Here is a 57,671-nt window from a genome sequence, read left to right on the forward strand (position 1 = left end):
GGCGCCCAAGGCAAGCAGGCCCCATTTCAATACGCGCGCCAACCAGCCGATCTCCGGGAAAAACCGTCCGCCATGCAGCGCGATCGCCGCGGCGGCCGCGGCGAGCATCACGGCGATGATGGCGGTCCCGGCCGCAGATGGCTGAAACAGCTTGCGGCCATCCACCTCCGGAATGGCGGCGGACAATCCCGCCCGCCCTCCGAACGCCCAATAAAAATGCATCGCGCTGATCAACGCGAATGCCAGACACAGCGCAAGACTCAGCATGCTTTGGCTCCATCAGACGGTTTCGGGATAATCCTCCAGGTACTGCAGCTTGTCCGGCCTCCCCCGCCAGGCTTCGGCTTCCGGCAAGGCCGGCTTGCTCTTGATGATATTGGGCCAACGTTGCGCCAGGTCGGCATTGAGCGCGATCATGCCGTGCTCGCGTGCCGGCACCGCCTTGTCCTCCCGGATGGCGTCGATCGGACATTCCGGCACGCACAGGCCGCAGTCGATGCAGTCATCGGGATTGATGGCCAGCATGTTGGGCCCTTCGTGAAAGCTGTCGGTCGGGCAGACATCCACGCAATCCGAATGCTTACAGCCTATGCAGTCGCTTAAAACAACATAAGTCATGATGTTCTCCTGTCAGCGCGGCATTGCCGCGCCATATCCGCCTCAGCTGCTGAGTCCGCCATCCATCACGATGGTTTGCCCGGTAATGTATGCTGCCGCATCGGACAGTAAATACCTCGCCAGACCGGCCACCTCTCCCACCGTGCCCAGGCGACGCAATGGAATGTTTTTCTCCAGCTGCTGGCGGGCCTTCTCCGGAATCCCATCCGCCATGTCCGTGTCGATCAAGCCCGGCGCGATCGCATTGACGCGGATTTTGAAACGGGCGGTCTCCAGCGCCAAGGTTCGGGCCAACCCCGCCATGGCCGCTTTGGTCGCCGCGTAGTTGGCTTGTCCCATATTGCCCTTGACCGCCGTGACGGAAGACATCAACAGCACCGCGCCCCGTTTTTCGCCGCACATGGCCGGCAGGAACGCCTGCGTGACATGGAACACCGCGTCCAGATTGGCGGATATCACGTCGCGCCATGACGCCAGCGGCATGGACATCATGAGGCCGTCCCGAGTCACGCCGGCGTTGTTGATGACTGCATGCGGCGCGCCGAAACGCTCCAGGCACTGCGTCGCCAAACGCTTCGCGGCTTCCGGATCGCTGCCGTCGCACTGCACCGCATAAGCTTCTCCGCCCATTCGGAGGACCGCCTCCTCCACCGCGCGCGCCTGCTCCGCATTGCTCTTGTAGGTGAAAACCACCCGGTAGTCCTTCGCCAGCTCCAACACCAGGCCCTTGCCGATGCCTCGGCTGCCGCCGGTCACCAACACCCAGGGTTGCATGATTTCGTCTTGCATTGCCGCTCCTTCCATTGATGTCGTTCAAACGCTCGCCGCGGCGGGGGCCGCCGTGCTGGCCTTGAACATCGAATACCCCATTGCGGCCTCGTAGCCCGATCCCGCCACCCAGGCGCTGAGAAAGCTGACGCCGGCCACGGGAAAGCGGTGGTTGATCAAAGCCGGCGCGGCATCCGGCGCCACCAGCGCGCCATAGCCCGACCCCGCGGTATTGTTGGTGTATCGCTGGTAGGTATGCGGACTGGACAGCTCCGCGTAAACGATATGGTCCGACAAATCCGGGAAGTGCCTGCCCACGCGCTCCAGCAGCGCTTGCTGCCCGCGTTTTTTCTTGGCTCTGTATTCGGGCGTTTTCCGACGCGGCCAGTGCCGCGGATCATCCAGGGCATTGACGATCACCACTCTGCCGCCGCTTGCGTCCAGCGCGTGATAGTTGGTGATTTCCAAAGACGAGCGCTGCCAATAGGCTTCTTCGGCCAGCGTCACGTTCACAGGGTCGGCGCGCGAGCGCTCGCGCGCGCTCCACGCGGCGTCCGGATCATCGGCCAGCAACATGGTTTCCGCATGCGGCAGCCCCAGGCGGGCCGGGTCTTCGTCCAACACCAAGTAAAGCGTGCTGGTGGCATTGGCCGGCCGAATCCGGGACACGAGCTGCCGCGAGGCCTCCAACTCCGGCATGGGTTCGAACAACTGCTCCAGCGCATAGACCGGCGAGGCGTTGACCAGAACCTCCCGCGCCAGGAACTCGCCCCTGTCGGTCGCCACCCCGGTCGCGCGCATGCTGCTCTTGTCCACCAGAATGCGCTCGACGTTGACGTTCAGCACCACCTCTCCGCCACGCGCCCGAATCTGCTCCACCAGCAGATTGGACAAGCGTTGCGAGCCGCCGTCCATGTAGGCGCTGCGCATGTACAGATTGGCGTAGACCACATGGAGGAAGTACAGGTAGCTGCACTGTTCCGGGAATGAGCCGACATAGATAGATGGCAGCGCCAGCAGCTCGCGCAGCTGCGGATCGTCGAACATTCGCCGCAATGCGTCCCGCACCGTAATGTTCTTCAGATGCTTGCGGGCATACCGCATCGCGGCGAAGTCCGGCTCGTATCGCCCCTGCAGCATTTCAAACTGCAAATAACCGTTCTTGCCATGCACGGCGATATCGTCGAAAAACCGCAGCAGGCCTTCGCGTTGGCCGGGAAATGCCTGGAGCAAGCCAGCCAGCGCCTGCTCCGGCGATTCCGACACCTCCAGCCATAGCGGTCCGGCCGCCTGGAACAAGACCGGCGAAAAATGCAGACGGATCTGCCCTTCCAATCCCAGCGAGCGGAACACCTGCCTCAAGTTGCCTTGCTCGCCCATGCCGGACAGCTTGTGCAAGCTGCAATCGAAGCGCGCGCCCTGCTTCGGTCTCACGAACTCGCTCGAGTATCCCCCCGCCACTGTATGCTGCTCCAGCAGCAAGACCCGCAAGCCCGGGCGTTGCGCGGTCAGGGCCGCCGCGTAAGTCAGAGCGGCGATGCCGGAGCCGACGCAAACGATGTCCCAGACCGCCTCGCTCATACAATCCCCAGTTCTGCGAACCACTGGTCCAGTTCCGCGAAGCGCTCGCTGTTCAAACGCTGGTTGTTGGCCGACCCTCTCACCAGCGCGATCGCTTCCTCATCGCCCGGCTGTATCGGGAAGACAAAGGAGGTGTGCTTGGAGATTTCACTGTTGAAGGTCATCTCCGCCTTGAAATGGCGCAGCAGCTGGCCGATTTGCGCTCGCATCGCCGCCAGCTCCGCCTCGGGAGCGGTATCGAAAAAGTGCTCGACAATGCGCTTGCCGAACGCGATATGACGCACTTCCTCGATATGATGCTCGTGGAACATCATCTTGGTCAGCGGCTCCACCCCCGGAGACTGGGTCAGATACATCGCGCTCAGCTCCGCGGCCCACTCGATCATCAGCGTCCACAGGATGCCGATCACCGGGTTCATCATCGGCAGCTTCTCCACAAAGCTGCCGTAGGCGCCGCCAGGCGGCTGGAACAGCTCCAGTCCCGCCATCTTCATGTAACGCCGGAACATCAGGGTATGCGTGATCTCCTCCCGGGAGAAAATCATCAGGTACTCATACACCTCGGGCGACAGGTCGAATCGAAAACGATTGATGTAGCCGACATACAGCGGCGGCAACGTCTGCTCCAGCCAGATGAACATCGACACATCGCGGGCGGTTTCCTTCCACAGCGTTTCGTGGCGCTGTTCCGGCGTCATGGCATCCCAATAAGGCGTGCCATAGATCCAGCTGCCGGTTTCCATTTTCGGCGGCAGGCTCAGGTTGATGCCGTTCTCCCACGGCAGCACGCTCTCCAGCTCCATGGTTTTGCGGTGCGAAGCGCGGATCAGCGTTTGCACCTTGCGTCGGCTCTCGTCGGACAGGCCCAGCGGGTCGCGCGCAACAGTGGACGTTTCCATGCGTTTTCTCCGTTCAGGCTTCGGCTGCGTTCTTCTGAACGGACTCGGCGGCGATGTAACCGACCAACTGGCCCATATTGGCGATCTTGCCGGAGGCGAACAAATCGGATACCAGATCGACGCCATAGCGCTTCTTCACCGACACTTGGACCTCTACGAAATCCAGGCTGTCCAGCTCCAGCGCCTCGAAGCTGGAGGAGAGCTGCACCTGATCCTCCTCGATCTCCTTCATGTCCAGGATCAGCGCTTTCAGTTCATCAAAGATTTGGGTTTCGTTCTGCATGATGCTTCCTTTATCGAAGAGACAAGACTCAAGGTTTGAAGCGAACCAACAGGCCCACTTCCGACTGCATGACCGGACGGCCATCCAGCCGTACGGTGAATTGGCTGAGGCCGGACAAGGTGTCCTTGCTGTTGGGCACGGTCACCGGCGCGTGCAGTTCGCAGAGGATTTCCTCAGGGTCCTTCAGCCGGCTCAGCGGCATGCGGAACAGCTCCGGCTCGACCATCACCGTGTGCGCCGTCTGCACCGTCAGGGCGGCTTCCATCAACTCATGCTGGCTGGCGATGCCGCTTATCTTCGCCAGGTCCCGGACGATGGAAAACGGCACTTCGCTGGACAGGAATTGAGAAAAAGTCAGCGCGTCCACCAACAGCCAGGCGCGGTCGAAGTCAGGAAACGCCTCCGCAAACACCGCTTTTTTCTCGCGGAACAACTGCCGGTCTATCGAAAAACCGGCTTGCTGAGCCGGAGGCGCCGCCGGCACGGAGCGATATACGCTGCCCGCCATCACCTCGGAAGCGTCATGCGTCGCGCGCAGGGAAAAACGGCTGCGCTGTTTGCCCGGCTGAATTTCCAATGCATGCGGCAATTGACGCAGCACCGGGGAGCGGAACATGGCCTTGACCGATACCCAGTCCTCGCCCGAGTCGGCGGACAACGCCGAACTCAGCCGCTGCTTGATATGCAGCAGCGGCAACATGCCATGCACGATGATGTCGCTGGCGCCGGTCTCCCTCGCCCGCTCCACTTCAAAATGGATGGGGTTGTAGTCTCCAGACAGCTTCGCCCAGTCCGAGATCGCCTTGTTGTCGAAACTAAGCAGCATCAACGCGCCCTCTCTATCACCAGCGCCGCATTGGCGCCGCCGAAGCCGAAGCTGAGATTGAGGGTGGTATCCACCGTCTGGCCATGCAAATGCTCGTTCGGCAGATAGTTGAGATCGCACTCGGGATCGGACTCCAGCAGATTGGCGGTGCCTGGCAGAATGCCGGTGGCGATGGCTTTTAGGCAGATGATGGACTCGAAGCTGCCTGCCGCGGAAATCAGGTGGCCGCTGTAGGATTTGGTGCTGGATACCGGAACATGCTTCGCGTGGCTTCCCAATGCGGCCTTGATGGCGTTGGACTCGTTCAAATCGTTCAACGGCGTCGAGGTACCGTGGGCGTTGATGTAGTCGATGTCTTCCGGACGCTTTCCGGCTTGCTTGAGGGCGAACTCGATCGATTTGACGCGAGCCAGCATGTCCTCAGCCGGAGCGGTGAAATCGCGGGCGTCGGAAAAGCTGCCATAGCCTTTGATCTCGCCCAGTATCGTGGCACCGCGGTGCTGGGCATGCTCCAACTCCTCCAGGCACAGAACCGCCGCGCCCTCGGCGAGCACGAAGCCGGAGCGGCGGCGGTCAAACGGGCAGCAGGCCCGCGCCGCGTCCTCCTGCTCTTTGCTCAAGGCGTTGAGCACATCGATATTCCAGATATTGGTTTCATTGCGCAGCGTCTCGGAACCGCCCGCCAGCATCATGCTGGCGCGACCTTGCCGGATCGCCTCGTACGCGTCGCCTATCGCGATGGTTCCGGTGGCGCAAGCCGCGATCACCGTATTCTGATACCCGCGCAGATTCCACATCAGCGTGCAGGCTCCCGTCGCGATGCTGGGCATGGAAATCAGGCTGCCCAAGGGACTGCCGAACCCCGTATCGCGGTAAGCGTCGCGAATGTCGTAAGCCTCGTCGAGGCCGCCCCACCCCGTGCCGATGATGACGCCGCACTCATGCGCCGGGTAATGCTCCGCCATCGCCTCAGGACTGCCGAACGCCATGTCGAGCGCCTCCCGGGCCGCCACCACCGCATTTTTGGCGAATGCCGGCAACGCGCGGGAAATGGATTTGGGAATGCCTCGATAACGCGCTTTATTTTCCTCCAGGAATGAAAAGAACTTGGCTTTGATTTGCTGGTTTTCCAACTCGTGTTTTCGATAACCCAGCTTGCCATCCATAATGGCCTGCCACGCCTCAGCGGAATTCTCTCCCAGAGAAGTCAAAGAACCATATCCGGTAACTACCACTCTACGATTTGCCATAACATTCCCTTGTCGCGCATCCAGATCATTAAAAACACACTCAATTAGCCATCAAAAGACAACAATATTCCCTGCGAGATTAATCGCATCGAAATGGAACAGTCCGATGATGAAGTAATTAAAGCGGAAGGATTAAAAGCCAGCCAATGCGAGAGCGCCTAGCCAACCAATTGATTATCAAAACAAAAACAATTAATGAACAGCCTGAAATTGAACGAAGTCAATTTATCCACAATCAAAAACATGACATATGGAAATTACAATACCTCAGAAATGTTGTAAATATATTTCCAACAACCACGTTCGACAAAAATATAATTTGACCCACTCCGTTGTGAAAAACCAATTCATGAACAAAATTTACTTTTCGAGAATATCCATAAATTTATAATTCATATTTAGAAAATTCTCACAAAGAACAAATCTCTGCTTTCCAAAGAAAAACGGCGCGGAAATCCGCGCCGTTTCTTTATTGCGAAAGCCGTCTTATTTGGCCGCGGATGCATCCTTGGCCGACGCGCCGCCGCCTACAGTTTCCATCACCTTCCACTGGCCATTTTCAACCTTGTACACGGTGATGCCGCCATCCTTCAGATCGCCCTTGTCGTCGTAGGTCCAGTTGCTGGACGTCACGCCCTGGTGGGTGATCTTGGCCAGCACCGGCAGATAGGCCTTGGGATCCGCCGAGTTGGCCTGTTCCATCGCCTGGATCAGGGTGCGGGTGGCATCGTAGCCGTACGGCGAGTAAGTGGCCACGTCCGCTTTGAAGCGAGCCTTGTAGCGGGCCTCGTAATCCTTGCCGCCCGGCATCTGGTCCAGCGGCAGGCCTGCCAGCGAGGCGATGGTGCCGTCGGCTTCTTTGCCCGCCAGTTGCAGGAAAGTCGGCGTCTTGGTCATTTCGCCGGAAATCAGCGGGGCCTTGAGGCCCAGGCGCTTCATCTGCTTGACCATCGGCGCGGATTGCGCGTCGGCGCCGCCGTAGAACACCACGTCCGGATTCGCGCCCTTGATGGAGGTCAGGATGGCGGTGAAGTCGGTTGCCTTGTCATTGGTGAACTCGCGCTTCACCACGTCGCCGCCGGCGGCGCGGGCCGACTTCTCGAACTCGTCGGCAAGGCCCTGGCCGTAGGCGGTGCGGTCATCGACGATGACGATCTTCTTCGCATGCAGCTTCTCCACCGCGAACTTGCCCATCACGCCGCCCTGCTGAGTGTCGGAGGTCATGGAACGGAAGGTATTCCTGAAGCCCTGCGAGGTGAACACCGGAGAAGTGGCCATCGCGATCATAGGGATGCCGGCGTCGGAGTAAATCTTGGAAGCCGGGATGGCGGTGCCGGAGTTGAAGTGGCCGATGATGCCGGCGACTTTCTCGTCGACGAACTTTTGCGCCAGCTGGGTGGCGGTCTTCGGATCGGCCTGGTCGTCCTGAGCATCCAGCACGAAGGTGACCGGCTTGCCAGCGATGGTCGGCTTGGCGGCGTTCGCGTCCTCGATGGCCAACGTCACGCCGTTCTTGTACTCCTCGCCGTAATGCGATTGCGGGCCGGTCAGCGGAGCCGCGAAACCGATCTTGATTTCGCCGCCGCTTGCCTGGGCAGGCGCGGACGCGGCGCCGGCCGGCGCGGCCTCTTCCTTCTTGCCGCAGGCGGACAGGGCGACGGCGGCGGCAACCGCCAGAGTCAGGGTGGACAGCTTGGATACTTGCATTTCTTCGTTCCTCTTCTTTGCTTCAACTTCGCGCTTCTATATAACCGGCGAAACGCCGGATCCAAGTCTTGCTCTTAAAGTAAAAACTCTGGCCGCATTATTCCAACGCGGCCAGAAGCTGGCAAGTTGATCATTCGGTCATGCTCATCAGGCTGGCGTTGCCGCCAGCCGCCGTGGTATTGACGCTGAGCGCGCGTTCCGCCACCAGCCGATGCACATTGTAGCCATTTTCGCCGCGCAGGATCAGCGGAACCAGCGCGCCGTCGCGGGCAGCCAGCTCGCGGCGAGCCTCTTCCGCCTGAGCGCCGTCGTACAGCACGGCGGCCACGTCTGCCTCCAGCACATCGGCAACCCGGTCGACATATCCGCTCAGCGCGGCGGCGAACTTGCGGTCCAGCTCGCCATCGGCCACCACGGCGCGGTTGCCGGCGGCGAAGACCGCGGTCAACTGCTCTGCCAACGCCAGCGCATCGGAGGCGACGCAGCCAATGCGGCCGCGTCCGACGAAAGACAGCGTGTTGTTTTCGCCGGTTGGGCCCGGCAGCGCCACGCTGTGCCTCAGCGGGCTTTCCTTGCGCGCGGCGGCGATGACGCCGTCCAGCGACAGACCCTGCGCCTTCGCCGCGGCGGCCAGCGCATCCAGCGCGGACAGATCGGCGGCTTGGTGCGCGGCCGCCAGCTTGGGCTGCCAGGCGGCTCGGGTCAGACGGTACAGGTAGTACGGGCCGCCGGCCTTGGGGCCGGTGCCGGACTTGCCTTCGCCGCCGAACGGCTGCACGCCCACCACTGCGCCGACGATGTTGCGGTTGACGTAAACGTTGCCCACCTTGATCTTGCCGCAGATGTCGGCGATGGTTTCGTCGATGCGGCTGTGGATGCCGTGCGTCAGGCCGTAGCCGGTGGCGTTGATCTCGGCCACCACCTTGTCCAGATCCGACGCGGCGTAGCGCAGCACGTGCAGAACCGGGCCGAACACCTCGCGCTTGAGCTCGGACAGATTGTCGATCTCGAACAGCGTCGGCGCGACGAAAGTACCTTGCTCGCATTCGGCGGACAGCTGGGTCTGATGCACGGCGCGAGCCGAGTTTTTCATCCTGGCGATGTGGGCGAGCAGGCCGGCCTGCGCCTCGGCATCGATCACCGGACCAACGTCGGTAGTCAACTTGGCCGGGTTGCCTACCGTCAGCTCGTCCATGGCGCCCTTGATCATCGCGACCACCTTGTCGGCGATGTCATTCTGCAGGTACAACACGCGCAGCGCGGAACAGCGCTGGCCGGCGGAATCGAAGGCCGAGCTCAGCACGTCGGTCACAACCTGCTCCGGCAGCGCGGAGCTGTCGACGATCATCGCGTTCATGCCGCCGGTTTCCGCCACCAGCACCGGATCGTCGCGGCGCTTGGCCAAGGTGCGGTTGATGATCTGCGCCACTTCGGTGGAGCCGGTGAAGATCACGCCCTGGATGCGCGCATCGCCGGTCAGCGCGGCGCCCACCACCTCGCCGCAGCCCGGCAGGAATTGCAGCGCCGCGCGCGGGATGCCGGCCTCGTGCAGCAGACGCACGGCATAGGCGGCGATCAGGCTGGTCTGCTCGGCCGGCTTGGCCAGCACGGTGTTGCCGGCCGCCAGCGAGGCGACCACTTCGCCGATGAAGATGGCAAGCGGGAAATTCCACGGGCTGATGCACACCACCGGCCCCAGCGGCTGGTGGCTGGCATTGTCGAACTCGGACTCGATCTGCGCCGCGTAGTAGCGGCAAAAGTCCACCGCCTCGCGCACCTCGGCGATGGCGTTGTTCAGGGTTTTGCCGGCCTCTCGCACCGCCAGGCCCATCAACGCCGGCATATGGGTTTCCATCAGATCGGCCATGCGGTTGATGCTGGCGGCGCGCTCCGCCACCGGCGTCGCGGCCCAGGCGGCGGCGATGCCGGCCGATTGCTTCAACGCCTTTTCCACGTCGGCGGCGCTGGCCTCAATCACCTTGCCCACCAGATCGTTTCGATCGGCCGGATTGCGCACTTCCAGCAACTCGCCGTCGGTCACATCCCCGTCGCCAAGCATCGGGAAGGCACCCCAGCGTTGTTGTTCTGACGCCTGCAAGCCCAGCTGGAGCGTGGCCAATACGTGCTCGCTGGACAGATCCAGGCCCTTGGAATTGCGGCGGCTGTTGCCGTACAGCCCTTCCGGCAGCGGAATCTTGCTGTGCGGCATGCCGGAGAAACCGGCTGCCTCAGCTACCGGATCGGTGACCAGCTCGTCGATGGACACGTTCTCATCGACAATGCGGTTGACGAAGGAAGAATTAGCGCCGTTTTCCAGCAGGCGGCGCACGAGATAAGCCAACAGCGTTTCATGCGAACCCACTGGCGCGTAGATGCGGCAGGCCTTGCCCAATTTGTCCTTGCCCACCACCTGGTCGTACAGGGTCTCGCCCATGCCGTGCAGGCACTGGAATTCGTAATCCTTGCCAGTGGCAAGACTGTAGATCGCCGCCAGGCTGTAGGCGTTGTGGGTGGCAAACTGCGGATAAATCGCGTCCTGCGCGGCCAGAAGCTTCTTGGCGCAGGCGAGGTAGGACACGTCGGTGTACACCTTGCGGGTGTAGACAGGATAGCCAGGCAGGCCGTCCACCTGGGCGCGCTTGATCTCGGCGTCCCAATAGGCGCCCTTCACCAGCCGCACCATGAAACGATGGCCGCTGCGGCGCGCCAGATCGATCAGGAAATCGATGGCGAAAGGGCAGCGCTTCTGATAAGCCTGCACCACGATGCCTATGCCCTCGAACCCCTTCAGATCCGAGTCATGGGCCAGCGCCTCGATCAGGTCCATCGAAATTTCCAGCCGGTCCGCTTCTTCGGCGTCGATGTTCAAGCCAATGTTGTACTGCTTGGCCAGCAGAAACAGCGCCTTTAGCCGCGGCAACAGTTCCGCCATCATTCGCTCGTGCTTCAGGCGGGCATAGCGCGGGTGGATGGCTGACAGCTTCACCGAGATGCCGGGACCGTCGTAAATGCCGCGGCCGTTCGACTCCTTGCCGATGGCGTGGATGGCGGTGACGTAGTCCTTCAGGTAGCGCTGCGCATCGGCCTCGGTCATCGCCGCCTCGCCCAGCATGTCGTAGCTGAAGCGGTAACCGCGGGCCTCGCGCTCCCTCCCATTGGCCAGAGCCTCGCCAATGGTTTCGCCGGTGACGAACTGCTTGCCCAGCATGCGCATCGCCATATCGACGCCCTTGCGGATCAACGGCTCGCCGCCCTTGGCGATCAGCCTGGTCATCGCCGACGACAGCCCGTTGGCGCTATGCGAGGAAACCAGCTTGCCCGTCACCAGCAGGCCCCAGGCCGCGGCATTGACGAACAGCGACGAACTGTTGCCCAGGTGGGCCTTCCAGTCGCCGCGGGAAATCTTGTCGCGGATCAGCTTGTCCGCCGTCTCGCGATCGGGAATGCGCAACAGCGCCTCCGCCAGGCACATCAGGGCGATGCCTTCGCTGCTGTCCAGCGAGAACTCGTGCATCAGCGCGTCCACGCCGCTGGATCGGGTACGCTCGCGGCGCACCTCGGTCACCAGCCGCCGGGCCAGATCCTGCACTGATACGACTTGTTCGGGACTCATCGCAGCCTGCGGCAATAACGCCTGCACGCACTCACGCTCGTCGCGCCGGTAGGCGGCCGTGATCGCGTCGCGCAGAGCGGTCTGCTGATGAGCAAAGGCTTCAAATTGCATGGGTTTCTCCGGTATTGTTTGCAGCCCCGGCCTCGCGTCCGGGTAAGCTGCCTATTGTATACAAGAGGCAGATATTTTGTTCGACAATATAAAATATTCTTTAGCTGGCATTCACTACCAAAGTCATGCACTACAAGATGTTATAGCGTCTACTGCCTGCCAGACAAATGACGATGCTCGCATATGCCGGCCATATTCCACTCTTGCAAAAGCAAAGCCCGCCAAGCAATCCTGCCGGCGGGCCATCGACAGCCGCGAGTCTTTCCTCATCGGCTAGCCATACGAATAAAGCGAGCGAGCCATGCCAATCAACATCAAACATGATCTCGCCATTCTCCCTGCGGGTAGCGGGGTCCGTCTCAGGCAGGCTCCAACTCTTCCAACGCCCAATCTTCCTCCATGGAAAATAGCTGCGGCGGCAGCGTTCTCTTGCTATTGCTCAGATGGGAAAACGTTTGGCATGTCGCCATCATGTCGATCCGATTGATATTGACCCTCTCCGGCAGCTGGCTCAACCACAAAGCCGTATCCGCCACATCTTGCGGCTGCAGATAATCATATGGCGCAAACATTTTCTCCAACTCTGCCGCATCGCCATTCAGCCGCCCAAGCGCCAATTCGGTGCTCTGCACCGTCCCGGGCTCGATAGAAGTCACACGGACATTGCGGCCCGCCAGATCAGCGCGCAGCGCAAGAGAGAATTGCTTGGAGAAAGCCTTGCTCGCGCAATAGACCGGATTGCCGGGCCTTGGGTAACTGCCGGCCGTCGAGCCGATATTGATGATCAGGCCGCGGTTGCGCCGCACCATCCCCGGCAGCGCCAGCCGCGTGCATGCGATCAACCCCTTGATATTGGTGTCGACCATCCGCCCCCACTGCTCCAGATCGCCCTCTTCCGGCGATGCCGCGCCCAACGTCACGCCGGCGCAATTGATCAGTACGGCAATATCTTGAAATCCGGCCGGCAGCCGCGACATCTCGTCCGCCAGCCCTTCCGAGTCCGCCACATCCCGGCAAATCAAATGCACGGGCACCCCCAGGCTATCCTTCAAAGCCTGCAAACGCTCGCCCCGTCGCGCCAACAAGATCAACGCATGGCCGGCTTCGGCAAAACGTCGGGCGCAGGCGGCGCCAATGCCAGAACTCGCGCCAGTGATAAATATCGTCATGTTCGCCATCCGGTTAGAGAAGCATGGCGTAGCTGTCGCCGCGCCATATCGTCAACGACGCTCCGCCGCCAGCTTGGCCGAAGCGGCGTCCCGCGTGGAGTACAGATGGAATATCATCAACATGCTGAGCGCCGCCACCACGGCATACAACGTAGCCAATGGCGTAAGCACATCCACCCGCAGCAGGCTGGAAACGTACATGATCACCCCTGCGCAAATGGTGAACGAAAAGCCCAGCAGCGAACTTGCCAACCCTGCAACCTGCGGAAACAAGGCCACGCTGCGGGCCATCAGATTGGGAAAAATCACGCCGGCGAAAAAGGTGATGATCAAAGGGGGCGCAATCAATGTCCACAAGGTCAAACCATAGCGATTCGCCAAAAACAACATGCCGCCGGCGCAAATCAGATTCACCACCGATGAAACCTTGCACAACACCGCCGGGCGTATCCTGCCGGCAATGATTCGATTGCTGAAGACGCCAGCGAAATAAGTCAACCCCATGGCCAACGCCACGTTGCCGAAAAATACTGGAGTTTGATGCAACACATCTTGAACCATGAAAGGCGCGCACAAGTTAAACGTCAGCAGCACCCCGTAACACAAGCCCATTGTCAGGAAGTTCAAATGAAATTCCTTGCTGCGAAAAATAGAGACAATATTTCCCAGCATGACCTTGGGACGCAAGGGAACGGGCTGCTTCAACGACTCTTTGTAGCCGAAAATTGTCAAACCGCACAGGACAAGGCCATAGCCAAACAGAAAATACAAACAAGACGCCCAGCCGAAATGCTTCTGTAGTTGCGCCCCAATCACTGGAGCGACAATCGGTCCCATTCCCCAACCGATGACCATATAGGTCATGACGTGAGCCAGCTTCTGGCCGGAAAAGGTATCAGGTGCGATAGCCTTCATCACCACCGAGGCGGAGGCGATTCCCAAGCCCTGTATGACTCGCGCCAGCAAGAAAAGTGAAAACTGCTCCGTCTGCAAGATGATCAGGCTGCCCAACATATATAAACCAAGCCCGGCCAACAACGCCGTCTTGCGGCCATAGGCATCAGCAACAGGGCCATAGAACAGCTGACCGCAAGCAAAACTCACCAGATATGCCGTAACGCTTAACTGAATGCTTTGCTGACTAACCTGAAAAGCGCTGCGCATCTCAGGCAATGCCGTGACATAAATATCAATGGCCATCTGTCCTATCGGCGCCAAGGCGACAATCAACAACAACATCAGAGCCGGGTGATTCAAGGGCTTGTTCATGCCAATGCGCTCCATTACGCGTTGATCAACTCGAACGACTGACCCGCAAGCTGATGCAGCGCATGCTGGTACTGATTTCGGCGCCACACCAAGTGCGTGGTCATCATTCGCCCCTTGTACATTCCCGCTTGGCACGTGCTCAACTCAAGCAGATCATCTTGCAGACGCATCTGCCTGATCAGAGAACGTCCTTCCCAATTGGGAAACAGGCTATTGACCATATGGTGGGTCACCAAGCCGTGCACCACCTCGCCATCCGGCTGCTCCGCCGACTCAAGGACTTCAATCTCATACAATCCTGAATAGGCAAAATAACCGCGGGCCGCTTGACTCACCTCTTCTGCAGTTTTTTCATGCAATTGATCGGAATGGAAGCGCGGGCGATTGGCCAGCATGATCTGGACGGACATATGCCCATCTTGCGAATACATGATCAGGCCGCTGGGATGCTCTCCCATCGGGTATTCCATCCCCCCCTCGTCATCACGCTTGAAATAGGACTGAAGTTCCCAACTACCCACGATAAGCGAGTTCGCCATTTTATTTATTCCTGGTATAAAGCTTGCAATGAATACTATTAAATTGCATACACAATGCCTCAGATAGGAATAATATTGAATTTGCATTTCCAAATAAAGCCTCACGCCTGCATAATTCATATGCATAAATGCATGAGCCAAAAGGTCTAGAAATGAACTGGAACGATGTCCGCTTTTTCCTGGCTATCTATCGAAAAGGCACACTAAGCGCTGCGGCAAAAATGCTGTCGGTGGATCAAGCCACAGTTGGGCGACGCCTGGTGGCCATGGAAAGCAGCTTGGGCGCGCGGCTATTCCTGCGCACATCCAGCGGATACTCTCCCACTCCACTGGGAGAAGAAATCCTGGCAGAGGCCGTCAGAGTGGAGCATGCAGCGCTCTCGCTGGAGAACAAGGCCTCAGGGCAAGATAGCCGCCCCGGCGGGCGCGTCCGCATCGCCACCACCGATACGTTGGCCCAAGCCCTGATCATTCCGGCAATGACCCTGCTGCGCGCCAAACATCCTCAGATCGAATGCAGCCTGGTCTCGGGGCAGGAATTGATCAGCCTGACCCGGCGGGAAGCAGACATAGCCATCCGTACCATCAAGCCCAGCAACCCCGATCTGATCGTACGTAAGTTGGCGGACATGCCCGTGCATTTATACGCAACCCAGACATATCTTGAGAGCAAGGGCACCCCGCAACCCGGAAACCACTTCATGGGTCATGACCTGCTATTGCCACTCGTGAGCACCGGCTGGGCTGAAATGGAGAAACTAGCGGGAGAGTCCATCACCCAAGGCAATGTAGCAGCTCGTTTCAGCAGTCTCTGGAGCATGCTTTCCGCCTGCGCATCGGACATGGGCATAGCCGAGCTGCCCGACTTCGTCGCTGCCTGGGGAGGAAGCTTGCGCAGGCTTTGGCCCGAACAGGTGAAAACCTATCCCATCTGGCTGGTTGTTCCTCCGGACCTTTATAAAACCGCCAGAGTCCGCGCGGTTCTCGACGCCATCGATTCGCTGCTGCAAGGAGAGTGTCCAGGCATCTGGCAAAACCCGAGCCCCAGACTCGCGCCCTATGCATCCATCAACACATCGGCAATGTCGGCCCAGGCAACGTCTCACTTCGACTGAACTCGTAAATAAAAAGCCCCAGGCATATGCCTGGGGCTTTCTAATTGGAGTCTGGCGATGTCCTACTTTCACATGGCGAATGCCACACTATCATCGGCGCTAAGATGTTTCACGGTCCTGTTCGGGATGGGAAGGCGTGGGACCATCTTGCCATTATCGCCAGAAAAACGTGAGCGCGGTCGCGCTATTCTGGATTTCGCTTCTTGGAAAGCGAAACACCGAGCCTTAAGGCTCGGTGTTATCTTATGAGGCGTCTGGCGGTGTCCTACTTTCACATGGCGAATGCCACACTATCATCGGCGCTAAGATGTTTCACGGTCCTGTTCGGGATGGGAAGGCGTGGGACCATCTCGCTATGGCCACCAGACATAAACTGGCACAAACTGAAAGAAGCCTGAACCAGAGATGTTCTCTGATTCTGAATATTCGGTATCTGATCGTGTCGCACACACTCTATCTTCGTCACTTAGCTCTCTAAGTCACTCAAATGATAGGATCAAGCCTCACGAGCAATTAGTATCGGTTAGCTTCACGCCTCACAGCGCTTCCACACCCGACCTATCAACGTCCTGGTCTCGAACGACTCTTCAGGGAGGTCAAGCCTCCAGGGAAGTCTCATCTTCAGGCAAGTTTCCCGCTTAGATGCTTTCAGCGGTTATCTCTTCCGAACTTAGCTACCCGGCAATGCGACTGGCGTCACAACCGGTACACCAGAGGTTCGTCCACTCCGGTCCTCTCGTACTAGGAGCAGCCCCCGTCAAACTTCCAACGCCCACTGCAGATAGGGACCAAACTGTCTCACGACGTTTTGAACCCAGCTCACGTACCACTTTAAATGGCGAACAGCCATACCCTTGGGACCGGCTACAGCCCCAGGATGTGATGAGCCGACATCGAGGTGCCAAACACCGCCGTCGATGTGAACTCTTGGGCGGTATCAGCCTGTTATCCCCGGAGTACCTTTTATCCGTTGAGCGATGGCCCTTCCATTCAGAACCACCGGATCACTATGTCCTGCTTTCGCACCTGCTCGACTTGTCGGTCTCGCAGTTAAGCTACCTTTTGCCATTGCACTATCAGCACGATTTCCGACCGTACCTAGGTAACCTTCGAACTCCTCCGTTACACTTTGGGAGGAGACCGCCCCAGTCAAACTGCCTACCATGCACTGTCCCCAATCCGGATCACGGACCAAGGTTAGAACCTCAAACACACCAGGGTGGTATTTCAAGGACGGCTCCACCAGAACTAGCGTCCTGGCTTCAAAGCCTCCCACCTATCCTACACAAGTCTGTTCAAAGTCCAATGCAAAGCTACAGTAAAGGTTCACGGGGTCTTTCCGTCTAGCAGCGGGGAGATTGCATCTTCACAAACACTTCAACTTCGCTGAGTCTCAGGAGGAGACAGTGTGGCCATCGTTACGCCATTCGTGCGGGTCGGAACTTACCCGACAAGGAATTTCGCTACCTTAGGACCGTTATAGTTACGGCCGCCGTTTACCGGGGCTTCGATCAAGAGCTTGCACCCCATCACTTAACCTTCCGGCACCGGGCAGGCGTCACACCGTATACGTCCACTTTCGTGTTGGCACAGTGCTGTGTTTTTGTTAAACAGTCGCAGCCACCGATTCTCTGCGACCTGTCAAAGCTTCATCCGCAAGGGACTACACCTCAACAGGCATACCTTCTCCCGAAGTTACGGTATCAATTTGCCGAGTTCCTTCTCCTGAGTTCTCTCAAGCGCCTTAGAATTCTCATCCTGCCCACCTGTGTCGGTTTGCGGTACGGTTCTTGTGTAGCTGAAGCTTAGTGGCTTTTCCTGGAAGCGTGGTATCAGTCACTTCAGGTCCGTAGACCCTCGTCATCACTTCTCGGCGTTAAAGAAGAGCGGATTTGCCTACCCTTCACGCCTACCGGCTTAAACAGACTATTCCAACAGTCTGATGACCTAACCTTCTCCGTCCCCACATCGCACTACACAAAAGTACGGGAATTTTAACCCGTTTCCCATCGACTACGCTTTTCAGCCTCGCCTTAGGGGCCGACTCACCCTACGCCGATGAACGTTGCGTAGGAAACCTTGGGCTTTCGGCGAGCGGGCTTTTCACCCGCTTTATCGCTACTCATGTCAGCATTCGCACTTCTGATATCTCCAGCATCCCTTACGAGACACCTTCACAGACCTACAGAACGCTCCCCTACCACGCACAGTAAACTGTGCATCCGCAGCTTCGGTTATCAGTTTGAGCCCCGTTACATCTTCCGCGCAGGACGACTCGACCAGTGAGCTATTACGCTTTCTTTAAATGATGGCTGCTTCTAAGCCAACATCCTGGCTGTCTAGGCCTTCCCACTTCGTTTACCACTTAACTGATCATTTGGGACCTTAGCTGGCGGTCTGGGTTGTTTCCCTCTTGACAATGGACGTTAGCACCCACTGTCTGTCTGCCAAGCTCGCACTTTCCGGTATTCAGAGTTTGCCATGGTTTGGTAAATCGCAATGACCCCCTAGCCATAACAGTGCTTTACCCCCGGAAGTGATACTTGACGCACTACCTAAATAGTTTTCGGGGAGAACCAGCTATCTCCGAGTTTGTTTAGCCTTTCACCCCTATCCACAGCTCATCCCCTAGTTTTGCAACACTAGTGGGTTCGGACCTCCAGTGCGTGTTACCGCACCTTCATCCTGGCCATGGATAGATCACTCGGTTTCGGGTCTACGCCCAGCAACTAAAGCGCCCTATTCGGACTCGGTTTCCCTACGCCTCCCCTATTCGGTTAAGCTTGCTACTGAACGTAAGTCGCTGACCCATTATACAAAAGGTACGCAGTCACGGAACAAGTCCGCTCCCACTGTTTGTATGCATCCGGTTTCAGGTTCTATTTCACTCCCCTCCCGGGGTTCTTTTCGCCTTTCCCTCACGGTACTGGTTCACTATCGGTCGATCATGAGTATTTAGCCTTGGAGGATGGTCCCCCCATCTTCAGACAGGATTTCTCGTGTCCCGCCCTACTTGTCGACTGCCTAGTTCTTGCGATGCGTTTTCGTGTACGGGGCTATCACCCACTATGGCGGTCCTTTCCATGAACCTTCCACTAACGCAACTCATAACACAGTCAGGCTGTTCCGCGTTCGCTCGCCACTACTTACGGAATCTCGGTTGATTTCTTTTCCTTCAGCTACTTAGATGTTTCAGTTCGCTGAGTTCGCCTCCTCTGACCTATGGATTCAGTCAGGGATCTCCTTGCGGAGGGGTTTCCCCATTCGGACATCGCGGGATCAAAGCTCTATTGCCAGCTCCCCCGCGCTTTTCGCAGGCTTACACGTCCTTCATCGCCTATGATCGCCAAGGCATCCACCAGATGCACTTAGTCGCTTGACCCTATCATTTCAGTAACCTAAATTACCGCAACAACAGAGAGTGTTTGTGCGACGACTGCACCGCCCCTTTTGATATGGCGACGCAGCCTTAGATACAATCAAATACCCAAGATGACGATTCATTCAACATGCAGAATTAACTCCATGTCGTTTGTCTCGCCGTCTTTATATATTCGGCTTCTTCAGTTTGTTAAAGATCGGGCGTTTATACAACGCAAACAGAATCCAACTCTTCCGAATTCGATTTTGTTTGCGATGGTGGAGGATGACGGGATCGAACCGACGACCCCCTGCTTGCAAAGCAGGTGCTCTCCCAACTGAGCTAATCCCCCTCTTTTTGGGTGATGCTGCGTTGCTCAGTCGCTCATGTGCATAAGCACATGCCGCTCCTTCGCGCCTTGCCTGACCCAAAAAATACTGGTGGGTCTGGTAGGACTCGAACCTACGACCCCTGCGTTATCAACACAGTGCTCTAACCAGCTGAGCTACAAACCCAGTAGTCGTTTGATACCACATCCTTTTCGATCAAAATCCAGCAGATCCAGGCGAAAGCTGACGACGTGTACATCGAGTACACGAGGAAGCTTTCAACGCAGAGCTGCGCCGATTTTCATCGAAAATGCCCTTAACTTGAATAACCGATAGGCTGTAAGTACTTGGCAATCGCCATTCTCTAGAAAGGAGGTGATCCAGCCGCAGGTTCCCCTACGGCTACCTTGTTACGACTTCACCCCAGTCATGAATCCCACCGTGGTAAGCGGCCTCCTTACGGTTAGCCTACCCACTTCTGGTGAAACTCACTCCCATGGTGTGACGGGCGGTGTGTACAAGACCCGGGAACGTATTCACCGCAGCATGCTGATCTGCGATTACTAGCGATTCCGACTTCACGCACTCGAGTTGCAGAGTGCGATCCGGACTACGATCGGTTTTCTGAGATTAGCTCCACCTCGCGGCTTGGCAACCCTCTGTACCGACCATTGTATGACGTGTGAAGCCCTGCTCATAAGGGCCATGAGGACTTGACGTCATCCCCACCTTCCTCCGGTTTGTCACCGGCAGTCTCATTAGAGTGCCCAACTTAATGATGGCAACTAATGACAAGGGTTGCGCTCGTTGCGGGACTTAACCCAACATCTCACGACACGAGCTGACGACAGCCATGCAGCACCTGTGTTACGGCTCCCTTTCGGGCACCAAGATATCTCTACCAAGTTCCGTACATGTCAAGAGCAGGTAAGGTTTTTCGCGTTGCATCGAATTAATCCACATCATCCACCGCTTGTGCGGGTCCCCGTCAATTCCTTTGAGTTTTAACCTTGCGGCCGTACTCCCCAGGCGGTCAACTTCACGCGTTAGCTACGCTACCAAGGATTCAAACCCCCAACAGCTAGTTGACATCGTTTAGGGCGTGGACTACCAGGGTATCTAATCCTGTTTGCTCCCCACGCTTTCGTGCATGAGCGTCAGTGTCATCCCAGGGGGCTGCCTTCGCCATCGGTATTCCTCCACATCTCTACGCATTTCACTGCTACACGTGGAATTCTACCCCCCTCTGACGCACTCTAGTCGTGCAGTCTCCAATGCCGTTCCCAGGTTGAGCCCGGGGCTTTCACATCAGACTTGCACAACCGCCTGCGCACGCTTTACGCCCAGTAATTCCGATTAACGCTTGCACCCTACGTATTACCGCGGCTGCTGGCACGTAGTTAGCCGGTGCTTATTCTTCAGGTACTGTCATCCCCGCCAGGTATTAACCAGCGGGATTTCCTCCCTGACAAAAGTCCTTTACAACCCGAAGGCCTTCTTCAGACACGCGGCATGGCTGGATCAGGCTTGCGCCCATTGTCCAAAATTCCCCACTGCTGCCTCCCGTAGGAGTCTGGGCCGTGTCTCAGTCCCAGTGTGGCGGATCATCCTCTCAGACCCGCTACTGATCGTCGCCTTGGTGGGCTCTTACCCCACCAACTAGCTAATCAGACATCGGCTGCTCGTATAACGCGAGGTCTTTCGATCCCCCGCTTTCCCCCTCAGGGCGTATGCGGTATTAATCCGGCTTTCGCCGAGCTATCCCCCATTACACGGTACATTCCGATGCATTACTCACCCGTTCGCCACTCGCCACCAGGAGCAAGCTCCCGTGCTGCCGTTCGACTTGCATGTGTAAAGCATGCCGCCAGCGTTCAATCTGAGCCAGGATCAAACTCTTCAGTTCAATCTCAAGCAAATTTTCTGGCACGCAAGTTCAAAGAAATAAACAAGTATCTCTTGTCTCTTGCAGTGCAAGTGTCGGCTTTCGCCAAGCACTTACACCTATCGGTTATTCGTTCTGTTAAAGAGCAGTGCCTTCGCTGCTTTCGTCACACCGGAGAACCGTTTCGTTTCCGCTGTTTCGTTCGCTGCGTCAGCTGAGGAGGCGAACTATACGCCCGGGCCCCGAACCCGTCAACACCTTTTGCGAGAAAAAACGAACTTTCTTCGACCCGCCCACGCAAGGCATTGATTTGCAAGAAAAGCAAAGAAGAGGGGATTTCACGCGCCCCGCAACCAGGCGCGCCCGCCCTGCCTCTCCACCTGACGAAAGGCTCAAAAACAAACAGGCCGGCGTTTCCGCCGGCCTGTCCAGACACCCCTCCCGCCGTCCTATAGATGATCAAGCAGTTGCAATGGATGATCGATGTCGATATCCGCTCCCCACTCTTCCGGCTTGTCCTGATCGGAAAAATAGCCCCAATTGACCAGCACCGTCTTCATGCCGACGTTGCGGCCGGCCTGGATATCGCGCTCAGCATCGCCGACATACATGCAATGCTCGGGCGCGATGCCGATCTGGCCAGTCGCGTGCAGCATCGGTTTCGGGTCGGGCTTGGCCACCCCGACGGTATCACCGCTGACGATCACAGCCGGCGGAATGGCGAAAGGAAGCCATGGCACCAGACGATCGGTGAAACGCATTGACTTGTTGGTGATGATGCCCCAAATCACGCCGCGGCTGTCCAACTCGGAAATCAGCTCGTTCACGCCATCGAACAACGCGGTTTCTCCCGCGAGATTAGCGTCATAGAGATCCATGAAACGCACCCGCAGCGCCTCCATCCGGCTGGCATCAAGATCGTCGCCGAAACCCAACCGGACCAAACCACGCGCGCCGTGGCTGGCGACAGGACGAATGCGCTCATAAGGCACAGGCGCGAGCCCCTCCTCCGCCAGCAAGCGATTCAGCGCCGCGCCCAGATCGCGGGCGGTATCGGCCAAAGTGCCGTCCAAATCGAACAATACTGCCTTGATCATGATTCCTGCTTCACCGGATTGGAAATAAGGCCGACATTGCACCATCAACGGATAGTCTTGCCAAGAAACAATCGATACGCCGGATTTCCGGTTTCTTCTATATAAGGATACCCAAGCGTATCGAGGAATTGCTGGAAGGCCAGGGCATCGCCCGAAGGCACCTGGATGCCCACCAGCACCCGGCCATAGTCGGCTCCGTGGTTGCGATAGTGGAACAGGCTGATGTTCCAATCGGTGCGCATCGCTTCCAAAAAGCGCATCAGCGCGCCCGGACGATCCGGAAACTCGAAGCGCAGCACCCGCTCGTCTTTCAATTGCGGCGCATGGCCGCCCACCAGATGACGGATATGCAGCTTGGCCAGCTCGTTGTCGGTCAGGTCGATGCCGTCCAACTCCTCGGCGCGCAAATCCCCCAACAGCTTTTCCACGTCGTCGCGGCCGGCTATTTGCACGCCGACAAAAACGTGGGCGACGCTGGGGTCGGCGAAGCGATAGTTGAATTCCGTGATATTGCGGCCGCCTATCACCGAGCAGAAGCGCTTGAAGCTGCCCGGCTTCTCCGGGATGGTGACGGCGATGATGGCCTCGCGCCGCTCGCCGAGTTCCGAGCGCTCCGACACATGGCGCAAGCGGTCGAAGTTCATGTTGGCGCCGCAGGAAATCGCCACCAGCGTCTTGTTTTTGCAGCCTTCGCGTTCGACATAGGCCTTGGCGCCGGCTACCGCCAGGGCGCCGGCCGGCTCGACAATGGAGCGGGTGTCTTCAAAAATGTCCTTGATCGCCGCGCAGATGGCGTCGGAATCCACCAGAATGATTTCGTCCAGCAACTCGCGACAGATGCGGAAGGTCTCCTCGCCTACCAACTTGACCGCCACACCATCGGCGAACAGGCCCACATCCTTCAGTTCGACGCGCTCGCCCTTTTCTATCGACTGGCGCATCGCGTCGGAATCCACCGGCTGTACGCCGATGATCTTGACCTCCGGCTTCAGCCGTTTGATGAAACTGGCCACGCCGGCCGCCAACCCGCCGCCGCCGATGGCGACGAATACCACGTCCAGATCGTCCGGCCGCTGGCGCAGAATCTCCATGCCCACCGTGCCCTGGCCGGCGATCACGTCCGGATCGTCAAACGGCGGGATATAGGTGCGGCCGCTTTCCTCCGCCAGCATCACCGCATGCAGGTAGGCCTCGTTGAAGGAGTCTCCGGACAATACCACTTGGCCGCCGCGCTGCTTGACCGCGTCTATCTTGATTTGCGGCGTGGTGACCGGCATCACGATCACCGCTTCGCATCCCAGCTTGCTGGCCGACAGCGCCACGCCCTGGGCATGATTGCCGGCGCTGGCGGTAATCACGCCGCGCGCGCGCTGCTCGGCCGACAGCTTGGCCATCTTGTTGTACGCGCCGCGAAGCTTGAACGAGAACACCGGCTGCAGATCCTCGCGCTTGAGCAGGATGCGGTTGCCGTAGCGGCGGGACAGGTTAGGCGCCAGATCCAGCGGCGTTTCCACTGCCACGTCGTAAACCCGCGAGGTGAGAATGCGTTCTAGATAGTCTTGCTTGTTGCTCATGGCGATGCCTTGATCCCTGATAGTTTCTTGTACTTGAACTGTCAGAGTATCAGGAACTCCAAGCAAGCGGGAGGCCTGGCGGGCACATTTTGCTGCATTGCAATATGCGACGTGTCGGACAGGCTATTTCCGTCCGCGTAGCCAACTTGAGCGTGTATAATCATCGGCTACTGTTTGTGACTCCTAGCAAGCCCCCTCCAGAAATGAAAAAACTCACCACCGCCCTGGTTGTCGCCGCGCTGGCGCTGCCCTCCCTTGGTTTCGCCAACGCCGCTTTCGTGCCGCCCGCTCCGGATATCGCCGGCAAGGCTTATTACCTGCTCGACTACAACAGCCAGCAAGTGCTGGCCGCGCGCGACCCCGACTCCCGCATCGAGCCGGCCTCGCTGACCAAGCTGATGACGGCCTATCTGACCTTCAAGGCGCTGAAGGAAAAGCGCCTGTCGCTGGAGCAGACGCTGACCGTCTCCCAACGCGGCTGGAAAACAGAAGGCTCGCGCATGTTTCTGGACCCCAAGGTCCCGGCCAAGGTTGACGATCTGATCAAAGGCATGATCGTGCAGTCCGGCAACGACGCCTGCGTGACGCTGGCCGAAGCCATCGCCGGCAGCGAAGATGTGTTCGCCCAAGTGATGACCCAGCAGGCGCAGAAGCTGGGCATGAAGAACACCCAGTTCAAGAACGCCACCGGCCTGCCGCACGAAGGCCACTACACCACGGTGCACGATCTGGGCATCCTGGCCGCCGCGCTCATCCGCGACTTCCCGGAGTTCTACCCCATCTACTCGATGAAGTCGTTCACCTACAACAACATCAAACAGCCGAACCGCAACCTGCTGCTGTACCGCGACCCCAATGTCGACGGCATGAAGACCGGCTACACCGATACCGCCGGCTACAATATGGTCACCTCCAGCCACCGCGACGGCCGCCGCGTGATCTCTGTCGTCGTCGGCACCGCCAGCCCGGAAGCCCGCGCGGTGGAAAGTTCCAAGCTGCTGAACTATGGCTTGCAATTCTTCGACACGCCCAAACTTTATGCAGCGAACACCCGCGTATCCGACGTCTCCGTGTACAAGGGCAGCGGCAATGTCGTGCCCGTCGGCTTCGCCAGCGACGTGTTCGCCACCGTGGCCAAAGGCCAGGCGGCCAAGCTGAAGGCCGACATGAGCACCATGCAGCCCTTGATCGCGCCGATCAAGGCCGGCCAGGTGGTGGGCAAGCTGACCGTCACGCTGGACGGCAAGCCGTTGCTGGAGCGGCCCGTGGTGGCGCTGAAGTCGGTAGAGGAAGGCGGTTTCTTCAGCCGCCTGTGGGACAGCCTGAAACTGATGCTCGGCTGGAAATAAACATTCGTAGTAGAATCAAGCAGTAGGCAGCGCCGCGGCTCGTCCGCGGCCTGCTGCTTTTGGCAATCGCAAATCTAGAGTAGTCATACATGTCCGACGAAAAACAGGAACTGTTCGAATTCCCCTGTCGCTTCCCGCTCAAGATCATGGGCGAGCGGCATGACGCCTTCGTCGCCACCATCACCGAGGTGGTGCGCGTGCACGCCCCCGACCTCGCCGAGGTCGACGTGGTGCTGCGCGAAAGCTCCGGCGGCCGCTTCTACGCGCTGACGGTCACCGTCACCGCCACCTCGCGCCAGCAGCTGGACAGCATCTATCTGTCGCTGACCGGCCACCCGATGGTCAAAATGGTTCTCTAAACACCGGGAGTTCAGGTGCCTCGCATCATCAAACATCTGGGCCTGGCCGATTACGAGCCGACCTGGCGCGCCATGCAAGCCTTCACCGACAACCGCGGCGCCGACACCCGCGACGAATTGTGGGTAGTGGAGCACCCGCCGGTGTTCACCCAAGGTCTGGCCGGCAAGCCGGAACACCTGCTGCAGCAGAACGACGTTCCGGTGGTGAAGACCGACCGCGGCGGCCAGATCACCTACCACGGCCCCGGCCAGCTGGTGGTGTACCTGCTGATCGACTTCAAGCGCATGCGCGTCGGCGTGCGCGAGCTGGTGCGCCACATCGAGCAAGCCGTCATCGACATGCTGGCCGAACAGGGCATCGCCGCCAACGGCGACGTGGACGCCCCGGGCGTCTACGTGGACGGCGCCAAGATCTGCTCGCTGGGCCTGCGCATCAAGAACGGCGCCGTCTATCACGGACTGAGCCTCAACGTGGACATGGACCTGACTCCGTTTAGCTGGATCAACCCTTGCGGCTACGCCAACCTCAAGGTGACCCAAATGAAGAATCTGGGCGTGAACCTCACGGTAGCCGCCGCGGCCAACAAGCTGCTGCCGCACCTGGAACGCCACCTGAGCATAAGCAAGGAGACCGCATGAAGCCGGACAACCAGGCCGGGGTGAAGCACAAGGGCGCGGCCAAGACCGCCCGCATCCCGATCAAGATCGTGCCGCTGGACGAAAAGCTGAAAAAGCCGGAGTGGATCCGCGCCAAGCTGCCCAACGGCCAGCGCTTCCACGAGATCAAGCAGATCCTGCGCGAACAGAAACTGCACACCGTGTGCGAAGAGGCCACTTGCCCCAATATCGGCGAGTGCTTCAGCAAGGGCACGGCCACCTTCATGATCATGGGCGACATCTGCACCCGCCGCTGCCCGTTCTGCGACGTCGGCCATGGCCGCCCCAATCCACTGGACCCGAACGAGCCCAAGCACCTGGCCGAGAGCGTGGCCGCGATGCGGCTGAAATACGTGGTGGTCACCTCAGTGGACCGCGACGACCTGCGCGACGGCGGCGCCCAGCACTTCGCCGACTGCATCGGCGCGGTGCGCGAAATGTCGCCGAACACCCAGATCGAAACGCTGGTGCCGGATTTCCGCGGCCGCCTGGACATCGCCGTCGACATTCTGACCCAGACGCCGCCGGACGTGATGAACCACAACCTGGAAACCGTGCCGCGCCTGTACAAGCAGGCCCGTCCGGGCGCCGACTACGCGCACTCGCTGCAGCTGCTCAAGGACTACAAGGCGAAGAATCCCGACGTCCGCACCAAGTCCGGCCTGATGGTGGGCCTGGGCGAGACCGACGAGGAAATCCTGGAAGTGATGCGCGACATGCGCGCCCACAACGTGGACATGCTGACCATCGGACAATACCTGCAGCCGTCCGACGGCCACCTGCCGGTGCTGCGCTACGTGCATCCGGACGTGTTCAAGATGTTCGAGGAAAAAGCCTACGAAATGGGCTTCGTCCACGCCGCCGTCGGCGCCATGGTGCGCTCCAGCTACCACGCGGACGAGCAGGCGCACGAAGCGGGCGTATAAACGATACGCCTAGCGACCTCAAGCAAGAACGGCATCCGCGCCCAGGCCCGGATGCCGTTTTCACGCCAGGACTCTTCCTTAGGCAGCCGGCCTCTCGATCACCAGCACGCTGGGCGCCCAGGCGTAGCGTGTATCATCTTCATATCGTCCCAGATAGGATTTGGGTTGCGCTAACCTGACGACCAAACCATCTGTTGCAACCAAGCCACTGGCCGCGTCGCACAATTTCTCGGACTTAGCCCGCAGCCAAGCCTCTGGCGACTCATATTTCTTCTGTTTAGGCTCATTCACACCAATCCAGAACGCCAAACAGCCAAAACCCAACTCACCATGGCTCTCCATGCTCAGACGCAAGGCATCGCGCAGACGACGAACATCCTTGCTCAGTTGCTCACCAGGCTCTGCCAGAAAATTCTTTACCTCAATGATCGATCTTGGTACGCCATTTCGACCAACCTCAGGCACCTCCCACAGTACAATATCAGCGCGGCCATTTTTGCGCATACTCCCCCGGGGCGGCCACGAAAGCGCACACGGGCACATCGCAACGTTTCTTGCACATTGGCCTCTAGCGTGACAAAGCGTCCATCACCAGGTTTGGCCAACTCGCGTGCGATGGCACAAGTCACCAAGTACTCCGGCGCCTCGCAAAGCCCCTCGTCTCCTGTCCACCGCCCATATTCCCGGTCCGCCTTGCGGATACCGCTGCAAATCGCGCCCACCACCTCATTTTTCAAAACGGCCAGCTCTTTCATCTTCACACCCTCCAAAATGATGATCCGCACAAAAACAGCCACTACCCATGCAAGATAGATTAATCCGTCATGCAAGATGGGAATCCGACGCATTCCGTCCGGATTCCGCAGCGTCGAAATGTTTCGAATTATGAATCGATGGCAAATCCGCCACGCCGGATTCATCAAATAACAATCCGGTTTGATTTAATAACGAATTTCGCTTATAGTTGGACTGTTATTAATTTTGCAAAGGCAAACCGTGGACAACGACGGTTCTAGTCGATCTTCGATCGCAGTTTAAGCCTTGTAGGATTTCAGCAGACCGAACGCCCTTCCTCTGCCGCATCCTGCAAGCAGGATGTGGCGTCCAAGTCCGGCGACAGCCGGCAGTAGCCGCAGCACGACACAAACCGATTCGCCCTTAGCCGCCCGGCGTTCAGCCAGCGCGCCATAGGCTCGACCGTGTCGCCGCGCATACGCCCCTCATCGACAGATCGCGCACCTGACGCATTGTTTGCGCATGCTTTCGTTTCGCAAAGGAGATTCCATGCCCGAAGAGCCGGAACCGCGAGCGGACGCGTCGCCCAACTGCATGTCGGATTGAATTCCCTTGGCGGGAATGGCCGGACAGCAGCTGCGCGATACTCGCTCAATCAATATCGGAGTACATCCAGGATTACGGTTTATTCAAACCGGAACGGGATGTTTATTACCTGTTGAAATAACAAAGGGGGATTCAATATGCACGCCCTGAAATTGTCCCAGCTGCTGAAATTATTCACCCGCCACAATCAAATGGCGGACGCCGCCGATTTCCGCCTGAATATCATATGCGACAAAAGCGTGATCACCACGCTGCGCAAACGCCTGTTCTGGGAAATGCACGATCTGGGCCTGCGCGCGTCCCAGGTCACCATCGCGCCGGAGAACGTGGATAGCCACTGCAAGCTGTCCGTGGTGCTGAACTGCCCGCTGCAGCAGCGCCAGATTCTGGACGACATGGCCCTGCGCCTCAGCCAGCTGCCCGAAATCCACCGCGTGCACTGGGGACGCCGCGCGCAAGCCGCCCGTCCGCAGTCGCGCGGGCTGTTCGGCCACGGCCGCGCCCGCGCCGCCTGACGCCGCCGTTTTCAACCCGCGAGGATAATCCGACATGCCCGAAGAGCCCGAGCCGAAAACCTCAAGCCTTCGCCGCCGGTAACCCCCTTTCGTAAGCATCGGGGAGCGCCGCCGCGGCGCGAACCGATATCCCCCCAGCCTCCGCGCCGCCGCGGGATGGGGCATCCATCGCCGCGCGCGATGGCCGGACCATCCGGCCGCCGCGCGGCCAGGAGCTTACGATGCAGAACCTCTTCCTCAATCCGCGCCAGCAACAGCGCTATCAACTGTCCATCGCCTGCCCCGCCATGTCGCTGGGCGCCGCCCGCCGCGAACTGCGCGGCCAGGCGCTGAAACACGGCCTGCGCATCCTGCAGTGGCAGGAACAGCCGCAGGCTCCCGCCCGCGGCGCCTCCATCGGTGGCGCTCCCTGGCTGATCAGCGCCGACTTCCGTTCCGACTCCGCCGCCTGCATGCACTTGCTGCAGGGCATCGTCCAGCGCCTGACCTCGCTGCCGCTGACCCAGGTGAAGCTGGAATGCCTGTCGCTGCCGCCTGCGGCCAATCGCCCGCAGGCCTGAACACCGAATTCCGTCAACCACCGGGCGGACGCGCGTTCGCCCATCCCGCAGCGCAGGAGACGGCATGACATAGCAAGGCCACTACCCATCTGAGATGCCATCCGCTGGGGTGTTCGCATAGAGCGCCCCAACGGGCGGCAATGTTCTCTCGACTTTCGAGCTGACACGTTGTCGGCGCCGATGCACGAAAGCCTGCTCACGATCTTTTCAGACCACCGGCGGTCCCCGCCCATCGTGAACAGGCTCTCGCGGCAGGGCTGGTCGCGCCCGCGGCGCCTGGAGATTTACGCCATGACCAAGAACCTCAACCCACGCAAACGGAGCCGGGGCTTCATCGCCACCCCGGGCAAGACCGGCGACCAAGTCGCCTTCCGCCTGGCTCACGAAGCCGCGCTGCCGCAAGAAGAAACCTTCAAGCGCCTGCGCAGCCAGCCGGAAGGCCTGACTTCGGCCGAAGCCGCCCAGCGGCTGCAGCAATACGGCCGCAACGAGGTGGCGCACGACAAGCCGCCGCACGCGCTGATCCAGCTATTGCTGGCGTTCAAGAACCCCTTCGTGATGGTGCTGATCGTCCTGACGGCCATCAGCTACGTGATGGACATCGCCATGGCCGCGCCGGGCGATCAGGACTGGACCAAGGTCATCATCCTGGGAAGCATGATAGGCGTCAGCGGCCTGCTGCGTTTCTGGCAGGAATACCGCTCCGCCAAGGCGGCGGAAAACCTGAAATCGCTGGTGCGCAACACCGCCACCGTGCAACGCCGCCCCACCTCCCCCACCGTGCCGCTGCGCATGGAGGTGCCGATGGCCGAACTGGTGGTGGGCGACATCGTCCATCTGCAAGCCGGCGACATGGTGCCGGCCGACGTGCGGCTGCTGGAATCGCGCGACCTGTTCATCAGCCAGGCCGTGCTGACCGGCGAGGCGCTGCCGGTAGAGAAGTACGACACGCTGGGCGCGGTGGCCGCCAAATCGGCCGATGACCCAGCCAACGGCGACGCCGGTTTGCTTGACCTCTCCAATGCCTGCTTCATGGGCACCAACGTGGTGTCCGGCACCGCCCGCGCGGTGGTGGTGGCCACCGGCACCGATACCTATTTCGGCTCGCTGGCGCGCAATGTGGTCAGCCACAAGCGCATCGAAACCAGCTTCGACAAGGGCGTCAACAGCGTCTCCTGGCTGCTGATCCGCTTCATGCTGGTGATGGTGCCCATTGTCTTCATGATCAACGGCGTCACCAAGGGCGACTGGATGTCCGCCCTCACCTTCGCGCTGGCGGTGGCGGTGGGCCTGACGCCGGAAATGCTGCCGATGATCGTCTCCGCCAACCTGGCCAAGGGCGCGGTGGCGATGGCGCGGCGCAAGGTGGTGGTGAAGCGGCTGAACTCGGTGCAGAACTTCGGCGCGATGGATGTGCTGTGCACCGACAAGACCGGCACGCTGACCCAGGACAAGATCATCCTGGAACACCATTACGACGTGCGCGGCGACAAGGACGAGACCACGCTGCAGCTGGCCTGGCTCAACAGCTTCCACCAGAGCGGCATGAAGAACCTGATGGACATCGCCATCGTCGAACGCGCCGACGAGCTGGGCGAACGCGTCAAGTTGCGCCATTACAGCAAAGTGGACGAACTGCCGTTCGATTTCGAGCGTCGCCGGCTGTCGGTGATCCTGCAGGAGCAGAATGGCCAGCAGTTGATGGTGTCCAAGGGCGCGGTGGAAGAGATGCTGGCTGTCTGCAGCCACATCCAGGACGGCGACGATGTGCGCGTGCTGAACGCGGAAGAGCGCGCCCGCCTGCTGCGCCTGAGCCAGGAGTTCAATGCCGAAGGCTACCGCGTGCTGGTGGTGGCTACCCGCCATATCCCGTCCAACGAGCGCAAGAACGCTTACCAGACCGCCGACGAAAAGGGCCTGGTGGCGCGCGGCTTCCTGACCTTCCTCGATCCGCCGAAGGATTCGGCCGCGCCGGCAATCAAGGCGCTGAACGAGTACGGCGTCACGGTCAAAGTGCTGACCGGCGACAATCCCATCGTCACCGCCAAGGTCTGCCGCGACGTCGGCCTCAATCCGGGCAAGCCGCTGCTGGGCCCGGAAATCGAGGCGATGGACGATGTGGCGCTGTGCGCCGCGGTCAAACGCACCACCATTTTCGCCAAGCTGACCCCGCTGCAAAAGTCTCGCGTGGTGAAAGCATTGCAGGCCAACGGCCATACCGTGGGCTTCCTCGGCGACGGCATCAACGACGCGCCGGCGCTGCGCGACGCCGACGTCGGCATCTCGGTGGACAGCGGCGCCGACATCGCCAAGGAAACCGCCGACATCATCTTGCTGGAAAAGAGCCTGATGGTGCTGGAAGAAGGCGTGATCAAGGGCCGCGAAACCTTCGGCAACATCCTCAAGTACCTGAACATGACCGCCAGTTCCAACTTCGGCAACGTGTTCTCGGTGCTGGTGGCCTCGGCCTGGCTGCCATGGGAGCCGATGCTGGCGATGCAGCTGTTGCTGCAGAACCTGATCTACGACCTGTCGCAGATGTTCCTGCCCTGGGACAAGATGGACCCGGATTTCCTGAAGAAGCCGCGCAAATGGGAAGCCGGCAACATCAAGCGCTTCATGCTGTGGCTGGGACCCACATCCTCGGTGTTCGACATCACCACCTACATCCTGCTGTGGACAGTGTTCGGCGCCGGCGCGGCCTACCACATGCACGGCGGCGACGGCGGCCAGCTGATCATGAACACCGGCTGGTTCATGGAAGGCCTGATCTCGCAGACCCTGGTGGTGCACATGCTGCGCACCCGCAAGATTCCGTTCCTGCAGAGCACGGCCTCGCTGCCGGTGATGCTGTCCACCACGGCTGCCATCGCCATCGCCTGCTACCTGCCGTTCTCGCCGATCGCCGCATCGCTGGGCTTCATCCAGCTGGACGCCAGCTACTTCTGGTGGCTGCTGCTGACCATGGCCGGCTACCTGGCGCTGACGCAGACGGTGAAAACGATCTACATCAAGCGCTACGGACAATGGTTCTAAACGCCCTGAACGCTCTCTAGACGCAAGCCGGCCCCCGGGCCGGCTTTTTCGCGCCCACTCGCGCCTAGCGCCGCCGCCCTGCCGTAGAATCCAAACCGCAAAACCGCCAGCTTTTTATCGCCTGTCCCATGCTTTCTACCAGCTGGTATTCACACCTAGCCCGCGCTCGGATCGCCCCGCTTCATGTGGCGAATCACAGGCTTGCGGCCGCCCACGCTCTCTCCGCCAAGCTGTGGCGATAAATCCGGCAAGCCCCCTTTCATATCCATCCGACTGCCGCTGAATTACCACACATCTTATCGATCCGCATTTCACCAAGGGGGAAGCGATGAGCATGGAAGGCCAAAAACGCTGGGCGCGCGATTACGTGTTCGACATCTTGAGCCAACTGGGCATACACCGGATTTTCGGCGTGCCCGGCACCAACGAGATTCCCATCATCGACGGCACCTCCTATCCGGAAAACGGCGTGGAGTACATCGAATGCCTGCACGAGAACATCGCCATCGGCGCGGCGATGGGCTCCGCGCGCATGACCGGCAAGCCCGGCGTGCTGGTGGTCCACGTCACCCCAGGCATCGCCCACGCTATCGGCAATCTGTTCAACGCCTGGCGCTCGCAAGCGCCGCTGGTCATCCTGTGCTGCCAGCAGCAGAACGAACTGGTCACCCAGGAGCCGCTGCTGGCGTCCAATCTGGTGGACCTGGCCCGCCAATACACCAAGTGGGCGCACGAGGTGCGCACCGAGCAGGAATTCCCGATGGTGCTGCAACGCGCCTTCAAAGAAGCGATGGCGCCGCCCAACGGTCCGGTCTTCGTCGCCATCCCGTGGGAATTCACCATGCGCCGCATCGGCGACGACGACCGCATCAAGGGCGTCACGCGGATTTCGCCGCATTTCACCGCCGACCGCCAGGCCATAGCGCAAGCCGCCCAACTGCTGCGCGAAGCCAAGAACCCCATCATCGTCGCCGGCGACGCCGCCGGCTACGCCCAAGCCTGGCCGGAACTTCAACAGATGGCTGAGCTGCTTGGCGCCCCGGTGCTGCAGCAAACCTTCAGCAGCCTGGCCAACTTCCCCAACAACGACTACCACTGGCAGGGCGAACTGCCAGGCAGCCAGTCCGGCGTGCAGCAAGTCTTCGCCGGCCATGACGTCGCCTTTCTTTGCGGCTTCAGCAACCAGGCCCAGATCACGGTCTACAAGTACAGCGACGGTCCGCTGATCCCGCCCGACGTCACTCAGGTCTACCTCAGCAATCATACCTGGGACATCGGCAAGAACTACTACGGCGAGGCCGCCCTGTTCGGCGACCTGAAGGCCACGCTGCCGCTGATCAATCAATTGATAGGCAATCAGCCCTCCGCCGAAGCCGCCGCGCGCAACGCCAAGCTGAAAGAGCTGGCCGTCCAGCGCAAGGCCGCCTGGGACGTCTACTTGCGCGACGCGATGCACCAGAACGAAATCTGGGCGGTGGTGATCGCCGACGCGCTGCGCAAGGAAATCGGCGAGCGCCAGTTGGAAAAACAGTTCGTCTACGTACACGAAGCGGTGTCCGATCCCGCACCCTTCCAATACCTGCTGCCCTTCACCGATGAAGCGGCGCAACCGATCAGCTACTACTGCGTCGGCGGCGGCTCGCTGGGCTGGTCGATGCCGGCCACGCTGGGCATCAAGCTGGAGCAGGACGGCCATCAGGGCATAGACACCCGCTTCGTCGTCGCCGCCACCGGCGACGGCTCCTCGCTGTTCTATCCGCAAACCTGGTGGACCGCGCAGCATCGCAAGCTGGGCGTGCTCTACATCATCACAAACAACCACGAGTACCACACCCTGCAAATGGGTCTACAGCAAGTGGAGCAGATCTACGGCGAAGCGCCTGGCTATGAATGGACCGCGCACACTCAGGACCCGGAATACCTGCGCATCCACCGGCCCAAACCGGATTTCGTCACCCTGGCCAAAGCTTTCGGCGGCATGGAAGGCGAAATCGTACGCCATCCGGAAGACGTGCGCGCGGCGGTGCGCCGCGGCATCGACCACGCGCTGAGCGGCCACGCCTATGTGCTGGACATGCATACCGTGGGCCTGGAACAGACGCCACCGACGCCGGAAGACGTCAACGCCCGCTATGAGCGGCAACCGCGGCTGGACTGCTTCCACTTCGGTCCGGAGCGAGGACTGCGCGGCGGCAACGAGCCGGCGGGCAATGTGCCGGTGATCTTCTAGGCATCCACCACCACTGAGGAGAAGACTGCATCATGGCTGAAGAAAACTTCGACATCGCCATCGTCGGCGGCGGCGTATCCGGCGTGTATTGCGCCTGGAGGCTGAAGCAAACCCATCCCGGCAAGAAGATCGCCGTATTCGAGGCCAGCGACCATATCGGCGGTCGGCTGCTGTCGGTGCGGCCGCCGGATATCCCGGACATGGTGGCGGAGTTGGGCGGCATGCGCATCCTGCCCGCCGTGCAGCCCTTGATCACCCAATTGATCCATGAACTGAACAAGGCGCTGCCGGACGACGAGCAGATCACGCTCTACGACTTCCCCGTCGACGAGAACCAGAACATCGCCTTCCTGCGCGGCGTCTATTTGCGGCTGGCGGATTTCACCCAGAACCCGGAACTGGTGCCCTATCAGCTGAACTTCATCGACCAGGGCCAGAGCGCCGGGGCGGTGATCGTCAACGCGATCGAACAGATCGTCCCCGGCATCACCAATCCGGCACTCACCGAGGAGCAACGCCGCGAAATGGCGCAAAGCGCCGAGTTCGGCGGCGTGCCGCTGTACAAGCAGGGGTTCTGGAACGTGCTGCTGCGCGTGCTTACCGGCGAAGCCTACCATTACGCGGAAGACGTCGGCGGCTACGACTCCACGCTGTGCAACTGGAACGCGGCCGACGCCATTCCCTGGTATCTGTCCGACTTCGGCGTCGACCCGGAATACAAGGGCTTCTGCAATGGCTTCCAGCAAGTGCCGCTGGCGCTGGCCCAGCTGTTCGAGCAACAAGGCGGCGACATCCGCCTGGCCTCCCACGTTTCCCAGATCACGCTGAAGGGCGACGGCTTCTCCTTCCAGGTCAACGGCAGCCCCGCCACTGCCCAAACGCTGATTCTGGCCATGCCGCGCCGCTCGCTGGAACTGCTCACGCCAGACAGCCCTGCGCTGCAAGACGCCAGGACGCAGAAACTGATAACCTCCGTAACGGCGCGCCCGCTGTTCAAACTGTTCACCACCTATGATAGTCCCTGGTGGCGCAACACCGGCTGCACCGTCACAGGAACGGACGGAAAATCGTTCTATCTGCCGGTGGAGGCCGGCCGATCGGTGACCGACCTGCCGGTGCGGCAAACCTATTACTGGCCGAAAAGCGATGGCAAGCCAGCCACCGAAGGCCACGCGATGCTGCTGGCCAGCTACGACGACGGCGACAATACCGGCTTTTGGGACGGCTTGCGGGCCAAGCGCCGTCAGCCGCGCCTTCCCGGCCGCCAGGTGGCGGAGCTGGACGATCCCTTCATCGGCCTCGACGACAATGTGATGCGCAACGAGCTGGACTGGCACCAGTATAAGGCGCCGCGCATGATGACCGAGGAAGTGAGCCGCCAGTTGACCGTGATGCACAGCCTCAACTACACGCCGCGGGTACGCAACGCCGCCTTCCGCGACTGGGGCGACGATCCCTTCGGCGGCGGCTGGAACAGCTGGAACATCGGCCAAAAGAGCTGGGAGGTGAAGCACGCCATCGTCCAACCCAGCGATTTGCCCCTGTACATCTGCGGCGAGGCGTATTCCGACGCGCAGGGCTGGGTCGAGGGCGCGTTGCAAACCGCCGGCTACCTGCTGGAGAAACTGGGCGTCGCGCCCTTCCCGCGCTAAGCCGCCTAGCGGGCGGAACATCAGGCTGTCCGGCTCACCGGGCAGCCTGTTGTGCCATCCGGTCTTGCTCCACCAGCCCCAATCGCGGCACCACCGCGCCCGCCCCCAAGGCCGTGCCCGGCGACAACACCGCGTTGGCGCCTACCCGCACATGATCGCCCAGCAGCGACCCCAGCTTTTCCACGCCGGGCATCATTGCCTTGCCGGCCAGATGCAACCGTATCGTCTTGTCGTCGCGCTCGTTCCAGTAATTGGCCAGAATCGAGCCCGCCTCCAAATTGACATCCGCGCCCAGCACCGAGTCCCCGACGAAATTGAAATGGGCCAGCCGGCTATCCGGCCCGATGATGGCGGTCTTGACCTCGCAGCCCGGCCCCACCGTCGCGCCTGGACACAGGATCACGCCGCCGCGCAGATAGGCATGAGAAGCCACTTTGCAGCGCGGCCCTATCCATAGCGGCCCTTTCAGAATCACGCCCGGCTCGAGCGCCGCGCTGCGGTGAACCATGGCTTCGCCGTCGACGATCCAATCCTCCACGCTCGCCCCCGCCCTCTGCTCCGCAAGCAGCCCGCTCAAGGCGCCGAGCCATTGCCACGGTTCCAGGCTTCGATCCAGCCAGGGCAAAGCCTCGGCGACTGAAAGCAGCAGGCGCTGAAATTCCGACATGTTCTTTCCTAACGGCAAAATCGATGTTTTAACGCGCGGCCGCCGCCGCAGGCAAGCAAAGAAAAACTGCCGTCCCTCGCGGGTACGGCAGTTTTCTGTCCGCGCCGATGTCAGCCCACCGGCGCGTCTTCTGCAACCGTTTCCGGTATTAGAAGGTGTGAACCATGTTCAGGCCCACGCCGCGCAGCTTGCTGCCATTGCTGGAAGCGTCGCTGCCATTGTTGAAGATGGCTTGATCCGCCTTCACTTCGCCGTATTGCAGGCCAACGGTGGTTCGCTTGGACATTTGATAGTCCACGCCGACCAGGAACTGCTTGTAGCCGGTGTTGTCTTGGCGCACGCCATTCATTTCATAGTCCTTGGCTTGCGCGTAGCTGATCTTCGGCGTGAAGGCGCCCAGCGTGTAGGCGGCGGTCAGCGCGTATTCCTGCGACTTGTACTTGTTGCCGTCCAGAGCCGGAGCGTTGTTGCCCTTCAGGAAGCTCAGCGGGGTGATGGAGCTGTCGCCGCGATCATTGCGGTAGCCGAAGGCGACCAGCAAGTTGTTGGCGTTATAGCCCGTTTCCAGACGGTGGCTATCGTTGGACTTGGAAGTGCCAACGCCAGCGATCGTCACCGGAGTTTGATGGATGTATTGGTACTTGCCGAAGAAACCGCTGTTTTCGTAGGACAGGCCCAGGTTATAGGTTTCGCGCTGGGTGGTAGCCGAATCCTTGTCAAACGCGTTGGCCTTGTCTTCCTTGGTGCCATACAGGAAAGCGGCTTGGAAGCCGTTGTAGTTGGCAGTGTCGAACCGAACCGCGTTCTTCACGCGCACATCGTCGCGAGCGAAGGCGTCCAGTTGCAACGCGCTGCTGGAGCTTTCCCACGGATTCACGACGCTCATGCTGTCGTCGCTGAAGGTGGAGAGGTTGCCCAGGCGCACCTTGCCGAAGCCGGTATCCAGACCGACGAAGGATTCGCGGCTGGCGAAGCTGCCGTAACCCTGACGGTTGGAACCGTCGATGTCGAATCCGCTTTCAACCTGCCAGATGGCCTTCAGGCCATTGCCCAGGTCTTCGCTGCCTTTGAAGCCGATGCGGGAACCCATATCGTCGACATTGGTTTGGTTAACGCCGCCGGCGTGAACATTTTCCATACCGGCTTTGATTTGGCCGTAGATGGTGACGTCAGCGAATGCGGCTGCCGGCAGAGTGGCAACCGCCAGGGCGATCAGAGTCTTTTTCATGGTGAACAATCCTTGTGGCTTGTCTTAGAAAGCGATTGAATACTAATTGCACACCGCATCATACGCAAGTGAACACTACGGTTTTTTGTTGTAAAAACACATCAAAATTGCAGAAATACAACAGCTACTATCAACCACGAAATGGGTCAAAAAAATTCAAGTTTTTGTGTGTTTTTGTTGCTTAACGAACATTAACAAAGATATTAAGGGCGAAATACTAAAATAATTCGAAAAAAAAGGCCCACAGCAGTGGGCCTAGATAAGGATAGACTTGACTTGAGCCTGCTCGAGCATAGCAATTCAGGGATCAACCAGACTCAATTTAGAGTGTATTTGCTTTCGATATTAAGGTCAATTAACCGTTTGACTAGGATTGTCAAGGATTGTTAAGACTGCCAAGGCCGCCTCGCGCTCGCCCACACGGCTGCAATGAATGAATGGAAGAGAACAAGAGTCCGGCAATCCGCAAGGAATGGCGGCTTGCCAGCCGCCAAACCATGGACAGCGCACGGCAACGAAGCGCCAGGAGCCGCGAAACAGCCGCCTTCAGCCGCCATCCCGCTGCGCGGGGAAATGCAGCTCGGCGCACAAGCCGCCGAGAGGGTGGTTGATCAACAGGATTTCGCCATGATGCTCGCGGGCGATTGCCCTGGCGATGGCCAGTCCAAGCCCACTGCCGCCGGTATGCTTGGCGCGGGAGTGCTCCAGCCTGACATAGGGCTCGAACACCCTCTCCAGATCGGCCTCGGCGATGCCGGGCCCGTGGTCCCGCACCATGATTTCCACCTGCCCCGCTCGTTCGCGCAACACCACCTCCACCGCGCCGTCGCCGCCATAGCGGCGCGCGTTTTCCAGCAGATTGGAGATGCAGCGCCGCAATGCCTGCGGCCTGGCGTACAACGGCTTCACCAGCTCGGCCTGAAGCCTCACCTCGGCGCCCAGCGCCTCCACGTCCTCGATCACGCCGTCGAGCAGAGCGCCCACATTGAGCAGCACGGCATTCTCATTGCCCTGCCCCAGACGCAGATAGGCCAACGTGTCGCCGATCAACTGATCCATTTCCGCCAGATCGCGCTCGATCGCCTGCCGCGCGCCGCATTCTTCCATCTGCTCCAGCCGCAGCCGGACGCGGGTGATGGGCAAGCGCAGATCATGCGACACCCCGGCCAGCATCTGGCTTCGGGTCTGCAGATAACGTTGCAACTCTTGCTGCATGCGGTTGAACGCGCGGGTGGCGTTGACCACTTCCAGGGTGCCGGTTTCCGGCAGCGGCGGTTGGTTCAAGTCGGCGGCCAGCCCGGAGGCCGCCTTGGAAAACAGCGCCAGCGGCCGCGTCAGCCGCCGCACCGCCCAAGCGGACGCCGCGGCGACCACCAGCGCCACCAACAGCAGCCAGGCGATCACCCGCCATGGCGTTTCCGCCGCGCTGGACACCTGGCCAATGCGGAAAGTGGCCACCATGCCGTCGCCCAACTGCGCCTGCACCGTCGCCATCTGGATTTTGAACTCCGGGCCGCCCTCGCCCAGCTTGTTGGGGAAAGCCTGCACCCAGAACTGTTTGCCCGGCGTGAACACATGCTGCCCCGGAGCGACGAAAGGCCGCAACAAGTCCTCCGCCGCGTCGGGCGAATCATCGCGGAATGACAGCACCTGCAGCCGGAACGGGCTGCTGAGATCGGACAAGATCAGCTGGCTGAGCTTGCCGGCTTCCGGCAGATCGATCTTGCCGCCTGCCAGCCACGGGTGATCCAGCGACACCTGGGCGCTGGGAGACGACAGCGCGCTGGCCAGCTTGGGCCGGTTGGCCGCTGCCGTCTCGTCCAGCAAATTGATCATGTCGGCCAAATGCTGGGCCACGTATTCGGCGCGCAAGGTGCGGCTGAGCCTCTCGCGATCGGTCAGCACCAAGGCGATGCCGATCACGTTGGCTAGCAGCACGCTGGTCAGCAGCGTCAACAGCAACTGGCCGTACAGCGTGCGCGGCAAGCGCCTCATCGCACCGACACCACCTCGCAAGCCAGCATGTAGCCGCCGCTGCGTATGGTCTTGATCAGCAACGGCTCGCGGGCGTCATCGCCCAGCCGACGGCGCAGGCGGCCGATCATCACGTCGACAGTGCGGTCGAACGGGCCGGCTTCCTTGCCGTTCATCGCCTCCATCAGTTGGTCGCGCGACATCACCCGCTGCGGGTTTTCCGCCAGCGCCTGCATCAGCTTGAATTCGCCGCCGGACAGCGGCGTCACCACGCCGCCGCCATCGACCAGATGCTGGGCGCCCAGCTCCAGCCGCCAGTCGCCGAACTGCAGCGCGCGCAGCGCGCTGTTGTTGCGGCGCTCCTCGACCCGGCGCAGGATGCTGCGCACGCGCGCCAGCAGCTCGCGCGGGTTGAACGGTTTGGGCAGGTAGTCGTCGGCGCCCATTTCCAGGCCGATGATGCGGTCCAGTTCGTCGCCGCGCGCCGTCAGCATCAGAATGGGCATATTGGAGCGCGAGCGCAAATCGCGGCATAGCGTCAGGCCGTCCTCGCCCGGCAGCATCAAGTCCAGAATCAGGATGTCGAAGGACTGCTCGGCCAGAATGCGGTTCATCGACTCGCCATCCCCCACCGCGGCCACGATCATGTCTTGGCGGCTCAGGTAATCGCTAAGCAGATCGCGCAGATCCGGATCGTCATCGACGATAAGCACACGGGAAGCTTGAGACATCTGCAGTTCCTAAGGTATCGGGAGTTGTTCACGAAGGTGTCGTCTGCTAGCGCGACAACGACGCGGGCGCCATGGTCAGGCGCCCGCGTTTTCAGCTTTGAGTGAACAGATCGTCAATTGGTTCCATCAACTGGAACCGAACGCGTCCGATACAGCGAGTAGACGATGCCGCCGGCCAACAGCGAAACCGTCGCCAGCAGCGACCAGGCGGTAGGCAGCTTGAACGCCACCAGGCCCGCGTCGTGCAGGTAGACCAGCCCCACTTTGACGCCGATCAGCACCAGCACCAGGGCCAGCGCGTACTTCAAATAATGGAAGCGATGCACCATCGCCGCCAGCGCGAAATACAGCGCGCGCAAACCCAAAATGGCGAAGATGTTGGAGGTGTAGACCAGGAACGGATCCTGCGTCACCGCGAAGATCGCCGGGATGCTGTCCACCGCGAACACCAGATCAGCCGCCTCCACCAGGATCAAGGTCAGCAGCAGCGGCGTCGCCCACCAGCCCTTGGCCAGTCCATGTTTTTCGCCTCGCACCAGGAAGGCGTTGCCATGCAGCGCCGGCGTCAGCTTCATGCGGCGGCGCAGCCATTGGTAAAACTTCTGTTCGACCAGCGGCTTGCCCTCCTCGTCCCCAGCAAACAGCATCTTCAGTCCCGCCCACAGCAGGAAGGCGCCGAACGCCAGCAATACCCACTGGAACTCGGCCACCAGCGCGGCCCCGGCCCCTATCATCAGCGCCCGCATCGCGATGGCGCCCAGAATGCCCCAGAACAGCACCCGGTGCTGGTAAGCGCGCGGAATGGCCATGCTGCCGAAAATCAGCGAGATCACGAACACATTGTCCAGCGACAGCGACTTCTCCAGCAGATAGCCGGTCAGGTACTGCACCCCGGCGTCCGCGCCGCGATACCACCATACCCAGCCGCCGAAGGCGAGGCCTATGCCGATATACATCGCCGACAGCTTCAGGCTGTCGCGCACGCCGATTTCGCGGCCGCCCTTCTGCAAGATGCCCAAGTCGAAAGCCAGCAACGCCAGCACGCCGCTCATGAACATCAGCCAGACCCACAGCGGATAACCCAGCGCCGGGGCGGAAAAAAACTCAATCAATGACTTGCTCCATCAGAATGGCTTGGATCGGGCGGCTTCCGCCGCCCCGGCTATCAGCCGCTGCCTTCCAGCGCGGCGATCCGTTCTTCCATGCTCGGGTGGGTGGCGAACAGTCCCAGCAGTCCGCGGCCGCCGGCGATGCCGGAAGCGGCCATGCTCTTGGGCAGGCCGTCTGCCTCGATGCCGCCCAAGCGGCGCAACGCGTTGGCCATCGGCCGCGGCGAGCCCAGCAATTCGGCGGCGCCGGCGTCGGCGCGGAACTCGCGCTGGCGCGAGAAATACATCACCACCACGGAAGCCAGGATGCCGAACACGATCTCGCACACGATCACGGTGACGAAATAGCCGATGCCGGAGCCGGCGGAACTGTTCTCCTCGTCGCGCTTCAGCCAGCTGTCCACCAGGTAGCCGACCACGCGCGCCAGGAAGAACACGAAGGTGTTGACCACGCCCTGGATCAGCGTCAGCGTCACCATGTCGCCATTGCGGATGTGGGCGATTTCATGCGCCAGCACCGCTTCCACCTCTTCCTCGTTCATATTGGCCAACAGGCCGGTGGACACCGCCACCAGCGAATTGGAACGGCTGGGGCCGGTGGCGAAGGCATTGGGCTCGCCCTCGTACACCGCCACCTCGGGCATGGGCAGGCCGGCGCGGTCCGCCAGCTTGCGCACGGTGTTCAGCAACCAGGCCTCGGTCGGCCCGGACGGCTGCGTGATCACGCGCGCGCCGGTGCTCCACTTGGCCATGGTCTTGGACAAGGCCAGCGAGATGAAGGCGCCGCCGAAGCCCAGCACTGCCGAGAACATCAGCAGCATGCCCAGATTCAGCCCGCCGGAGGTGACAAAGCGATCTAGCCCCAGGAGGCGCACGCTCACGCTCAACACCAGCATCACAGCGATGTTGGTGGCAATCAGCAAAAACACCCGTTTCATGATTCAGTCTCCAAAAAGTGAGGTCGGCCCGGTCTGCGCCGGGGCCATGCTGAAGTGTACGACAGGATAAGAATCGAAAAAATAAAGTATTATCAGAACAATTCTTCGAAATTTTCGAATGGTCATGCAAGGCATCAATTACAAGCACCTGAACTATTTCTGGCACGTGGCGCGCAGCGGCAGCGTCACCCGCGCCGCCGAGCGGCTGGGCGTCAGCATGCAAACCATCAGCGGCCAGATCACCCGGCTGGAACAGCAACTGGGACGGGCGTTGTTTCGCCAGCAAGGACGCGGCCTGGCGCTCACAGAGGCAGGAAGGCTGGCGCTGGGCTACGCCGACCGCATCTTCCTGCTGGGCGAGGAAATGGAGGAAGCGCTGGCCGACGCCAGACTGGGACAGACGCAGCGGCTGGCGGCCGGCATTTCCGACGTGCTGCCCAAGGGCATCGCCAGCCGCCTGCTGCGGCCGGCGCTGACGGCGGCCGGACATCTGCGCCTCAGTTGCAGCGAGGGGGATTTCGACGAGCTGATAGGCGAACTGGGCCGCCACAAGCTGGACCTGGTGCTGGCGGACCGGCCAGTGGCCAGCAGCGAGCAACAGCAGTTCCAATCCTGGCCGCTGCTGCGCTGCCCCGTTCTGTTGCTGGCCGCGCCGGCGCTGCTCGAGCGCCATTTGCCGGATTTCCCGGCCAGTTTGCGGCATGCCCCGCTGCTGATGCCCAGCCGCGACAACGTGCTGCGCCGCCAGCTGGAGCACTGGTTCGCCGAACAAGACATTCGCCCCGAAGTGGTAGGCGAATTCGACGATCATGCGTTAATGGAGACATTCGCCCGCCAAGGGCTGGGGCTGCTGCCCACCCCCGCATCGCCGGATGGCGAGGCGGACCATCCGGGGCTGCAGCGGCTGGGCGCGCTGGAAGGGGTATGGGAGCACTATTACGTCACCGCCAGCCGACGCAAGCTGCAGCACGCCTCGTTGCAGGCCATCCTGCAGGCCTGGCACTGAGTGTGCCATGCAGGCGACAGACGGCCCCGATCGACGGACCGGCGGCGATGGCGGCGGTTCCCCAGTCAGGAGTCTTGCCTGATAATGGTTTGAAGCCCTTCCGGCGCGGCCGGGCAACAGATTGAGCGTCATGGACAAGAGACAAGGATTCACCCTGCTGGAGTTGTTGATGGTCATGGCGTTGCTGGCCATCGTGCTGGCATTCGCCGTGCCGGCCTATCAAAGCACCGTGGCCGCCAACGCAGTCATGTCCGAAAGCAACAGTCTGTACGGCGACGTGCTGCTTGCCCGCAACGAAGCGTTGAAGCGCGGCCAGACCGTGCTGGTCTGCCCCTCCGCCGATGGCAGCAGCTGCAACGCCGGCTCGCCGGCCAACCTAAACTGGGCCGGCGGCTGGATCGCGCTGCAGGCCGTCAACGGCAATTGCACCGACACCAGCGGTACCGTGCTGCGCAGGCAACAGGCGTTGACCAGCGGCGACAGCGCCGCCTACAGCAACAGCGCCAGCCCCTACCTGTGTTTCAACCGCATGGGCTACGCGCCCTCTGGCTATGTCGGCATGGTCACATTCAACGCGCCAGGCAACCCCGCCAGCAGCCGGCGCTGCGTGGCCATCGCCGCGGTCGGCCATCCGCAGGTGCTGATCAGCGGCCAGAGTGACAACACGGGGCAATACACATGTCCATGATTCCCGCCCGCCAGGCGGGCTTCAGCATGCTGGAAGTGCTGGTGGCCCTGATCGTGATCTCGCTCGGCCTGCTCGGCATCGCCGCCATGCAGGCGGCCAGCATCAACAACACCAGCATCGCGCGCTCGCGCAGCCTGGGCGCCATCACCGCGGAAAGCATGGCGGCGGCCATGCACGCCAATACCGCCTACTGGGGCGCGTTGACCGCCAGCGGCAGTTGGAGCGTCGGACCGTCCGGCGTAAGCGGCACGCCAACGCTCAGCCAAACCGTGGACTGCGCGGCGGCAACCTGCTCAGCGGCCAATCTCGCCGGCTACGACGCCAACCAATGGGCGAGCGGCACGCTGAAGACGCTGCCCAGCGGGAGCGGCCAGATAGTCTGCAGTCCGTACGCGGCTGGGTCGACCCCGGTCGGCTGCACCATCACCGTCACCTGGCTGGAGAAGAATAGCGCGGTCAATGCCGCCGGGGTGACGTCGGGCACCGTCACCCAGAGCTACCAGATGGTGGTGGTGCCATGACCGCCCGGCGCCAGAGAGGCGGCAGCCTGATCGAGGTGATGGTAGCCATCGCCATAGGCCTGTTTCTGCTCAGCGTGCTGACCATGATCTTCACTTCCACCCGGCTGACCAAAACCAGCCAGTCCGGCTTGGCTCAACTGCAGGACAACCAACGCACGGCGATGACGCTGATCAACAGCGTCGCCCAAGCCGCCGGCTATTACCCCAATCCCCAAACCCAGACCGCGGCGGCCGCGCTGCCGGCATCGGGCAGCTTCGCCGCCGGACAATCGGTCGCCGGCATATCGGGCTCGGCCGGCGCGTCGGACACGCTGAGTGTGCGCTTCGCCTCCACCAGCGCCGACGCCATCCTCAACTGCAACGGTTCCAGCAACGCCAGCGCCAACAGCCAGATCTATGTCAACGTCTTCGCGATCAACAGCGCCAATCAACTTACCTGCTCGGTCAACGGCGCCGCCGCCCAAGTGCTGGTGGACGGCGTCAGCAAAATGACCGTGCTATACGGCGCGGATGAAAACAACAGCGGCTCCACCACCCGCTACTACCCGGCCTCAGCCCTGCCCGCCGGCGCGACCGTGCGCTCGCTGTGGATCACGCTGACCCTGGTCAACCCGCTGGCAAACCAGCCCGGCCAACCGTCCACGGTGCCGATGTCCTGGCTGATAGGCCTGATGAACCAGCTATGAAACGCGCGCGCCCCTCGTCCCTCGCACGCAGTCCACGCGGCTTCACGCTGGTGGCGGCGCTGATGATGCTGATCGTGATCACCATCATCGGCATCGCGCTGATGCGCAGCAGCGGCCTGCTGGGCAAGATGGCCGGCAACACCCGGGAAAAGGGACGCGCCTTCGAGGCCGCGGAAGCCACGCTGCAATACGCGGAATGGTGGCTGAGCCAGAACGCCACCACCAACAGTCCGATCAATTGCAACGGCGCCCAAAGCGTGCCCCAGATCTGCAACAACGCGATCGCCAACCCCACCGCCAACGGGGCGTGGAGCGTCGGCTATACCTACAACCCGCCTTTCCTGACCCAGTCCCCCAACGGCGGCAGCCAGACCTACTATCACCTGCCCCAGCTTTACATCCAGTATCTTGGCCTGAACGCCAGCGGCAACGGCGCGCTCTACCAGCTCACCGCCGTGGGCTACGGCGGCAACGACTCGTCCGTGGCGGTGCTGCAAAGCACCTATACGCTGTATTCCGGCACCTCCAACCTGGGGAAATGACCATGCGAACCACTGCCCCCCGCCTCAGCCTGATCGCCACCCTGCTGTCCGGCCTGTCGCCGCTGACCGCCGGCGCGGTCACCGTCAGCGACAACTTCACCGGCGGCAGCGCCCAACTTGGCTGGCTGGTGTTCGGCGGCGCCTGCATGACCGCCGGCAACGGCACCGGCACCATACCGGCCTGCGGCAACAGGGACCCCAGCGGCAATACCCAGATCGGCGGCTACAGCGGCACCCTGCCCGACCCAAGCGGCAACGGCGCGCTGCGGCTGACCAACAGCGCAGGCAGCCAATCCGGTGCCATTGTCTACAACAGCCTGTTTCCGTCCGACAGCGGCCTGCAGGCCACCTTCACCAGCTACACCTACAACGGCGACTCCGGCGGCAGCGCCCGCAACGGCGCGGACGGCATGAGCTTCTTCCTGCTCACCGGCATCCCCAGCGCCGTCGGCTCTTTCGGCGGCAGCCTGGGTTACAGCTGCTCCAACGTGAACTCGCCGTACAACGGCATCATCGGCGGCTATCTGGGCCTGGGCATGGACGAGTACGGCAACTTTCCCAATGGCGGCTCCAGCAACGACAACACATCCACCGGCCCCGGCTCCAGGCCGCAGAACATCTCGCTGCGCGGCGCCGGATCGGTTGCCGCCAGCGCGCTGGCCAGCCAGTTCGGCGGCAGCTTCAGCGCCTCCACGGTTCAGAGCGTGTGCAAATCGGGAAAATACGGCACCAGAAGCGTGATGAATTATCCATTCATCAGCATTCCCGGCGTCAGCGGCGGCGTCTACCAACTGCCGGCCAGCCAGCCGATGGCCAATGAATCCGCCACCAAGCGCGGCCAGGCGGTGCCCATCAGCTACAAGCTGAAGATCACGCCGGCCAACCTGCTCAGCCTCTGGTACAGCTACAACAACGGCGCCTACGTGCCGGTGATCGCCAATTACGACATCAACAACACCGCCGTCAGCGGCCCGCTGCCCACCCAGATCACCTTCGGCTTCGCCGGCTCCACCGGCGGCAGCCGCAATGTGCACGAGATCAGTTGCTTCCAGGCCCAGCCCTTCACCCAGTCCTCCAGCTCCAGCGGCCTGAACAGCCAGCAAACCACGCTGATCCGCACCGGCACCCAGCAATACGTGGCCAGTTATCACGCCGACAACTGGTGGGGATCGCTGGCCTCCTACGCGCTGCTGGGCAACCAGACCACCGGCCAGGTCTCGGTGGCCAGCACCGCCACCTGGGACGCCTCCTGCGTGCTGACCGGCGGCAGTTGCGCCACCACCGGCGCCAGCAATATGGCCGCCCAATCCAGCCGCGCGATCCTAAGCTGGAACGGCAGCCAGGGCATTCCCTTCCAGTGGGCCAGCCTCAGCGCCGGCCAGCAAAGCGCCATCGGTCCGGACGGCAACGGCTCGGCCCGCGTGTCCTATCTGCGCGGCTCCCGCAGCAACGAGGTCACCACGCTGGGCAGCGGCCTGTTCCGCGACCGCGACGGCGTGCTGGGCGATCTGATCAACAGCAGCCCGATCTGGGTGGGCCCGCCGCAAAACAGCTATCAGGACAGCTGGAGCGACAAGCTCTACCCCACCGCCTCCGCCGCGGAAAACGCCACCGGTTCCCAGGCCTACTCCGCCTATAAGTCGGCCAACCTCACCCGCACCAACGTGGTCTACAACGGCGGCAACGACGGCATGCTGCACGGTTTCCGCAGCGGCGCCAACGACAGCAGCGGCAACTACGTGGCCACCAACAACGACGGCCAGGAAATTCTGGCCTACATGCCCGCCGCGGTGCAGGCCAACACCGTCCAATTCAGCAACCCCACGTACGCCCACCAGTATTATGTGGACGCCACGCCGGCCGCCGACGACCTGTTCTACGGCAGCAACTGGCATACCTGGCTGATAGGCGGCTTGGGGGCCGGCGGCCAGGCCTTGTACATGCTGGATGTCGGCAATCCGGCCACCTTCTCCGAAGCCAGCGCCGCCAGCGTGGTGCTGAACGAGTTCAACAGCGGCACGCTCAGCTGCGCCAACAAGTCCACTTGCGGCAACGACCTGGGCTACACCTTCGGCACCCCCGTCATCGCCCGCTTCCACAACGGCCAATGGGGCGCGGTGTTCGGCAACGGCTACGGCAGCGCCAACGGCCATGCCGCCATCTACATCATGCTGGTGGGCAGCAACGGCGCGCCCAGCTTCTATATCCTGGACACGGGCAGCGGCACCGCCAACGACCCGTCCGGCGGCGGCGGCAAAAACGGCATCTACTACACCACGGTCGCCGACCTGGACGGCGACAACATCGCCGACTACATCTACGCCGGCGACCTGTTCGGCAATGTCTGGCGCTTCGACCTCACCGCCAGCTCGCCCTCCAGCTGGACGGTGTCGCAATTCGGCCGCGGCGTCGCCTCCCCGCTGTTCACCTCCCAATACACCTATTGCACCGACAGCCAGGTCAGCGCCGGCAGCTGCGCCCGCAGCCTGCAGCCCATCACCAGCAAGCTGCTGCTATCCGCCATCCCCACCGGCAATGCCAGCCCGCGGGTGCTGGTGTCTTTCGGCACCGGTCAGAAAATCCCCTTCACCACCAGTTCCGCCGACCTCTACGCCGGCGGCGCGCAAAGCCTGTATGGCGTCTGGGACTGGGACATGTCCGGCTGGAACACCCTGGCGGGACGCTCCGCCTATTACGCGCCGATCACGCCACCCAGCGCCACGCTGCGCCCGAGCAACCTCACGGCACAGAGCGTATCGGCATCCTACAGCTCCACGCTGGGCTCGGTGCAAGGCTACCGGGCGCTGAGCAGCAATACCGTGTGCTGGAGCGGCAATACCGCCTGCAGCCCCAACAACAACAGCTACGGTTGGTCGCTGAGCCTGCCAGGCAGCGGCGAGCAGGTGATCTACAACCCGGTCAACCAATTGGGCACCTTCACCGTCAACACCACCATTCCGCCCAACAACAATCCGTCATCGTGCACGGTAGCGTCAGCTACCGGCTTCACCATGTCGCTGAACCTGAAAACCGGCGGCGCCACCACCCGATCCTATTACGCCAACGACGCAGGCAACTTCAGCGGCATCAACGGCGCCGTCATCAACGGCGTCGCGGTAAACATGGCCGGCTCGCCCAGCGTGGTGGGCTTCCAGAACAACTACTTCGCGATCGGCAGCAGCATCAACGGCGGACCGGTGGCCACGCCGCCGCAGATCAATCCGGCAGCCTTCGACATGCATGCCCGGCTGAACTGGAGGGAGCTGCGTTGATGGCCTCGCAAGGAAAAACCATGCGCAAGCGTTCGCAAGGCTTCAGCCTGCTGGAGCTGGTCATCACACTGGCCGTGCTGGCCATCCTGACCGCCATCGCCGTTCCTGCCTACCGCAATTTCATGATGAAATCCGGCCGCGCGGCGGCGAAAACGGCGCTGCAAGACTTGGCCACGCGCCAGGAAAGCTATTACGCGACCAACAACAGCTACGCCAGCCAGTTGGCCACGCTGGGCTACGCCAGCGGCGCCGTCTACGTGCCAGGCAACGGCAACAACCTGTACGCGCTTTCCATCGCCAGCGCCACGGCCAGCGCCTTCTCCCTGTCAGCCGCGCCGCAGGGAAGCCAGGCCCAGGACAGCTGCCAAACTTACAAGCTGGACAATCTGGGCAATCAGAGCAACGTAGATGCCAGCAACAATACGCTTGCCGTCAGCGGCTGCTGGTGACCGGCAAATCCAAACGGCGCCCTGAGGCGCCGTTTCGGTTTGATCGCTGGCGATGGCCGGTTTAATCGGCCAGCAGCTTGTTCACCACGTCCACGTACTCCTGCATCGCCGCGGCGGCATCCTTGCCCTTAAGCTTTTCCCAGGCATCGAACTTGGCGCGGTTGATGAAGTCCATCATGCCCGGGCGCTCGCCCGTGGCGTCGCCTTCAGTCGCCTGCTTGAACAGCGCGTACAGCTGCAGCAGGGTCTGATTGTCCGGACGTTCGGACAGGGTCTTGACGTCGGCCTGGGCCTGGGTGAAAAGAGTCTGCAGATCAGACATGGCGTTTCCTTTGTCGATTGCCGGGACGGTTGGCTCCATCCCTGGCGGTGTTAGCCCTCCGGCATGCGCCGGAACGGGGGACAATGTAGCATGAAGCGGGCTCAATGCGACAGAGGCGGCGTCGCGGCGTCCCATTGCGGATCTATCCGTATCCGCTTATAGCTTTTCACCGCCCGGCCGCCTTTGCGAGCCGGCTGGTAATCGGCAGCATGGAACACCGGCGCGATGGCGTCGGCCAGTCTGGCGTCCACCTCGCCCTCGAAGCGCACCGCGTCCACCCGCCCGCCTTCTCCGATGAACACCAGCACGACAACGGGAGCCGTCGGCCCGCTAAGCGCCACGTCCGGCAACGCGATATGGCCGCGCTCCTGCGCCAGCTGGTCCAGCTCCCGCGCCGGATAATAGATGTCCGCGCCCAAGCGCAACCTGTCGTTCCCGGCATCCTCCGGCTCCTCGTCCGCGCTTGCCGGCTTTGGCGCCTCGGCCGACGGCGGGGCGATGGGCGGCGGCTCCGCGACCGCCGGCTCGGGCTCCGCCCGCAGCCTCACTCGCAACGCCTCATGCCACGAAGACCAGGCACCCGGCCTCAGCGGCAGCCACAACAGCGCCGCGTGGACAAGCAGCGACAGCCACAGCGCCAACAGCAGCCGTTCTCTCGTGTTCCAACGCCGCATCCTCATGCCCGCACCCGCCGATGAAAAACGGGACCGATTCAACCGGTCCCGTCTTTTTCCTTACTTGGCGTTCAACAGCTGTTCGATGTCGTCGCCGCCGATCGCGCCCGGCACCATGCGGCCGTTGGCGAACACCAGCGCCGGCGTGCCGGTGATGCCCATCTTCTCGCCCAGCGCCTGGATCTTGTCCAGCGGCGTGTCGCAGTTGTCAGGACCGGTCAGCGGCTTGCCGTCGCGCATGAAGGCGGTCCAGGCCGCCGCCTTGTCCGGCGAGCACCAGATTTGCTTGGACTTGCGCATCGCGTCCGGGTGCAGCTGGGTCAGCGGATACAGGAAGGTGTAAATGGTAACGTTGTCGATGCCCTTCAGGCTCTCGCGCTCCAGCTTCTTGCAAAACGGGCAATCCGGATCGGTGAACACCGCCATCTTGCGCTCGCCTTTGCCGCGCACGTCCTTGAACGCGTACTGGAACGGCAGCGCGTTGAAGTCCACCTTGGACAGCTCGGCCATCTTCTTCTCGGTCAGGCTTTCCTTGTTCTTGGTGTCGATCAGGTCGCCGACGAACAGATAGCTAGCATCGCTGTTGACATACACCACCTGGCGGCCATCCACCACCAATTCGTAGATGCCCTTGACCGGGGTGGCGCTGACGCTCTTCACTTGCTTGCCGGGGAAGTGCTCGATGAAAGCCTTCTTGACATCCTCGACATTGCCGCCGGCGGCCTGGGAGCAGGCGGCCAGCGACATCAGCATCGCGCTGGACAAGGCCAGCGTCTTCATTCTCTTGTTCATCGATCGGGGGTCCTTAGGGAAATCAGTATCCAATCGCCTGCTTGGCGAACTGCCGCTTCAAGGGCGTCAGGCAGTTGGTCAAGGACAGGCCGGTATTGCGCAGCCATGACAGACCTGGCAGTTTCGCATGGAACAGCCGGTAGAGGCCATCGCAGCCTAATTGCATCGCCGCCACCGCTTCGCGGCGTTGCCGCTGGTAGCGGCGCAGCAGCATCCAATCGCCGCAGTCCGGCGCAGACGCCAACAGCCCTGCCAGTTGCGCGGCGTCCTGGAAGCCCAGGTTGACGCCTTGCCCCGCCAAGGGGTGGACGGTATGGGCGGCATCGCCTATCAAGACCACCCGCTCCGCCGCCACCGCCTCCGGCTGGATCAGCCGCAGCGGAAAGGCCGCCGCCGGCGTGATGGCCTCAAGCTCGCCCAGTTGCCGCCCGCCGGCCACGGCCACGCGCTCAGACAGCGCTTCGGGCGACAACCGCAGCAACGACTGCGAATCAGGAGTGGACCAGACCATGGAGATTCGGTTCCCGGCCATCGGCAGCCAGGCCAGAATGCTGTCGCCGAAGAACCATTGCCGCGCCACGCCCTGATGCGGCCGCTCGCAGGCGAAATTGGCCACTACGCCGCTTTGGCCGTATGGCTTGACGCTGGCCTGCAAGCCCAGCTCCCCCCGGACCCAGGAGTTGGCGCCATCCGCTCCAACCAGCAGCTCGGCCGCCAGTTCCCGGCCATCCTCCAGCGTCAGCCTGGCTTCGCCGGGCGTCGTGGCCAGCGACTGCGCCCGCGCGCCGGTGATCAGTTCCGCGCCGCTGTCGCGCAGCTGGGCCCACAACGAAGCCAGCAGCCAGCGATTTTCCGCGATCCAGGCCAGCGCGTCGGCATCGGCGTCGCGGGCGGAGAACGCAATCCGCCCGCCGGCGTCGCCGCGCACGTCCATCGATTCTATCGTTCCGATCCGCTGCATGTCCGGCCAGGCGTCCATGCCCTCCAGGAAACGGCGATTGGCCGGGCTGACCGCGTAAATGCGCGCGTCCCAACCCTGCTCCAAGCCTTCGACGGCCGGCTCTCCGGCCTCCAGCAACGCCACTCGCTTGCCGGCGCGCGCCAGCGCCAGCGCCAAGCTGGCGCCGACCAGGCCGCCGCCGACGATCACAGCTTGATATTTGTCGTAACGCATCGTTTATCCTTGCACGCCGAACACCAGATGGCCGGCGAATTTGCGCCGCAAGGCGGGCAGCGCGTCCAACCCCGTCATCCCCGCGCCCCGCAGGCGGTTCACCAGCGGGTGATGGCCATCGAACAGCTTGATCAAGCCATGGGTGAATCCCACCACCGCCTGGCTGTCCAGTCGGCGAGCCGCCGCATAGCGCCGCAGCGCGGCGGCGTCGCCAGGATCGGCCGCCAGCCCCAGCGCCTCGGCCAGGCCGACCGCGTCGCGCAGGCCCAGATTCAGCCCCTGCGCCGCCACCGGATGCATGGTCTGGGCGGCATTGCCTATCAATGCCACCCGGCCGCTGGCCACCCGGCTCGCCTGGCGCAGGACCAGCGGGAAGCTGGCGCGCGGGCCGACCGCCAGGATGCGGCCCTGCCGCTCGCCGAAAGCCAGCTGCAACTCCTCGCGCAATACCGACTCATCCGCGGCGAGCAGCCGTTCCGCGTCGGCTTGGCTGCGGGTCCACACCAGCATGTAGCGCTCGCCGTGCGGCAGCAACGCGAACGGGCCGTCATGAGCGAAACGCTCGTAGGCCACGCCCTGGGGCGGCAGCTCGGTCTCCACCTCGGCCAGCACCGCGCACTGATGGTAATCGTGGGTCAGCCGGCGGATGCCCGGCAACGTTTCCGCCAGCGCGCCGCCCTCGGCCAGCGCCAGCAGGCGGCCGGTCAGCAGCAGGCGGCCTTCCGGCGTCTCCACCTCGGCGCACGCGTACTGGCTCAGGCTCTTCACCACCGTCACCCGGCATTGCCATCTCACCTGCACGCCGGCTTGCTCCAGCGCGCCGCCGAGCCCGGCGACAAGCGCCGGGTAGTCGACCACCGCGCCCAGATGCGGCAGATCCAGGTCTTCCCGATCCAGCCGGGTGCGGCCGCAGCTGCCTTGCTGCGACACATGCACGGTATCGATATGGGTGGCCGGCAGGCCGTCCGGCCACGCGCCGGCATCCTCCAACAACACTCGGCTGTGCCAGGACAGGGCCAATGCGCGGGCGTCGCGCACCTCGGCATCCTTCGCCCGCGCCTCCAGCAGCATCACGCTGCGGCCCTGCCGAGCCAGCCTCAATGCCGCCAGCGCGCCCACCGGCCCGCCTCCCACCACCAGCACATCGGCGTGTTCGCTCATGTTTGTCTGCGTCATTATCGCTCTCCGCGCATCAGCGCCTCGATCTCGGCCACCGTTTTCGGCGCCGCCGCGGTATACACCTCGTTGCCATCCGCTGTCACCAGCACATCGTCTTCGATGCGGATGCCGATATTGTGGAAGGCCTCCGGCACCCCCGCCGCGGGGCGGATATACAACCCCGGCTCCACGGTGGTGCACATGCCCGGCTGATACTCGCGCCAGCGTCCCCGCAGCTTGCGCTGGCCGACATCATGCACATCCAGGCCTATCATGTGGCCGACGCCATGCATGTAGAACTGGCGATAAGCGCCGGACTCGATCGCTCCCTCCGGCGTGCCCGCCAGCAGGCCCAGATCCACCATGCCCCGCGCCAGCACCGCCAGCGCGGCGTCCGCCGGCGCATGCCAGGCCGCGCCCGGCTTCACCGCCGCGATGCCGGCCAGCTCGGCGGCGAGCACGATCTCGTACACGTCGCGCTGCGGGCCGCTGAAGCGGCCGTTGACGGGAAAGGCGCGCGTGATGTCGCCGGCGTAGCCCCGGTACTCGCAGCCGGCGTCTATCAACAGCAGTTCGCCGTCGTTCAGCCGCGAGCGGTTGGCCACGTAATGCAGCGTGCAAGCGTTGGCGCCGGCGGCGACGATGCTTTCGTAAGCCGGCTGGCGCGCCCCGCGGCTGACGAAGGCATGCAGCAACTCCGCCTCCAGCTGGTACTCGTACAGGCCGGGCCTGGCGGCGCGCATGGCCCGCACATGGCCCGCGGCGGAAATCTCTCCGGCCACGCGCAGCAATTCGATCTCCGCCTCGTCCTTGACCATGCGCATTTCATCCAGCAGCGCGCGCAAATCGCCGAATTGGCTCGGCCCGCGCGCGTCGCGGCAGCGCAGCCTCACCGCATCCAGCCACACATTGACGCGACGGTCGAAAGCCTCGTCATGGCCTAGCAGCCACCACAGCTGGCCGCTATCGGTCAGCAACTCGGGCACCCGCTCCGCCATTTCGGCCAGCGGGTAGGCCTCGTCGAAGCCGAATGCCTCGCGCGCGCCGTCCGGACCGTAACGGAAGCCGTCCCAGATCTCCATCTCCGGATTGCGGTCTCGGCAAAACAGGATGGATCTGCCGCTGCGGCCGTCCAGCAGCAACACGGCTTCCGGCTCCTCGAAACCGGTCAAGTGCAGGAAGTAGCTGTCGGCGCGATAGGGATAATGGTTGTCGGCGTTGCGCGCCGCTTCCGGCGCGGTGGCCAGCAGGGCTACGCCGTCGCCGATCTGGTTCATCAAGCGCTTGCGGCGTTCGGCATGCGGCTGGTGCATGGTCAGTGAAATCCTTGCGGAGACGGGGTGACGGATATAGCGCCAGTTTACACCCGGCGCGCGCGCCGCCCAAGCCGAGCGGCCATGAAAAAACCCGGCCGGGCCGGGTTTTTCGAGACTGAGGAAACGATCACTCGCCGATGATGGCGGAGGTGTACACGTCCTGCACGTCATCCAGGTCTTCCAGTGCGTCCAGCAGCTTCTGCATGCGGGCGGCATCGTCGCCGGACAGCTCGGTCTCGTTCTCGGCGCGCATGGTCACTTCGCCCATCTCGGACTTGAAGCCCTTGGCCTCCAGCGCGTCCTTGACGTCGGAGAACTCATACGGCCCGGTGACGACTTCGATGGAGCCGTCGTCGTTGCTGACCACGTCCTCCGCGCCGGCTTCCAGCGCAGCCTCCATCAGCGCATCCTCGTCCACGCCGGGCGCGAACACCAGATAGCCGCAATGCTTGAACTGGAAGGAGACGCAGCCGTCGGTGCCCATATTGCCGCCGTACTTGGAGAAGGCATGGCGCACATCGGCCACGGTGCGGGTCTTGTTGTCGGTCAGGCAGTCCACCATCACCGCCGCGCCGGCGATGCCGTAGCCTTCGTAGCGGCACTCCACGTAATCTACGCCATCCAGCTGGCCGGTGCCGCGCTTGATCGCGTTTTCGATATTGTCCTTGGGCATGGACTCGGCCTTGGCCTTGTCCACCGCCAACCGCAGGCGCGGGTTCATGTTGACGTCGCCGCCGCCCATCTTGGCCGCGACGGTGATTTCCTTGATCAGGCGGGTGAAGATCTTGCCACGTTTGGCATCCTGGCGACCTTTGCGGTGCTGGATGTTAGCCCATTTGCTGTGACCTGCCATATTTGCCTCTGTGCGTTGTCAGGCCCCGGCGCCTGCCGGAGCGTCAATCAAAATTGGCGGTATTCTAGCAGAAAGCCGGCAGGCTTTACGAGACAGGCCCAGCTACTTGGCTTGCAGCATGCGCAGCATCATGTCGAAGCCGGCCTGATACATGCTTTCTATCACCGGGATCATCATCGGCAGCGTCATGTACAGCACGCCGAAGCCGATCATGATGGTGAGCGGGAAGCCGAAGGAGAAGATGTTGAATTGCGGCGCCGCGCGGGTCATCACGCCGATGGCCAGGTTGGTGATCAGCAACGCGCCGATGATGGGCATCGCCAGCCACACGCCCCACTCAATCAAATGGCCGCTCCACAACACCAACGTCTTGATGCCCTGCGCCGGCATCGGCATGCCTATCGGCAACACCTGAAAACTGTGCGCCAGCGCGCCCAGCACCACGTGGTGGCCATCGAAGGCAAGAAACAAGAAGAAGGTGAACAGCGACAGCATCTGCGACAGCACCGGCACCTGGGCCGCGTGCACCGGATCGTAGAACATGGCGAAACCCAAGCCGGTCTGCGCGCCGATAATGAAGCCCGCCAGCTCCACCGCGCTGATCACGATGCGCATCACGAAACCCATCGCCAGGCCGATCAGCAACTGCTGCACCAGAATGGCGATGCCCTCGGCCGATACCAACGGCACCGCCGGCAAGGGCGGCAGCAGCGGCGCCAACATCACTGTGAGCATCAACGCGAAAGCCGCCTTTACGCGGCGGGGCACGCCGCGATAGGCGAACACCGGCTCGGTCAGGAACAGGCCGACGATGCGCGCGAAGGGCCAGGCGAAGACGCTGACCCAGGCGTTGATCTGGATGTCGCTAATCGCCTGCATCAGCCGATCACGTTGGGTATGCTTTGGAACAAGCGCGTGGTGTACTCGATCAGCGTGTTCAGCATCCAGGGGC

General features: G+C 61.5%; 48 protein-coding genes, 2 tRNA genes and 4 rRNA genes (2 of these 54 cut by a window edge). 17 read left to right on the top strand and 37 right to left on the bottom strand.

Features of this window, described 5'->3' with window-relative positions; genetic code table 11:
* The 13 genes from DK842_RS00270 to DK842_RS00330 all read right to left on the bottom strand — a co-directional run.
* Window positions 1-267, bottom strand: the 5' portion of a protein-coding gene (locus DK842_RS00270) for a DUF3995 domain-containing protein (RefSeq protein ID WP_114059571.1). 147 nt of this gene lie to the left of the window's left edge; 267 of the gene's 414 nt are visible here — the first part of the coding sequence; it begins with the start codon at window positions 265-267; the stop codon falls past the left edge of the window.
* Between the two features lie 12 nt (window positions 268-279).
* On the bottom strand, window positions 280-618 hold the full coding sequence (gene fdxA, locus DK842_RS00275) for a ferredoxin FdxA (RefSeq protein ID WP_114059572.1): 339 nt from the start codon (window positions 616-618) through the stop codon (window positions 280-282).
* A 42-nt stretch (window positions 619-660) separates the two neighbouring features.
* Window positions 661-1,407 carry a 3-oxoacyl-ACP reductase FabG gene (fabG, locus tag DK842_RS00280; protein ID WP_114059573.1) on the bottom strand — a complete coding sequence of 249 codons (747 nt, stop codon included), beginning with the start codon at window positions 1,405-1,407 and terminating at the stop codon, window positions 661-663.
* 24 nt (window positions 1,408-1,431) lie between these two features.
* On the bottom strand, window positions 1,432-2,967 hold the full coding sequence (locus tag DK842_RS00285) for a phytoene desaturase family protein (RefSeq protein ID WP_114059574.1): 1,536 nt from the start codon (window positions 2,965-2,967) through the stop codon (window positions 1,432-1,434).
* Window positions 2,964-3,866 (bottom strand): diiron oxygenase, encoded by a 903-nt coding sequence (locus tag DK842_RS00290; RefSeq protein ID WP_114059575.1) that lies wholly within the window; start codon window positions 3,864-3,866, stop codon window positions 2,964-2,966. Before DK842_RS00290 ends, DK842_RS00285 begins: the two co-directional genes overlap by 4 nt.
* 13 nt (window positions 3,867-3,879) lie before the next feature.
* Window positions 3,880-4,149 carry an acyl carrier protein gene (locus DK842_RS00295; protein ID WP_168191762.1) on the bottom strand — a complete coding sequence of 90 codons (270 nt, stop codon included), beginning with the start codon at window positions 4,147-4,149 and terminating at the stop codon, window positions 3,880-3,882.
* 28 nt (window positions 4,150-4,177) lie between these two features.
* The gene (locus tag DK842_RS00300) at window positions 4,178-4,975 is read right to left on the bottom strand and encodes a MaoC/PaaZ C-terminal domain-containing protein (protein ID WP_114059577.1); all 798 of its coding nucleotides are present in this window, start codon (window positions 4,973-4,975) and stop codon (window positions 4,178-4,180) included.
* Window positions 4,975-6,225 carry a beta-ketoacyl-[acyl-carrier-protein] synthase family protein gene (locus DK842_RS00305; RefSeq protein WP_114059578.1) on the bottom strand — a complete coding sequence of 417 codons (1,251 nt, stop codon included), beginning with the start codon at window positions 6,223-6,225 and terminating at the stop codon, window positions 4,975-4,977. The genes DK842_RS00300 and DK842_RS00305 overlap by 1 nt, the downstream gene beginning before the upstream one ends.
* A gap of 486 nt (window positions 6,226-6,711) precedes the next feature.
* On the bottom strand, window positions 6,712-7,932 hold the full coding sequence (locus DK842_RS00310; RefSeq protein WP_114059579.1) for a branched-chain amino acid ABC transporter substrate-binding protein: 1,221 nt from the start codon (window positions 7,930-7,932) through the stop codon (window positions 6,712-6,714).
* Window positions 7,933-8,062: 130 nt separating this feature from the next.
* Window positions 8,063-11,656: a trifunctional transcriptional regulator/proline dehydrogenase/L-glutamate gamma-semialdehyde dehydrogenase gene (gene putA / locus DK842_RS00315; RefSeq protein WP_114059580.1), complete on the bottom strand. Its 3,594-nt coding sequence runs from the start codon at window positions 11,654-11,656 to the stop codon at window positions 8,063-8,065.
* 359 nt (window positions 11,657-12,015) lie between these two features.
* Entirely contained in the window at window positions 12,016-12,825 is an 810-nt protein-coding gene (locus DK842_RS00320; RefSeq protein WP_114063542.1) for an SDR family NAD(P)-dependent oxidoreductase, read from the bottom strand.
* 51 nt (window positions 12,826-12,876) lie between these two features.
* Window positions 12,877-14,094, bottom strand: a complete 1,218-nt coding sequence (locus DK842_RS00325) for a multidrug effflux MFS transporter (RefSeq protein ID WP_168194788.1) — start codon at window positions 14,092-14,094, stop codon at window positions 12,877-12,879.
* Window positions 14,095-14,108: 14 nt separating this feature from the next.
* Window positions 14,109-14,633, bottom strand: coding sequence for a lipocalin-like domain-containing protein (locus DK842_RS00330; protein ID WP_168194789.1), 525 nt, complete (start codon window positions 14,631-14,633; stop codon window positions 14,109-14,111).
* A 152-nt stretch (window positions 14,634-14,785) separates the two neighbouring features.
* Here DK842_RS00330 and DK842_RS00335 point away from each other — a divergent pair, with 152 nt between their 5' ends.
* A complete protein-coding gene (locus tag DK842_RS00335; protein WP_168194790.1) occupies window positions 14,786-15,748 on the top strand; it encodes a LysR family transcriptional regulator in 963 nt (320 codons plus the stop codon).
* A gap of 49 nt (window positions 15,749-15,797) precedes the next feature.
* On the opposite strand, the gene rrf (DK842_RS00340) is transcribed toward DK842_RS00335, so the two are convergent.
* The 8 genes from rrf (DK842_RS00340) to ilvA form a co-directional block, all read right to left on the bottom strand.
* Window positions 15,798-15,912: ribosomal RNA gene (gene rrf, locus DK842_RS00340) — 5S ribosomal RNA — on the bottom strand.
* Window positions 15,913-16,000: 88 nt separating this feature from the next.
* Window positions 16,001-16,115, bottom strand: a 5S ribosomal RNA gene (gene rrf / locus DK842_RS00345).
* A gap of 125 nt (window positions 16,116-16,240) precedes the next feature.
* Window positions 16,241-19,130, bottom strand: a 23S ribosomal RNA gene (locus tag DK842_RS00350).
* Between the two features lie 255 nt (window positions 19,131-19,385).
* Window positions 19,386-19,461 (bottom strand) — tRNA-Ala (locus tag DK842_RS00355).
* Between the two features lie 86 nt (window positions 19,462-19,547).
* Window positions 19,548-19,624 (bottom strand) — tRNA-Ile (locus DK842_RS00360).
* Between the two features lie 182 nt (window positions 19,625-19,806).
* Window positions 19,807-21,344 (bottom strand): 16S ribosomal RNA (locus tag DK842_RS00365).
* The 16S, 23S and 5S rRNA genes sit together here with 2 tRNA genes alongside, the layout of an rRNA operon.
* A 428-nt stretch (window positions 21,345-21,772) precedes the next feature.
* Complete coding sequence (locus DK842_RS00370) at window positions 21,773-22,420, bottom strand: HAD family hydrolase (protein ID WP_114059584.1); 648 nt, start codon at window positions 22,418-22,420, stop codon at window positions 21,773-21,775.
* Between the two features lie 44 nt (window positions 22,421-22,464).
* Entirely contained in the window at window positions 22,465-23,994 is a 1,530-nt protein-coding gene (gene ilvA / locus DK842_RS00375) for a threonine ammonia-lyase, biosynthetic (RefSeq protein ID WP_114059585.1), read from the bottom strand.
* A 203-nt stretch (window positions 23,995-24,197) separates the two neighbouring features.
* Between ilvA and DK842_RS00380 the strand changes: the two genes are divergently transcribed.
* The 4 genes from DK842_RS00380 (at window position 24,198) to lipA (ending at window position 27,285) form a co-directional block, all read left to right on the top strand.
* Window positions 24,198-25,343, top strand: a complete 1,146-nt coding sequence (locus DK842_RS00380; protein ID WP_114059586.1) for a D-alanyl-D-alanine carboxypeptidase family protein — start codon at window positions 24,198-24,200, stop codon at window positions 25,341-25,343.
* Window positions 25,344-25,432: 89 nt separating this feature from the next.
* Complete coding sequence (locus tag DK842_RS00385; RefSeq protein ID WP_114059587.1) at window positions 25,433-25,702, top strand: YbeD family protein; 270 nt, start codon at window positions 25,433-25,435, stop codon at window positions 25,700-25,702.
* Window positions 25,703-25,717: 15 nt separating this feature from the next.
* Entirely contained in the window at window positions 25,718-26,341 is a 624-nt protein-coding gene (gene lipB / locus DK842_RS00390; RefSeq protein ID WP_114059588.1) for a lipoyl(octanoyl) transferase LipB, read from the top strand.
* Window positions 26,338-27,285, top strand: a complete 948-nt coding sequence (gene lipA, locus DK842_RS00395; protein WP_114059589.1) for a lipoyl synthase — start codon at window positions 26,338-26,340, stop codon at window positions 27,283-27,285. Before lipB ends, lipA begins: the two co-directional genes overlap by 4 nt.
* A 78-nt stretch (window positions 27,286-27,363) precedes the next feature.
* Here the strand turns inward: lipA and DK842_RS22835 are convergent, their stop codons facing one another.
* Complete coding sequence (locus DK842_RS22835) at window positions 27,364-27,789, bottom strand: hypothetical protein (protein WP_145963946.1); 426 nt, start codon at window positions 27,787-27,789, stop codon at window positions 27,364-27,366.
* A 974-nt stretch (window positions 27,790-28,763) separates the two neighbouring features.
* Between DK842_RS22835 and DK842_RS00410 the strand changes: the two genes are divergently transcribed.
* The 5 genes from DK842_RS00410 (at window position 28,764) to DK842_RS00430 (ending at window position 36,619) form a co-directional block, all read left to right on the top strand.
* Window positions 28,764-29,141, top strand: a complete 378-nt coding sequence (locus DK842_RS00410; RefSeq protein WP_114059592.1) for a hypothetical protein — start codon at window positions 28,764-28,766, stop codon at window positions 29,139-29,141.
* A gap of 221 nt (window positions 29,142-29,362) precedes the next feature.
* Window positions 29,363-29,701 (top strand): hypothetical protein, encoded by a 339-nt coding sequence (locus DK842_RS00415; protein WP_114059593.1) that lies wholly within the window; start codon window positions 29,363-29,365, stop codon window positions 29,699-29,701.
* A gap of 291 nt (window positions 29,702-29,992) precedes the next feature.
* Window positions 29,993-32,737 carry a magnesium-translocating P-type ATPase gene (gene mgtA / locus DK842_RS00420; RefSeq protein ID WP_114059594.1) on the top strand — a complete coding sequence of 915 codons (2,745 nt, stop codon included), beginning with the start codon at window positions 29,993-29,995 and terminating at the stop codon, window positions 32,735-32,737.
* A 328-nt stretch (window positions 32,738-33,065) separates the two neighbouring features.
* Window positions 33,066-34,967, top strand: a complete 1,902-nt coding sequence (locus DK842_RS00425) for a thiamine pyrophosphate-binding protein (RefSeq protein WP_114059595.1) — start codon at window positions 33,066-33,068, stop codon at window positions 34,965-34,967.
* 32 nt (window positions 34,968-34,999) lie between these two features.
* Window positions 35,000-36,619 (top strand): flavin monoamine oxidase family protein, encoded by a 1,620-nt coding sequence (locus DK842_RS00430; RefSeq protein ID WP_114059596.1) that lies wholly within the window; start codon window positions 35,000-35,002, stop codon window positions 36,617-36,619.
* Window positions 36,620-36,653: 34 nt separating this feature from the next.
* Here the strand turns inward: DK842_RS00430 and DK842_RS00435 are convergent, their stop codons facing one another.
* From DK842_RS00435 to htpX, 6 genes are all read right to left on the bottom strand, one after another.
* A complete protein-coding gene (locus DK842_RS00435; RefSeq protein ID WP_114059597.1) occupies window positions 36,654-37,286 on the bottom strand; it encodes an LbetaH domain-containing protein in 633 nt (210 codons plus the stop codon).
* Between the two features lie 148 nt (window positions 37,287-37,434).
* A complete protein-coding gene (locus tag DK842_RS00440) occupies window positions 37,435-38,514 on the bottom strand; it encodes a porin (RefSeq protein WP_114059598.1) in 1,080 nt (359 codons plus the stop codon).
* A gap of 546 nt (window positions 38,515-39,060) precedes the next feature.
* Complete coding sequence (locus tag DK842_RS00445) at window positions 39,061-40,509, bottom strand: ATP-binding protein (RefSeq protein ID WP_114059599.1); 1,449 nt, start codon at window positions 40,507-40,509, stop codon at window positions 39,061-39,063.
* Entirely contained in the window at window positions 40,506-41,219 is a 714-nt protein-coding gene (locus tag DK842_RS00450) for a response regulator (RefSeq protein WP_114059600.1), read from the bottom strand. Before DK842_RS00450 ends, DK842_RS00445 begins: the two co-directional genes overlap by 4 nt.
* Window positions 41,220-41,332: 113 nt before the next feature.
* Entirely contained in the window at window positions 41,333-42,331 is a 999-nt protein-coding gene (locus DK842_RS00455) for a TerC family protein (RefSeq protein ID WP_198414602.1), read from the bottom strand.
* Between the two features lie 53 nt (window positions 42,332-42,384).
* Complete coding sequence (gene htpX, locus DK842_RS00460; RefSeq protein WP_114059601.1) at window positions 42,385-43,266, bottom strand: protease HtpX; 882 nt, start codon at window positions 43,264-43,266, stop codon at window positions 42,385-42,387.
* 124 nt (window positions 43,267-43,390) lie between these two features.
* Between htpX and nhaR the strand changes: the two genes are divergently transcribed.
* The 7 genes from nhaR (at window position 43,391) to DK842_RS00495 (ending at window position 50,430) form a co-directional block, all read left to right on the top strand.
* The gene (gene nhaR / locus DK842_RS00465; RefSeq protein WP_114063544.1) at window positions 43,391-44,272 is read left to right on the top strand and encodes a transcriptional activator NhaR; all 882 of its coding nucleotides are present in this window, start codon (window positions 43,391-43,393) and stop codon (window positions 44,270-44,272) included.
* A gap of 130 nt (window positions 44,273-44,402) precedes the next feature.
* The gene (locus DK842_RS00470; protein ID WP_114063545.1) at window positions 44,403-44,960 is read left to right on the top strand and encodes a GspH/FimT family pseudopilin; all 558 of its coding nucleotides are present in this window, start codon (window positions 44,403-44,405) and stop codon (window positions 44,958-44,960) included.
* Window positions 44,951-45,481 (top strand): type IV pilus modification protein PilV, encoded by a 531-nt coding sequence (pilV, locus tag DK842_RS00475; protein WP_114059602.1) that lies wholly within the window; start codon window positions 44,951-44,953, stop codon window positions 45,479-45,481. The genes DK842_RS00470 and pilV overlap by 10 nt, the downstream gene beginning before the upstream one ends.
* Window positions 45,478-46,167 (top strand): PilW family protein, encoded by a 690-nt coding sequence (locus DK842_RS00480; protein WP_114063546.1) that lies wholly within the window; start codon window positions 45,478-45,480, stop codon window positions 46,165-46,167. Before pilV ends, DK842_RS00480 begins: the two co-directional genes overlap by 4 nt.
* The gene (locus DK842_RS00485; protein WP_114059603.1) at window positions 46,164-46,709 is read left to right on the top strand and encodes a pilus assembly PilX family protein; all 546 of its coding nucleotides are present in this window, start codon (window positions 46,164-46,166) and stop codon (window positions 46,707-46,709) included. The genes DK842_RS00480 and DK842_RS00485 overlap by 4 nt, the downstream gene beginning before the upstream one ends.
* 2 nt (window positions 46,710-46,711) lie before the next feature.
* A complete protein-coding gene (locus tag DK842_RS00490; protein ID WP_114059604.1) occupies window positions 46,712-49,981 on the top strand; it encodes a pilus assembly protein in 3,270 nt (1,089 codons plus the stop codon).
* Window positions 49,982-50,001: 20 nt separating this feature from the next.
* Complete coding sequence (locus DK842_RS00495) at window positions 50,002-50,430, top strand: type IV pilin protein (RefSeq protein WP_198414603.1); 429 nt, start codon at window positions 50,002-50,004, stop codon at window positions 50,428-50,430.
* 61 nt (window positions 50,431-50,491) lie between these two features.
* On the opposite strand, the gene DK842_RS00500 is transcribed toward DK842_RS00495, so the two are convergent.
* From DK842_RS00500 to fliQ, 9 genes are all read right to left on the bottom strand, one after another.
* Window positions 50,492-50,752 (bottom strand): acyl-CoA-binding protein, encoded by a 261-nt coding sequence (locus DK842_RS00500; RefSeq protein ID WP_114059606.1) that lies wholly within the window; start codon window positions 50,750-50,752, stop codon window positions 50,492-50,494.
* Between the two features lie 101 nt (window positions 50,753-50,853).
* Window positions 50,854-51,432 (bottom strand): hypothetical protein, encoded by a 579-nt coding sequence (locus DK842_RS00505; RefSeq protein WP_114059607.1) that lies wholly within the window; start codon window positions 51,430-51,432, stop codon window positions 50,854-50,856.
* Between the two features lie 54 nt (window positions 51,433-51,486).
* A complete protein-coding gene (locus tag DK842_RS00510; protein ID WP_114059608.1) occupies window positions 51,487-52,218 on the bottom strand; it encodes a DsbC family protein in 732 nt (243 codons plus the stop codon).
* 22 nt (window positions 52,219-52,240) lie between these two features.
* The gene (locus tag DK842_RS00515; protein ID WP_114059609.1) at window positions 52,241-53,392 is read right to left on the bottom strand and encodes a UbiH/UbiF family hydroxylase; all 1,152 of its coding nucleotides are present in this window, start codon (window positions 53,390-53,392) and stop codon (window positions 52,241-52,243) included.
* Between the two features lie 3 nt (window positions 53,393-53,395).
* Window positions 53,396-54,553 carry an FAD-dependent oxidoreductase gene (locus DK842_RS00520; protein ID WP_114063547.1) on the bottom strand — a complete coding sequence of 386 codons (1,158 nt, stop codon included), beginning with the start codon at window positions 54,551-54,553 and terminating at the stop codon, window positions 53,396-53,398.
* Window positions 54,554-54,567: 14 nt separating this feature from the next.
* Complete coding sequence (locus tag DK842_RS00525) at window positions 54,568-55,863, bottom strand: aminopeptidase P N-terminal domain-containing protein (RefSeq protein WP_114059610.1); 1,296 nt, start codon at window positions 55,861-55,863, stop codon at window positions 54,568-54,570.
* Between the two features lie 130 nt (window positions 55,864-55,993).
* Window positions 55,994-56,719, bottom strand: a complete 726-nt coding sequence (locus tag DK842_RS00530) for a YebC/PmpR family DNA-binding transcriptional regulator (protein WP_114059611.1) — start codon at window positions 56,717-56,719, stop codon at window positions 55,994-55,996.
* Window positions 56,720-56,821: 102 nt separating this feature from the next.
* Window positions 56,822-57,598 carry a flagellar biosynthetic protein FliR gene (gene fliR / locus DK842_RS00535; protein WP_114059612.1) on the bottom strand — a complete coding sequence of 259 codons (777 nt, stop codon included), beginning with the start codon at window positions 57,596-57,598 and terminating at the stop codon, window positions 56,822-56,824.
* Window positions 57,598-57,671, bottom strand: the 3' portion of a protein-coding gene (gene fliQ / locus DK842_RS00540) for a flagellar biosynthesis protein FliQ (protein ID WP_114059613.1). The gene runs 196 nt beyond the window's last position; 74 of the gene's 270 nt are visible here — the last part of the coding sequence; its start codon lies off the right edge, out of view; the stop codon is at window positions 57,598-57,600. Before fliQ ends, fliR begins: the two co-directional genes overlap by 1 nt.

Origin of the sequence: Chromobacterium phragmitis, assembly GCF_003325475.1 — a bacterium.
GTDB classification, from domain to species: domain Bacteria; phylum Pseudomonadota; class Gammaproteobacteria; order Burkholderiales; family Chromobacteriaceae; genus Chromobacterium; species Chromobacterium phragmitis.

Excerpts from the sequence above, each read along its gene's own strand:
- DK842_RS00415 (WP_114059593.1), top strand. The coding sequence starts at position 29,363 with ATGCAGAACCTCTTCCTCAATCCGCGCCAGCAACAGCGCTATCAACTG.
- DK842_RS00510 (WP_114059608.1), bottom strand. The coding sequence starts at position 52,218 with ATGAACAAGAGAATGAAGACGCTGGCCTTGTCCAGCGCGATGCTGATG.
- DK842_RS22835 (WP_145963946.1), bottom strand. The coding sequence starts at position 27,789 with ATGCGCAAAAATGGCCGCGCTGATATTGTACTGTGGGAGGTGCCTGAG.
- DK842_RS00485 (WP_114059603.1), top strand. The coding sequence starts at position 46,164 with ATGAAACGCGCGCGCCCCTCGTCCCTCGCACGCAGTCCACGCGGCTTC.
- DK842_RS00450 (WP_114059600.1), bottom strand. The coding sequence starts at position 41,219 with ATGTCTCAAGCTTCCCGTGTGCTTATCGTCGATGACGATCCGGATCTG.
- fdxA (WP_114059572.1), bottom strand. The coding sequence starts at position 618 with ATGACTTATGTTGTTTTAAGCGACTGCATAGGCTGTAAGCATTCGGAT.
- htpX (WP_114059601.1), bottom strand. The coding sequence starts at position 43,266 with ATGAAACGGGTGTTTTTGCTGATTGCCACCAACATCGCTGTGATGCTG.
- DK842_RS00480 (WP_114063546.1), top strand. The coding sequence starts at position 45,478 with ATGACCGCCCGGCGCCAGAGAGGCGGCAGCCTGATCGAGGTGATGGTA.
- DK842_RS00310 (WP_114059579.1), bottom strand. The coding sequence starts at position 7,932 with ATGCAAGTATCCAAGCTGTCCACCCTGACTCTGGCGGTTGCCGCCGCC.
- DK842_RS00440 (WP_114059598.1), bottom strand. The coding sequence starts at position 38,514 with ATGAAAAAGACTCTGATCGCCCTGGCGGTTGCCACTCTGCCGGCAGCC.
- fabG (WP_114059573.1), bottom strand. The coding sequence starts at position 1,407 with ATGCAAGACGAAATCATGCAACCCTGGGTGTTGGTGACCGGCGGCAGC.
- DK842_RS00520 (WP_114063547.1), bottom strand. The coding sequence starts at position 54,553 with ATGAGCGAACACGCCGATGTGCTGGTGGTGGGAGGCGGGCCGGTGGGC.
- DK842_RS00495 (WP_198414603.1), top strand. The coding sequence starts at position 50,002 with ATGCGCAAGCGTTCGCAAGGCTTCAGCCTGCTGGAGCTGGTCATCACA.
- pilV (WP_114059602.1), top strand. The coding sequence starts at position 44,951 with ATGTCCATGATTCCCGCCCGCCAGGCGGGCTTCAGCATGCTGGAAGTG.
- nhaR (WP_114063544.1), top strand. The coding sequence starts at position 43,391 with ATGCAAGGCATCAATTACAAGCACCTGAACTATTTCTGGCACGTGGCG.
- DK842_RS00525 (WP_114059610.1), bottom strand. The coding sequence starts at position 55,863 with ATGCACCAGCCGCATGCCGAACGCCGCAAGCGCTTGATGAACCAGATC.
- fliR (WP_114059612.1), bottom strand. The coding sequence starts at position 57,598 with ATGCAGGCGATTAGCGACATCCAGATCAACGCCTGGGTCAGCGTCTTC.
- DK842_RS00505 (WP_114059607.1), bottom strand. The coding sequence starts at position 51,432 with ATGAGGATGCGGCGTTGGAACACGAGAGAACGGCTGCTGTTGGCGCTG.
- DK842_RS00445 (WP_114059599.1), bottom strand. The coding sequence starts at position 40,509 with ATGAGGCGCTTGCCGCGCACGCTGTACGGCCAGTTGCTGTTGACGCTG.
- DK842_RS00490 (WP_114059604.1), top strand. The coding sequence starts at position 46,712 with ATGCGAACCACTGCCCCCCGCCTCAGCCTGATCGCCACCCTGCTGTCC.
- DK842_RS00385 (WP_114059587.1), top strand. The coding sequence starts at position 25,433 with ATGTCCGACGAAAAACAGGAACTGTTCGAATTCCCCTGTCGCTTCCCG.
- DK842_RS00435 (WP_114059597.1), bottom strand. The coding sequence starts at position 37,286 with ATGTCGGAATTTCAGCGCCTGCTGCTTTCAGTCGCCGAGGCTTTGCCC.
- DK842_RS00290 (WP_114059575.1), bottom strand. The coding sequence starts at position 3,866 with ATGGAAACGTCCACTGTTGCGCGCGACCCGCTGGGCCTGTCCGACGAG.
- DK842_RS00500 (WP_114059606.1), bottom strand. The coding sequence starts at position 50,752 with ATGTCTGATCTGCAGACTCTTTTCACCCAGGCCCAGGCCGACGTCAAG.
- DK842_RS00325 (WP_168194788.1), bottom strand. The coding sequence starts at position 14,094 with ATGAACAAGCCCTTGAATCACCCGGCTCTGATGTTGTTGTTGATTGTC.
- DK842_RS00295 (WP_168191762.1), bottom strand. The coding sequence starts at position 4,149 with ATGCAGAACGAAACCCAAATCTTTGATGAACTGAAAGCGCTGATCCTG.
- DK842_RS00530 (WP_114059611.1), bottom strand. The coding sequence starts at position 56,719 with ATGGCAGGTCACAGCAAATGGGCTAACATCCAGCACCGCAAAGGTCGC.
- ilvA (WP_114059585.1), bottom strand. The coding sequence starts at position 23,994 with ATGAGCAACAAGCAAGACTATCTAGAACGCATTCTCACCTCGCGGGTT.
- DK842_RS00300 (WP_114059577.1), bottom strand. The coding sequence starts at position 4,975 with ATGCTGCTTAGTTTCGACAACAAGGCGATCTCGGACTGGGCGAAGCTG.
- DK842_RS00330 (WP_168194789.1), bottom strand. The coding sequence starts at position 14,633 with ATGGCGAACTCGCTTATCGTGGGTAGTTGGGAACTTCAGTCCTATTTC.
- mgtA (WP_114059594.1), top strand. The coding sequence starts at position 29,993 with ATGACCAAGAACCTCAACCCACGCAAACGGAGCCGGGGCTTCATCGCC.
- DK842_RS00335 (WP_168194790.1), top strand. The coding sequence starts at position 14,786 with ATGAACTGGAACGATGTCCGCTTTTTCCTGGCTATCTATCGAAAAGGC.
- DK842_RS00320 (WP_114063542.1), bottom strand. The coding sequence starts at position 12,825 with ATGACGATATTTATCACTGGCGCGAGTTCTGGCATTGGCGCCGCCTGC.
- lipA (WP_114059589.1), top strand. The coding sequence starts at position 26,338 with ATGAAGCCGGACAACCAGGCCGGGGTGAAGCACAAGGGCGCGGCCAAG.
- DK842_RS00410 (WP_114059592.1), top strand. The coding sequence starts at position 28,764 with ATGCACGCCCTGAAATTGTCCCAGCTGCTGAAATTATTCACCCGCCAC.
- DK842_RS00430 (WP_114059596.1), top strand. The coding sequence starts at position 35,000 with ATGGCTGAAGAAAACTTCGACATCGCCATCGTCGGCGGCGGCGTATCC.
- DK842_RS00305 (WP_114059578.1), bottom strand. The coding sequence starts at position 6,225 with ATGGCAAATCGTAGAGTGGTAGTTACCGGATATGGTTCTTTGACTTCT.
- putA (WP_114059580.1), bottom strand. The coding sequence starts at position 11,656 with ATGCAATTTGAAGCCTTTGCTCATCAGCAGACCGCTCTGCGCGACGCG.
- DK842_RS00515 (WP_114059609.1), bottom strand. The coding sequence starts at position 53,392 with ATGCGTTACGACAAATATCAAGCTGTGATCGTCGGCGGCGGCCTGGTC.
- DK842_RS00470 (WP_114063545.1), top strand. The coding sequence starts at position 44,403 with ATGGACAAGAGACAAGGATTCACCCTGCTGGAGTTGTTGATGGTCATG.
- DK842_RS00380 (WP_114059586.1), top strand. The coding sequence starts at position 24,198 with ATGAAAAAACTCACCACCGCCCTGGTTGTCGCCGCGCTGGCGCTGCCC.
- DK842_RS00285 (WP_114059574.1), bottom strand. The coding sequence starts at position 2,967 with ATGAGCGAGGCGGTCTGGGACATCGTTTGCGTCGGCTCCGGCATCGCC.
- DK842_RS00370 (WP_114059584.1), bottom strand. The coding sequence starts at position 22,420 with ATGATCAAGGCAGTATTGTTCGATTTGGACGGCACTTTGGCCGATACC.
- DK842_RS00425 (WP_114059595.1), top strand. The coding sequence starts at position 33,066 with ATGAGCATGGAAGGCCAAAAACGCTGGGCGCGCGATTACGTGTTCGAC.